At 60.4% G+C, this 57671-nt stretch carries 48 protein-coding genes and 2 rRNA genes (1 of these 50 running past the window's edge); 16 read left to right on the top strand and 34 right to left on the bottom strand.

Going from position 1 to position 57671, the window contains the following annotated elements:
* From NMA52_RS14485 to NMA52_RS14400, 18 genes are all read right to left on the bottom strand, one after another.
* Positions 1-192, bottom strand: partial view of a hypothetical protein gene (locus NMA52_RS14485; RefSeq protein ID WP_254828412.1) — the 5' portion only. 2610 nt of this gene lie to the left of the window's left edge; the window shows 192 of its 2802 coding nt (coding positions 1-192); the start codon lies at positions 190-192; the stop codon falls past the left edge of the window.
* Positions 192-2747, bottom strand: coding sequence for a tape measure protein (locus NMA52_RS14480; protein ID WP_254828411.1), 2556 nt, complete (start codon positions 2745-2747; stop codon positions 192-194). The genes NMA52_RS14485 and NMA52_RS14480 overlap by 1 nt, the downstream gene beginning before the upstream one ends.
* The gene (locus tag NMA52_RS14475; RefSeq protein WP_254828410.1) at positions 2737-2928 is read right to left on the bottom strand and encodes a hypothetical protein; all 192 of its coding nucleotides are present in this window, start codon (positions 2926-2928) and stop codon (positions 2737-2739) included. Before NMA52_RS14475 ends, NMA52_RS14480 begins: the two co-directional genes overlap by 11 nt.
* A gap of 122 nt (positions 2929-3050) precedes the next feature.
* On the bottom strand, positions 3051-3416 hold the full coding sequence (locus NMA52_RS14470) for a hypothetical protein (RefSeq protein WP_254828409.1): 366 nt from the start codon (positions 3414-3416) through the stop codon (positions 3051-3053).
* A gap of 40 nt (positions 3417-3456) precedes the next feature.
* Positions 3457-3891 (bottom strand): phage tail tube protein, encoded by a 435-nt coding sequence (locus NMA52_RS14465; protein ID WP_254828408.1) that lies wholly within the window; start codon positions 3889-3891, stop codon positions 3457-3459.
* Between the two features lie 23 nt (positions 3892-3914).
* A complete protein-coding gene (locus tag NMA52_RS14460; RefSeq protein ID WP_254828407.1) occupies positions 3915-4301 on the bottom strand; it encodes a DUF3168 domain-containing protein in 387 nt (128 codons plus the stop codon).
* A 2-nt stretch (positions 4302-4303) separates the two neighbouring features.
* Positions 4304-4819, bottom strand: coding sequence for a hypothetical protein (locus NMA52_RS14455; RefSeq protein WP_254828406.1), 516 nt, complete (start codon positions 4817-4819; stop codon positions 4304-4306).
* On the bottom strand, positions 4819-5169 hold the full coding sequence (locus tag NMA52_RS14450) for a head-tail adaptor protein (RefSeq protein ID WP_254828405.1): 351 nt from the start codon (positions 5167-5169) through the stop codon (positions 4819-4821). The genes NMA52_RS14455 and NMA52_RS14450 overlap by 1 nt, the downstream gene beginning before the upstream one ends.
* The gene (locus NMA52_RS14445; protein WP_254828404.1) at positions 5160-5672 is read right to left on the bottom strand and encodes a head-tail connector protein; all 513 of its coding nucleotides are present in this window, start codon (positions 5670-5672) and stop codon (positions 5160-5162) included. The genes NMA52_RS14450 and NMA52_RS14445 overlap by 10 nt, the downstream gene beginning before the upstream one ends.
* 9 nt (positions 5673-5681) lie before the next feature.
* Positions 5682-6128: a hypothetical protein gene (locus tag NMA52_RS14440; protein WP_254828403.1), complete on the bottom strand. Its 447-nt coding sequence runs from the start codon at positions 6126-6128 to the stop codon at positions 5682-5684.
* Positions 6129-6186: 58 nt separating this feature from the next.
* Positions 6187-7533 carry a phage major capsid protein gene (locus NMA52_RS14435; RefSeq protein ID WP_254828402.1) on the bottom strand — a complete coding sequence of 449 codons (1347 nt, stop codon included), beginning with the start codon at positions 7531-7533 and terminating at the stop codon, positions 6187-6189.
* A 20-nt stretch (positions 7534-7553) separates the two neighbouring features.
* Entirely contained in the window at positions 7554-8171 is a 618-nt protein-coding gene (locus tag NMA52_RS14430; protein ID WP_254828401.1) for an HK97 family phage prohead protease, read from the bottom strand.
* Positions 8155-9468 carry a phage portal protein gene (locus tag NMA52_RS14425; protein ID WP_254828400.1) on the bottom strand — a complete coding sequence of 438 codons (1314 nt, stop codon included), beginning with the start codon at positions 9466-9468 and terminating at the stop codon, positions 8155-8157. The genes NMA52_RS14430 and NMA52_RS14425 overlap by 17 nt, the downstream gene beginning before the upstream one ends.
* 70 nt (positions 9469-9538) lie before the next feature.
* The gene (locus NMA52_RS14420) at positions 9539-9787 is read right to left on the bottom strand and encodes a hypothetical protein (RefSeq protein ID WP_254828399.1); all 249 of its coding nucleotides are present in this window, start codon (positions 9785-9787) and stop codon (positions 9539-9541) included.
* Positions 9778-11463: a terminase large subunit gene (locus NMA52_RS14415; protein ID WP_254828398.1), complete on the bottom strand. Its 1686-nt coding sequence runs from the start codon at positions 11461-11463 to the stop codon at positions 9778-9780. The genes NMA52_RS14420 and NMA52_RS14415 overlap by 10 nt, the downstream gene beginning before the upstream one ends.
* Positions 11463-11867: a P27 family phage terminase small subunit gene (locus NMA52_RS14410; RefSeq protein ID WP_254828397.1), complete on the bottom strand. Its 405-nt coding sequence runs from the start codon at positions 11865-11867 to the stop codon at positions 11463-11465. The genes NMA52_RS14415 and NMA52_RS14410 overlap by 1 nt, the downstream gene beginning before the upstream one ends.
* A gap of 186 nt (positions 11868-12053) precedes the next feature.
* On the bottom strand, positions 12054-12422 hold the full coding sequence (locus tag NMA52_RS14405) for an HNH endonuclease signature motif containing protein (protein WP_254828396.1): 369 nt from the start codon (positions 12420-12422) through the stop codon (positions 12054-12056).
* The gene (locus NMA52_RS14400) at positions 12379-13710 is read right to left on the bottom strand and encodes a phage integrase SAM-like domain-containing protein (RefSeq protein WP_254828395.1); all 1332 of its coding nucleotides are present in this window, start codon (positions 13708-13710) and stop codon (positions 12379-12381) included. Before NMA52_RS14400 ends, NMA52_RS14405 begins: the two co-directional genes overlap by 44 nt.
* Before the next feature lie 489 nt (positions 13711-14199).
* Between NMA52_RS14400 and NMA52_RS14395 the strand changes: the two genes are divergently transcribed.
* From NMA52_RS14395 to NMA52_RS14375, 5 genes are all read left to right on the top strand, one after another.
* Complete coding sequence (locus NMA52_RS14395; RefSeq protein ID WP_254828394.1) at positions 14200-14940, top strand: hypothetical protein; 741 nt, start codon at positions 14200-14202, stop codon at positions 14938-14940.
* A 57-nt stretch (positions 14941-14997) separates the two neighbouring features.
* The gene (locus NMA52_RS14390; RefSeq protein WP_254828393.1) at positions 14998-16188 is read left to right on the top strand and encodes a hypothetical protein; all 1191 of its coding nucleotides are present in this window, start codon (positions 14998-15000) and stop codon (positions 16186-16188) included.
* A 44-nt stretch (positions 16189-16232) separates the two neighbouring features.
* Positions 16233-17852 (top strand): GMC oxidoreductase, encoded by a 1620-nt coding sequence (locus NMA52_RS14385; RefSeq protein ID WP_254828392.1) that lies wholly within the window; start codon positions 16233-16235, stop codon positions 17850-17852.
* Between the two features lie 72 nt (positions 17853-17924).
* Positions 17925-21062: a tetratricopeptide repeat protein gene (locus tag NMA52_RS14380; RefSeq protein ID WP_254828391.1), complete on the top strand. Its 3138-nt coding sequence runs from the start codon at positions 17925-17927 to the stop codon at positions 21060-21062.
* Positions 21062-22702 (top strand): hypothetical protein, encoded by a 1641-nt coding sequence (locus NMA52_RS14375; RefSeq protein ID WP_254828390.1) that lies wholly within the window; start codon positions 21062-21064, stop codon positions 22700-22702. The genes NMA52_RS14380 and NMA52_RS14375 overlap by 1 nt, the downstream gene beginning before the upstream one ends.
* Before the next feature lie 4 nt (positions 22703-22706).
* Here NMA52_RS14375 and NMA52_RS14370 read toward each other — a convergent pair whose 3' ends face one another.
* The 5 genes from NMA52_RS14370 to NMA52_RS14350 all read right to left on the bottom strand — a co-directional run bounded on the left by NMA52_RS14370 (position 22707) and on the right by NMA52_RS14350 (position 30389).
* Positions 22707-23285: a GNAT family N-acetyltransferase gene (locus tag NMA52_RS14370; RefSeq protein WP_254828389.1), complete on the bottom strand. Its 579-nt coding sequence runs from the start codon at positions 23283-23285 to the stop codon at positions 22707-22709.
* Between the two features lie 47 nt (positions 23286-23332).
* Complete coding sequence (locus tag NMA52_RS14365) at positions 23333-23884, bottom strand: nitroreductase (protein WP_254828388.1); 552 nt, start codon at positions 23882-23884, stop codon at positions 23333-23335.
* Positions 23885-23999: 115 nt separating this feature from the next.
* A complete protein-coding gene (locus tag NMA52_RS14360; RefSeq protein WP_254828387.1) occupies positions 24000-25475 on the bottom strand; it encodes a RagB/SusD family nutrient uptake outer membrane protein in 1476 nt (491 codons plus the stop codon).
* Between the two features lie 13 nt (positions 25476-25488).
* Positions 25489-28629, bottom strand: coding sequence for a SusC/RagA family TonB-linked outer membrane protein (locus tag NMA52_RS14355; RefSeq protein WP_254828386.1), 3141 nt, complete (start codon positions 28627-28629; stop codon positions 25489-25491).
* 371 nt (positions 28630-29000) lie between these two features.
* Positions 29001-30389 carry a NupC/NupG family nucleoside CNT transporter gene (locus tag NMA52_RS14350; protein ID WP_254828385.1) on the bottom strand — a complete coding sequence of 463 codons (1389 nt, stop codon included), beginning with the start codon at positions 30387-30389 and terminating at the stop codon, positions 29001-29003.
* Between the two features lie 96 nt (positions 30390-30485).
* Between NMA52_RS14350 and NMA52_RS14345 the strand changes: the two genes are divergently transcribed.
* The gene (locus NMA52_RS14345) at positions 30486-31109 is read left to right on the top strand and encodes a uridine kinase (protein ID WP_254828384.1); all 624 of its coding nucleotides are present in this window, start codon (positions 30486-30488) and stop codon (positions 31107-31109) included.
* 28 nt (positions 31110-31137) lie between these two features.
* On the opposite strand, the gene NMA52_RS14340 is transcribed toward NMA52_RS14345, so the two are convergent.
* Both NMA52_RS14340 and NMA52_RS14335 read right to left on the bottom strand, forming a co-directional pair.
* Positions 31138-31836 carry a dienelactone hydrolase family protein gene (locus NMA52_RS14340; RefSeq protein ID WP_254828383.1) on the bottom strand — a complete coding sequence of 233 codons (699 nt, stop codon included), beginning with the start codon at positions 31834-31836 and terminating at the stop codon, positions 31138-31140.
* A gap of 22 nt (positions 31837-31858) precedes the next feature.
* A complete protein-coding gene (locus NMA52_RS14335) occupies positions 31859-32263 on the bottom strand; it encodes a VOC family protein (protein ID WP_254828382.1) in 405 nt (134 codons plus the stop codon).
* Between the two features lie 109 nt (positions 32264-32372).
* Here NMA52_RS14335 and rpmI point away from each other — a divergent pair, with 109 nt between their 5' ends.
* From rpmI to NMA52_RS14315, 4 genes are all read left to right on the top strand, one after another.
* Positions 32373-32567 (top strand): 50S ribosomal protein L35, encoded by a 195-nt coding sequence (gene rpmI / locus NMA52_RS14330; RefSeq protein WP_254828381.1) that lies wholly within the window; start codon positions 32373-32375, stop codon positions 32565-32567.
* Between the two features lie 67 nt (positions 32568-32634).
* Positions 32635-32982, top strand: coding sequence for a 50S ribosomal protein L20 (gene rplT / locus NMA52_RS14325; protein ID WP_254828380.1), 348 nt, complete (start codon positions 32635-32637; stop codon positions 32980-32982).
* Positions 32983-33123: 141 nt separating this feature from the next.
* Positions 33124-34329, top strand: a complete 1206-nt coding sequence (locus tag NMA52_RS14320) for a serine hydrolase (RefSeq protein WP_254828379.1) — start codon at positions 33124-33126, stop codon at positions 34327-34329.
* Between the two features lie 133 nt (positions 34330-34462).
* On the top strand, positions 34463-38149 hold the full coding sequence (locus NMA52_RS14315) for a T9SS type A sorting domain-containing protein (protein WP_254828378.1): 3687 nt from the start codon (positions 34463-34465) through the stop codon (positions 38147-38149).
* Positions 38150-38166: 17 nt separating this feature from the next.
* Here the strand turns inward: NMA52_RS14315 and NMA52_RS14310 are convergent, their stop codons facing one another.
* Both NMA52_RS14310 and NMA52_RS14305 read right to left on the bottom strand, forming a co-directional pair.
* Complete coding sequence (locus NMA52_RS14310; protein ID WP_254828377.1) at positions 38167-41259, bottom strand: glycosyl hydrolase; 3093 nt, start codon at positions 41257-41259, stop codon at positions 38167-38169.
* 37 nt (positions 41260-41296) lie between these two features.
* Positions 41297-42253 carry a plasmid pRiA4b ORF-3 family protein gene (locus tag NMA52_RS14305; RefSeq protein WP_254828376.1) on the bottom strand — a complete coding sequence of 319 codons (957 nt, stop codon included), beginning with the start codon at positions 42251-42253 and terminating at the stop codon, positions 41297-41299.
* A 36-nt stretch (positions 42254-42289) separates the two neighbouring features.
* On the opposite strand from NMA52_RS14305, the gene fdhD reads away from it, so the two are divergent.
* Both fdhD and NMA52_RS14295 read left to right on the top strand, forming a co-directional pair.
* The gene (gene fdhD, locus NMA52_RS14300; RefSeq protein WP_254828375.1) at positions 42290-43111 is read left to right on the top strand and encodes a formate dehydrogenase accessory sulfurtransferase FdhD; all 822 of its coding nucleotides are present in this window, start codon (positions 42290-42292) and stop codon (positions 43109-43111) included.
* A gap of 18 nt (positions 43112-43129) precedes the next feature.
* Positions 43130-45403: an FdhF/YdeP family oxidoreductase gene (locus NMA52_RS14295; RefSeq protein ID WP_254828374.1), complete on the top strand. Its 2274-nt coding sequence runs from the start codon at positions 43130-43132 to the stop codon at positions 45401-45403.
* 2 nt (positions 45404-45405) lie between these two features.
* On the opposite strand, the gene NMA52_RS14290 is transcribed toward NMA52_RS14295, so the two are convergent.
* Positions 45406-46743 carry a DEAD/DEAH box helicase gene (locus NMA52_RS14290; protein ID WP_254828373.1) on the bottom strand — a complete coding sequence of 446 codons (1338 nt, stop codon included), beginning with the start codon at positions 46741-46743 and terminating at the stop codon, positions 45406-45408.
* Positions 46744-46793: 50 nt separating this feature from the next.
* A complete protein-coding gene (locus NMA52_RS14285; protein ID WP_254828372.1) occupies positions 46794-47690 on the bottom strand; it encodes an AraC family transcriptional regulator in 897 nt (298 codons plus the stop codon).
* 318 nt (positions 47691-48008) lie between these two features.
* Between NMA52_RS14285 and NMA52_RS14280 the strand changes: the two genes are divergently transcribed.
* The 3 genes from NMA52_RS14280 to NMA52_RS14270 are packed head-to-tail and all read left to right on the top strand — an operon-like array spanning position 48009 to position 52235.
* Entirely contained in the window at positions 48009-48605 is a 597-nt protein-coding gene (locus tag NMA52_RS14280; protein ID WP_254828371.1) for a hypothetical protein, read from the top strand.
* Between the two features lie 9 nt (positions 48606-48614).
* Entirely contained in the window at positions 48615-49787 is a 1173-nt protein-coding gene (locus tag NMA52_RS14275) for a DUF4249 domain-containing protein (RefSeq protein ID WP_254828370.1), read from the top strand.
* A 27-nt stretch (positions 49788-49814) separates the two neighbouring features.
* Entirely contained in the window at positions 49815-52235 is a 2421-nt protein-coding gene (locus NMA52_RS14270; protein ID WP_254828369.1) for a TonB-dependent receptor domain-containing protein, read from the top strand.
* Here the strand turns inward: NMA52_RS14270 and NMA52_RS14265 are convergent.
* Positions 52222-53364: an aminotransferase class V-fold PLP-dependent enzyme gene (locus NMA52_RS14265; protein ID WP_254828368.1), complete on the bottom strand. Its 1143-nt coding sequence runs from the start codon at positions 53362-53364 to the stop codon at positions 52222-52224. The two genes, NMA52_RS14270 and NMA52_RS14265, sit on opposite strands and share 14 nt — an antisense overlap.
* Positions 53365-53478: 114 nt before the next feature.
* Here NMA52_RS14265 and NMA52_RS14260 point away from each other — a divergent pair, with 114 nt between their 5' ends.
* Entirely contained in the window at positions 53479-54744 is a 1266-nt protein-coding gene (locus NMA52_RS14260) for a sodium:proton antiporter (protein ID WP_254828367.1), read from the top strand.
* A 5-nt stretch (positions 54745-54749) separates the two neighbouring features.
* Here the strand turns inward: NMA52_RS14260 and NMA52_RS14255 are convergent, their stop codons facing one another.
* From NMA52_RS14255 to NMA52_RS14240, 4 genes are all read right to left on the bottom strand, one after another.
* Positions 54750-55526, bottom strand: coding sequence for an SDR family oxidoreductase (locus NMA52_RS14255; RefSeq protein WP_254828366.1), 777 nt, complete (start codon positions 55524-55526; stop codon positions 54750-54752).
* An 18-nt stretch (positions 55527-55544) separates the two neighbouring features.
* Entirely contained in the window at positions 55545-57041 is a 1497-nt protein-coding gene (locus tag NMA52_RS14250) for a S8 family serine peptidase (RefSeq protein ID WP_254828365.1), read from the bottom strand.
* A 165-nt stretch (positions 57042-57206) separates the two neighbouring features.
* Positions 57207-57319 (bottom strand): 5S ribosomal RNA (gene rrf, locus NMA52_RS14245).
* A gap of 244 nt (positions 57320-57563) precedes the next feature.
* A 23S ribosomal RNA gene (locus NMA52_RS14240) occupies positions 57564-57671 on the bottom strand; the annotation flags it as partial.

Genomic DNA, 57671 nt, shown 5'->3' with positions numbered 1-57671 from the left:
CACGTAGAAGGTGACGCTGAGTTTGGAGGCCAGCAGTGTAGAGTTGGCGTTGTCTCCCGCCGATCGGTACGTCCGGCGCAGGCTCCGGCACTTGATGTCCAGAGGGATGCCCCCGGGCTCCCCCCGGTCGAGGTAGACGTCGAACTTGTCGCCCGCCAGGGTGTAGCCGGTACTATGGAGCAGGCTAGCCACTAGAACGAACGATTGTAGGCGGGTCGGGCCCGGTCAAGGACCCCCACCAGGTTATCGCCACGGATGATGAATTCCACGCTTCCCCCGAGGCCGGCTCCCGCGTCCCCGCCCCGGTTGCCGAGGATGTCGTTCAGCTTGTCCAGGGGGATTACCGCCTCCTGGCCCGCCTCGCCGATCAGGGCCAGGGTGGGTCCGGTGGTGATACCGCCGGCGGCCAGGGCCGGGATTTTGAGCGCATTAATGGCCGTGGTGAACAGAGCCCCCGCGGCGGCGCCCGCACCGGCGGCCAGGCCGACGTTAAAGGGAAAGGGTACGCTCTTGAGGGCGCTGGCCACCTGGGTGGCCACGGCCAGCTTAATTTCGGCGGCAATGGCGTCACGAATGGAGGCTACGACCGTAGCGCCGAACGCCTTCACGGCGCTGGCCCCGTCGTTCATCGCTTTGGCTACCTGGTCGAAGGCCGAGCTCGACACCTGCTCGAGGGCCTCAAGCGCCGATGACATTTCCCCAAACTTTTCGGTGGTTTCGTCTTGCTCTTCTTGCAGCTGCTGTAGTCTTTCAATGAGGGCAGCTACTACATCGTCGGTTGGCTGGAGCCCCTCTTCTAGAGCCTCAATTATGGCGTCCTTCGTGAGGTTGATCTTCTCTGACAATGCATCGAAAGAGCTGCCAAACAGTTGGGCCTTTATATCCACTTCGGCAAAGGCCGTGCCCAGGTTCTCCTGGATCTCCGTGCCTAGGGAGGCAAGCAATGACTTCATGGAATTGATGGGCTGCGCGTCTAAATCAGGATTGACCTGCAGTCCGTCCAGCTGTTCTTGCAAAAAAGTAGCTTCACGCCGGGTGGCCACCAAGTCGGTAAACATCTTGCTCAGCGCCTCCCGGTCTCCCTTGCTCAGGGATGGCGTATTGTCGCCGAGCAGGCGGACCCGGCGGGCGTTGTTCACCTGCTTTTTGTCGCCGTTACCGGATGGTATGACAGGATCCTCGACGACGACTACTTCCTCACCCTTGGCTCCCCCCACCTTGACCGGCTCGGCCGTAATTTGATCGAACGTTGTCCGGAAAGCCTGGGCGGCACGACCACCAATTCTAGAAAAGGACGTGGCGTCCAAAAAGGCATCGCCCGCGGTAAAGTCCAGCTTGGCGTAGCTACCCAAAGCCTTACCGAGGAGTCCGAGGTTTTTAGTGAAACCATCCACCGCCTCAATTATGAAGGATATCGATGCACCGACCGCACCGAATACTGAGAGAAACGCATCGCCTACAGACTTCGCTTTTATCCCCAGGCTTCCCAAGACCTTTCCGGCCAGGTCCTTAATGAGGTCGATAACTGGCTCCAACTGCTTCCCCAGCCGGGCAATCTGCCCACGGAAGAACTCGCTGCGTTTGTAGGCCAGCACGAAGCCGGCCACGAGGGAGCCGACGACGGCCACCGTTATGCCGATCGGGGATAGCAAAGCTCCCAGACCGATCTTTAGTAGGCCGAGCACCTTGGTGAGTCCTCCCAGTAGTGTCGTGGCGCGCACGATGGCGCTTCCCTTTACGAAGATGGTGAAGGCCGAGCCGATGCTCTTACCGAAGGTGAGCGCCAGTTTGGACATTGAGCCCAGGGGGCCGGCCAGCAGTTTAAATCCCGAAGTCAGCAGCGGTACGGTCCGTGCCGCCGCTCCGAGACCAAAGGTCAGGGGCCCGATGGCCGCCGCGGCGCTGGCTCCGACGATCACGGTCTTTTGCATGGCGGGGCTGAGGCTCTTAAAGGCCGCCACGCTGCGGCTGATGAATCCGGCCAGCCTACCCAGGTTCTCCTCCAGGTTGAAGGTCTTGGTGATTACCTCGCCGAGCTCCTTACCGGCCACCTGCAGTTCCACGCCGAAGGAGTCCAGGGCCTTGGTGATACCCCCCTGCACGTTCTGAAAGTCCTCGTTGGCGTCGATGGCCGCGATAAGCCGGCTCACGAAGGTCTGCATGGCGATGCCCGTGCCGCGGATCTCCTCGGCCGTACTGGCCCCAAATTCGTCCTTAATAACCTTGGCCAGGGCCGGCATCCGGTCCAGGATACTGTTGAGGTCCTCCTGTTCGATCTTCCCCTTGCCGATGATCTGGGAGAACTGGCGCACCACGCCCCCCACGTCGTCGATGCTGGATCCGGAGACCGTCGCCGCGATACCAAGCTGTTTGACGGTCTCCTGGGCCTGGGCGGCACTCTGACCCACGGCCTGCAGTTTCAGGCTGGCGTCACTGGCCACCTTCAGGTCGAGGGTAGTGCGCGTGTCCTTGACAACGTTGAGCAGTTGGGCGAGCTGCTTGGCGCCCTGCTCGGTCGAGCCGGCGAAGACGGCCAGGCCCTTTTCGGCCTTGTCGAAACCGGCGAAGGTGGACACCGCGGCCGCCCCGATGCCCAGGATCGGTAGCGAGACGCGCGTGGTCAGATCGCGGCCCAGGCGCTCGGCCTTATACCCGAAGCGCTTAAGCTGGTTTTCCGCTCCCTTGAGGGAGTTCGCCAGGGCGGACAGATCCGCCCCTAACCGTACTTTGAGATCACTACTGGCCATTTTTCATCTCGGCGTCCCACTTGGCGAAGAGGGCGGCGCGCTTTTTTAAGTCTTCGGCGGTCAGGGCGGGAGCTGGCGTCGCGTCCTGACCGGGGTAATTGGTGTCCCACGGGAGCCGGAGCACGTCCGTGGGTTTGAATTTGGCCCCGCTTTTCTGGTAGGGGGCCAGTACCGCGTACATCAGCATTCTGAGCCGCTCCCACTCCTGTCGCTCGTTGCGCTGCCGGGCCCGAAGGGCGGCGGCCAGCTCGGCGGGCGTCAGGCGTTCGTAATCGTCGAGGGAAAGGCCGAGAACTCCCAGGGCTACGGCTTGGGGGTCCTCGGCTTCTTCTTTCCCCCGGTGTCGGCTGGCTGGCTTCCGGACGAGTCGCCGGCTACGGCCTGAAAGGCGCGTCCGGTCAGGGTGAGGTCATCGTTGAGGGCCTCCTCGATCTGCTCCACCGTGGGAGCCTCGCGGTCGTCCTTGGCCCGGCTCAATCCGGAGCGGATCAAATTCCGGATGAAGGTGGGGACCGCCTCGAAGGGCAGTTCATCCCCGATCCGATCGGCCTCACTCATGCGACTCAGGCCCGCCAGGGGTAGCGTGCGCTTGATGGCGGTGAAATCCCACCGGACGGGCCAGTCCTGGCCGGCGATCTGGAGGGTATTGGGTTTAGCTTTATTAGCCATACTACTGCTGTGTTTGTCGTTGGTGGTGAGGATTTACGGTCTATACGGGTACCGCGCCGATGGTCGGAGCGCCAACGCCGGTGATGGTGCCGGAGATCGTGCCGTTTTCCTCGACGGGGGCCGTCAGGGAGAAATCGGACATCAGGCCGCTGCCGCTCAACAGCACGTCGCCGACCACATCGGTGGTGGCGCGCCAGGCGAACTTGGCGTCAGAGTTAAAGACAGCCAGCAGTCCGGCTACGCTGTTCACCGCTACGGTGTTGAGGGTGGTGTCCTCGGAGAGGAAGCCCTCGAAGGAGATGGAGTAGGACCGCTTACCGGCTTCGGCGCTGGCGTAACCACCCACGCTGTCCTTATCCACCGTTTCCCGGGTTTCCATGGAAAAGGAGATCGTGCAGGAGGTGGCGTGGCCGAGGGGCTTGCCGTCGACGTAGAGCCGGAAGTTGGTACCGTTGATGACGCCAGTGGAGGCCATGATGCAAGGGTTTTAGGGAATGATTAGAGTTTTCGCGCGCGGTATTCCTGCACGATTTGGTAATATTTTTGTTCCGGCTCGAAGGCCGCGTCGCTCTCGTCGTCGAACACGGTGCGCACGGTTTGGCCCGTGTCGAGCTCCCGGGTCTGCCAATTGAGGGCCTGCTTTACCTCGCGGGCGATCTGGCGCACCGTGGGGTAATCCAGGGCCATGATGTCGATCTGGAATTCCCAGCCGCTGGCGACCGGTCCGTCCTTGCCGATCACCTGCCGCTCGGAGAGCTGATTGATCAGCACGGCCGGCACCGCAACGTTTTGCGGGAGCATGACCGGGTAGATCCGATCGGCCACCAGGGCGGTGAGCTCGGTGCGCTCGCTCAGCAGGTCGTGTATGGCGTATTCAGCGTTCATACTCAGGCGCCGGTACTGATGCCTTGTCGGCGGGCGTTTTTCTTGATGGCCGTCAGGGAAGCCTTTTTGACCTCCCCCACGATCTGCTGCCGGGTGCTCACTACGGCCGGGGTCAGTACCCGCCGCTTAAAGGCCGCGGCACTGCCGTAGATCATGGCGGCGTAGTAGGGGTCCACGGGCTGGCCGGGGCCGCCGTACTCCCGCACCTTCTTGCGTCGGTTCTGAACGCCGACGTAAGCATCCTTGCTGCGCCGCAGGTCAAGCCGCTTGATGGCCCGCCGGACGTTTCCGGGGTTGTATTTGATGGGTTCCTTGTCCCCCTTGTTCCGCCGGTAGTGAGCCCGGGCTGATTTGGGAGCCAGCTTACGGGCCGCCCGCACGAGGGGCTGCGCTCCTTTGTAGAGGATGCGCTTACGGTCGCGGCGATCAAAGTCCTTGACGGAGTCCTCGACCTTACCGATCCAGGCGTCGATCTCGCGGTTGATCAGGCGTGCGTTGCTGAGTTGTCCGCGTCCCATCAGCTGCCTACTTTTTGCTCGCCCACCTGGTGACATTCGATGAGCAGGTATTCGAGTCGTTCCCCGGTGCGCAGCACACTATCGACCTGCAGTACGTCACCGTCGAAGTGCAGCCGGTCCGAGGTCCGCACCGGTCCGCTCTCGCGGCGCACGATCACCTCGATGCGGGTACGCGCAACCACCTGTTTACCCGCCTGCCGCTCATCGCTGCCGGCGGTCTTGTAGTTTACGGCTGCCCACACGGTACGACCGCCCGTGGCGTAGGTGTCCACCTGGGCCCCTAGTTCTCCGCGGGAGACGGTGAGGGGCTGGATAGTTACCCGGTGCCGCATTTGTCCGATCAAACCCATCTGCGCACCGGATTTAGGAGGTTTTCGGCGGCGGTGGGCATTTTGCGGATGCGGTCGGTGCGCTTTTCGTAATTCTCGGTGATGATGAGCTGCATGGCCACCTTCACCACGTCGGGTACGTCGTCGGCTACGGTAGCCTCCCCTACCTTCACCCGAACGGTCAGCACATCCGTGGCGCGGGCGTGCAGCAGTACTGTATCGTAGGGGTAGGTCTGGCTGAGGTAGTAATCCGCAGGAGCAAGAGTAGTATCGCCGACGGTGACACTGACAACCTCCTCGATGGGCCCGATGCCCGGTCCGGCACCATACACCATCCGGTAGCCGGTCACCTCAAGCGTTCGCTGCGCGAAAGCCGTATTCGTGTAATGCTCCACCCACTCCCGGGCCGCGCGGATGAGCGAGCCGATCAGCGCGTCATCTTCGCTGTGGTCCACGCGCAGCCAGCGCTTGGCTTCCTGCACGGTTACCGGCTCGAAAGCGGGTGGAGTGATTACGGTGGCCATGGCGGGGGCTTACTTCTTGGACGACTTCTTACCGCCCGACTTCTTAGTGGCGGTCTTGGGGTCGGGAGTAATGGCCTGCTCGTCATCATTGACGTTGAGCTCGGCCTTTTCGATTTCGGCTTCCTTCTTGGCCTCCTGAATCTTGCGCTCCTGCAAGCCGGCATCCTTTGCGGCGGCTTGCACGTCGGCGCGGTGGGCTTCGGCCAGAGTTTCCTTGCCCACTTCGGCGTCGGCGATGGCCTGAGCGCGTTCCTCAGCGGCGGCCTCGGCTTCGGGACCGATCTCGGCGGGAACGGTGGAGGCTACGGCGGCCGACTCGTCCTCGAAGTCGACGGCGAATTTGGCCCGGATCAGGTCGTCGGCCACGTCGTTTTTCAGGGTAGCGGTGTCGCCCTCGTCGTAGGCCAGTTTCCAGGGCTCGCACGTGGGGCTTTTGGTGAAAATTACTTTTTTCATGTCTGATGATTACTGCGTTTTAGCCCGCCGGTGGACTCACCAGCGGGCTAAACTGGGGTTACGAGAGGGTGGTGATGGCGTCCTTCATCGCGGCAAAGGCGGCGGGCTGGCGCACGGCGGCATCCCAGAAGGAGTTGATGGTAAGCGCCACCGTAGCGTTGCGCGCCTTGGTGTAGGGGTCGACCACCAGGTCGAGACCACCCCACTGGCCAACCATCAGCTGGCGGAAGTCGCCGAAGATGACCGCCGACAGGTCGGTGCCGGTGCCCTTGGTCAGGTCGGAAGGCACCTGGTTGGAGAAACCGGCGCGGTAACCGAGCAGGGTACCCTGACCGTCCTCCATCAGGAAGCGGCCGCTGCCGGCGTCCAGCTTGGTGGCCATCAGTTTGGCCTTGGCCTTGGTGTTGGTCAGGAAAGCCATGGTGTCGGTGCCGGCATCCAGGTCGACCACCGCGGCCACGAGGGCCAGTAGGTGGATCCGATCGAGGGCCGCCCCGTTGGCGCCTCCGGCGACGGAGCCAATGCCGGGGGTATTGAGGATACCCTGGGGTACGGCGCCCGTACCGCTACCGTCGATGAGGGCCTTATCGAGGGCCAGCTCATTGGCGATGCGCAGGTCGCGGCGCAGGAAGTTCTCGTAGCCGAGCGGGAGGCTCGACTGCAGCAGCAGCAGGCGGCTGGCTTCGGTGTAGGCGGTAAGCCGCTTCGGGCTCAGCGTGAAGCTGCCGAAGGCGGGCGTGGTTTCGGGGGCCGGATCGATCTCCCCGGCCCAGCTGGCTACCGTAGCGCCGGTCTGGCGCAGTACCTCGAGGTTCCCGGTCAGGCCGGTAATGACGTTGGCGCCCATGCGTTCCACCATGGGCTCGGGGCGCAACTGCTCCACCAGCCCCGTAAGGCGGCGGTCAACCGTAACCCCGGCGCTGGGGGCACTGACGGTGGTCGCCGTGGCGCGTGCTTCCAGAAAGAAGCTGGGAACGGCCGCACCCTGTACCGAGTGGCCGAACTTGGCGGCCTCGGAGCGGGCCTCTTCCTGCATCTCCTTCTCTACGCCCGAGAGGGGTTCGTTACGTAGTAAGGAGCGCAGGGCGGACGTGAAGCGGTACTCGCGCACCTTCTGATCCTGCTCGCGGGCTTCCCCCCGGTCGGAAGGGTTACCGCCGGCCTGCGTGGCTACGTTGCGGGCGGCGGCGGCGGCGGCAGCGGCGGCGTCCGCATCACGCTTTTCGACGAACTCGAGGTCCGTGGCACGCTTTTCGAGGTCCTCGATTTCGGAGCGCAGCGTATCGGCCTGCTTCTGCTCGTCCTCGGTGTAGGAGCGGCCTTCGTCGGCTACCTTTTGGAGGAGGGCCCCGAAGGCCTTGTTCTTCTGAGCGGCCTTCTGCCGCAATTCCTGACTCTTGGTCATAGTAGAAATGGGTTGTCGGCTTAGAGCCGGGTGGTAAAGAATTTGATGTCCTCGGCAAAGCGCTCGCTGAAGACGGTTTTGGGTGTTTCGGGGCGGGGCGGGTCCGCGGGTGCGGCGTCGCCGGTCGGTGCGGAGCGGGCGTCCACGGTGGTGATGTCGTAGGCCGGATAGGTGACCGGGCTGACGTCGCGCACCACCTCGATCTTGAGGATCTTGCGCAGGTCGACGTTCTGGCCGTTGTAGTTGTCGACCCAGCTGGTTTCCTTCACGCGAAAGGCAAAGGAGGATTGGGAGATGTCACCGCGGCGAATCATCTCCAGCACATCGTTACCGATCGTGGTTTCGGGCGCGGTGAAGGTGTACTTCAGTCCGCGGCTGTCCACTTCAAGGGTCAGCGTACGGGACTTGGAGCGCGCCAGGACGTGGTTCGCGTCGTGGTTGAACAGGGCACGGACGTCCGACATATCGCAGCCGTCGAAGGCACCCGGTTCGATGCGTTCGTGAAACCAGCCGGAGATCTCGGCCACTTCGGAAAACACCGCGGCGTAGCCCGAGATCGTACGTCCGTCGGCGGCGGGCTCGGCGCGCGTGTCCACTTCGAAGTGGCGGTGCTCGATGGGGTTATTGATCTTGACCAATGGGTTTTTCGTTTTCGGGTTTCACATTGGAGGCCAGAGGCATGTCGTAGCGATCGCCGCCTTCGTAGGGGGCCATGTTCTCCAGGGCCCGGATTTCGTTGGGGCTCATTGCGCCGACGTTGCGCATGACGGCGTAGAAGGTGCCGCGGCTCTTCGTATCACCACGGAGCAGACCGTCCACGTTGAAGCGGACGTAGTGGGTGCGGCGCTCCTCGGTGGAAAAGCACTTCGAATTCATCTCATCCTCGATGAGCTTGATGATAGGCCGCAGAGTGAACTGCACGAACTTGCGGTTGCTCTCCTCGACGTTGTTGAAGGTGCTGCCCTCGAGGCTGCCGAGCAGCAGGGCGTCCACCCCGGTGATGTTGGCAATGTCCTGAATGGTGGCCTTGCGGGCTTCGGCCATCTGGTTATCGCTCATCGTCGAGCCGATCTTCAGGTACTTGAAGCCGTGGGGAAGCATGCCGATCTTTCCGGTCTTTTCCTTGCCCACGTTCTGGCCGTTCCAGACGGCCATGGCCTGTTCGGCCTGCTTTGGGTTCATGGGCTGGTCGGGCACCAGCAGGCCGCTCACCTGGCCGGCGTTGGTGAAGTAGACGCGGCCGAGCTCGATCTCGGCCAGGATGCGCTCAAAGGTGGCCCGAAACAGGGCAACACTCCCCTGCCCCCGCACGCCGTCCGCGCTGTTGATCTTGAAGTGAAGCACGTTGGCGGAGTCGACCGCCTCTCCCTCAAATACGTAGTGGAATTTGCCGCCGCGCCCCTCAACAACCTCCGGCCGGATGGTCGGCATCTCCAGCCGCCGCAAGTCGCCGCCGGCGTAGCGCATGATGACAAAGCACTCGCCCTTCAGAAATAGTTGACGGACTACGGCCGCCCGAAAGTCGTATGAATTTACCAGGGGGTGCACCCGGAACTGCAGCATATCGTGCAGCGGGTGTTCCACGGCCGCGCGGTTACCGCCGTCCTCGGTGTCAACGAACACCCCGACCGGCAGGCTGGCGATCTGGCTGGCAACGACCTCAATGGCCCGATTAAAGGCCGGGATCGACTGGGCGGTGGATTCGGTGACCTGGCTGACGTCAAAGCCCCAACCCTTCAGCAGCATCGCCACGGTGGGGCCGTCCATATTGCCCTTTAGTTCCGTTGGTAGCCCTGTGGACCGACGCTCCGTCGCACGGGTAGGCGCGGCGGCGGTCGTAGCTACGGAGGTTCTCCCCTCGGCGGTCCAGGCGGACGGCAAAAAGGCGGATTCCAGGCGCTTCAGTACTCCAACCTTGTTTACCGTGGCGGTCATGGCCCAAAAATCCGCCGGGCGGGCCGTCGATCGCGTCAACTCCGTTGACCGAGTTTAGACGGTAGTCAGATTATTTGCGCGTAGACAGCCGGGTACAGTACTGCCAGCGCTTCTTGCGGAAGGATTGATAGTCCTGGTAGCGCCGGCGCCCGGTGAGGTCCACCAGTTCGGCTTCCAGCTCCTGGTAGGCTTCCTCCGCGGTGACGGGGCCGCTCAGTAGTTTATAGTAGCGGACGAAGTAGGCGTCCGTACCGTGTAGGTCGAGGGCATACTTGACGGCAGCGCGTTCTTTGGCGGTAAGGTGGGTGATCACATCCATGATATGGTGAATTCAGGAGTCTCCTCCAGTTTGAAATCGAGGTATTCGCCAAATGCCTCTGCTAAAGCCACTGCCCCGTCGATTTTCGAGCGGGAGCGATTCTTGTCAAACTTTACGTTGCCGTTGGGATCGCGGTACAGCACCACGTTACCAAAATTCCAGCCCAATACCGGATTGTATGCGTGATCGAGCTCACCGGTAAGAATAACATTCTCCATCTTGGTGATCGGCTCGTTGAAGGTGCCCGTATTCTGCCTGAATTCGTTCATCCGGACCTCCTCGGCAGTGAGCTTCGTCGCCAGATGCGTGGCATTCCAGGGATCGTAGGACATCCCCTTCAGGTCGAACAGAGCGTGATCCTGCAGAATGACCGAGAAGATGTAGTCCAGATCGATGACGTTTCCGGGGGTGAGGGTGATGTAGCCCTTTGACTGCCAGTCGAAGTAGGGTACCATGTCCTTACGAATCAGTTCCTCGGCACTTTCCTCCGGAAGAAAGTAGCGCATCAGCACCCGGTAACGATCAAAGTGAGCCTGGGGAGGGAACAGGTAGGCAATGGCCGTGAAGTCACGGGTCTTTCCCAGGTCAAGGCCTCCAAAGCAGCGCAAGCCCGCCAGCTCCGCCGGATCCCACCGGCTGCATCCGCTGATGAAGTCGGAATGCTTGATCCAACGCTCTTCGACTGTCGCCCACAGGTTGAGGTTTTTAGTCTTAAAGTTGATCTCGGCCGTGGAACCTTCGTTACGGGCCTTGGTGTACATCGTTTGCAGGCCGTCGAGGGTCGGGGTACGGCCCAGGCCGGGGTTTGCTTTTTCCCAAACGCCTTCGTCCTCCCAGTCATCTCCCTCGTCCAGGGTATAGATCATCGGCAGCAGGGTAAAGTCCTCCTGATCTCCCTCGAGGATCCGGATACAGCTTTGCTCGAACTGGTATAGAGGTCCCAGGGGGTTGAACCCGCGGGTGGTGGTATAGAGCAGGAGGGGTTGCTCGCGCGCAACGCTACCGGATTCCATGTTGTCGGGAATACTTGAATCTTTGGCCTCGTGGTATTCATCGATCAGCGCCAGGTGGGGATTTACTCCGTCCAGGGTTTTGGAGTCCGAACTAATGGGCCGGAAGAAACTATCGTTGGCCAGATTGATCAGGTTACGGTTGTTGGTCGAATTGTAGAGTGCCAGGTCCTGATTGATGCTTTCGCTCTCGTGGCGCAGCCGTTTGAGGATCTTCATGCCCGCCTCCCAGCTGTAGACCGCCTGGTCCAGCTTGTTGGCCGCCGAGTAGCATTCGGCCCCCTCCTCGTTCTCGAAGAAGGTCATCAGCACACCGATCGCTCCGGCGAATTCGGACTTACCATTCTTTTTGGGGACGCAGAGCAGCCCCTTGCGGAACGTCCGTAGGTCAGTACCCGTCTTTTTCATGCCGTAGAGCATGGCCAGGAAATACTCCTGCCACGGCATCAACTCAAAGAGCTTCCCGGCGTACTTACCCTTGGTGTGCCGGAAGTATCCGAAGATCTCGATGACCCGGGCCGCCTCGGCAAAGTCAAACGTGAACCGATCGTCCATCGCCATGCGCACGCAGCGCTCCACGGAGAGCCGTTCCAGTCGCCCGGCCAGACGACGTCCGGTCAGAACGTCCTCCATGTAGTGTATCCAGGCGGGGACGGCCGAGGGCATTAGGACACTTTACGCAGGCGACCGATTTTATCCACCGGCCGGCGGCCCTTGGCCAGCGATTCCCCCCTGCCCTTCTCACGAAAGTTGCGATCAATGCCGAGCAGCTTGGCGTAGCGGCTGATGGCCTCGTCGGCGTCCTTGCGCAGGAACACCTCCGGCCGCCGGCGGGGGTCCCCGTTTTTGTCCACGCGGGTATATCCCTTGCGCTGCAGGTACTCGGTGAAGTGCTCGAACTCCGCCACCGCCAGGGCGAAGCGCTCCAGCGTTGAGGCGTCGACTTTCTCCAGTCCGTTGCACTTTCGCAGGTAGGTCTTCACGGCCCGGACCTCCTTGGCGGCGCGTTTGCGGATGGCTTCGGCGATCTCCTCCGGGCTCGGGGGGAGGGTGGGTTTTTGGTCAGGCATGGGGTTTCAACTTTTTACAATTTTTTCGCCGCGTGTGTGGGGACGGTTAGGCGGGGGATAAAGCTCTGGAAAGCCTTTTGTTTCGACCCTCCCCCCCCCGTAAGCAAACAAAATTTTATTAACCTCTCGTCTTAAATACACAATATTATATTGTAGTCATCGGGCGTATACACATTCATTTTGCCTTTAAGTGAGCACTTTGATCACCTCGTCACGATCGACCGGCACGCGACCGCTCATGGTGCGCTTCGAATCCAGCTCCAGCCCTTGTCCCTCCAGTGCGCTCTTGCGGTTGTGGTGGTAGGCGCACATGGCCATGAGGTTTCGGGGATCGTAGTCTGCACCTCCATCCTCACGAGCGATGATGTGATCAGTTACATCTGCTACCGCAACCTGGTCGATCGCCGTACACACTTCACAAAGTGGCTGACGCTGACGTACCGAGCGGCTGGTCTTTCGCCAGGCGGTGCTGTTGTAGAAGCGTTGATCGCCGGTTGGTTCACGCTTACGCTCAGGCAGATAGCGACGGCGGCGGGCTTTTGGCAGGTGTGGCATCAGGTTGGTTGTAATATGGAAGGGCTTTTAGCCGCGAAGCTCGACGCTCGGCATCCTCTTTAATGTAGTGTAGGAGCGTTTTCCTGTCCGAATGTCCAGTCATAGCTTGTATATCATCGAGATGGATGCCAGCAGCATGGGCGTTAGTAGCAAAGCTGCGCCGAGCGGTATGGGTAGTGATCAGCTCGAACTTCCGAAATCGTTGCAGGACGGAACGCCCGCGGACATTTCGCGCTAACTCGATAGTTTCGGTCATGCCCGCTGCTTCACAGACCTCTTTAATGTAGCGGTTAATCATTGTAGGGCTATGCTTCGGCAGCTTCCAATTGTAGCGTTCACCGATTCGCTCCAGCATGGGGCGCAAGGGAATAACAACCTTCTTACGTATGCCCTTTTGTGTGAATAGGCTCAACATCCGCTGCCCATTCCGCTCGATAATGTTGGCGGCACCTATCTGAGGCCAACGGTTGACGCGCAGACCTGTGCAACAACCAGCGATGAATAGGTCGCGAGCTTGCATATGGTCGATGTGACCGGGCCAGTCGAAAGCGGCAAGGTGTTGCAGTTCCTCCTCGTACAAAGCGATCGTGTCCATGGCTTGAGCGGAAAGGCGCAGATGGGTCTTTAACTGGATGGCCCTCACGTCACAACCCATGTTGTGGCCATGAGCCGCTGCGTGGATACATACCTGCTTGAACTTTCGCAGCATCTTATGGATCGTTGAGTCAGTGCGCTCCCGCGGTAAATTCCAGAAGAAATCACGGTAGGATTCAAAGAGCGCCAGATTGACGTCCCGGAAATAGATTGGCCGCTTGCGGTCCTCGGCAAATCGCAGGAACCAGTCTAGGGCTACGGCGTCGCTGTTCATCGTCTCTCGGCTGAGTATACCAGAGGCACATCTCTGATCGTGGTGGTCGCGGTAGTAATCTACGATCAGGCCACTAGGGGCAGCTGGGGCAAACTGGGTTCCATAGATTCGCTCACGTAACAAAGCCTTCAAGGTGTCTGGAGTGAGGTCCTGTAATCGGTGACTCCTTCGGTGCTCGTGGTAGGTCCTCCGTATAAACTGATCTAGATCATCAAGCACCCGGTTGACCTCCAGGTACTCAATGTGCCGCTCACACCATTTATCCTGTACTCGTTGATCCTTCTTATTCCAGTGTTTTGGGTTGACGTGTTCGGCCGTGCTACAGATTATACGGTTGCCGAGGTAACTGAATCGAAGGCTTATTCTTGCCTGCGAATCGGCATCTGCGGGTTCTAGGTAAAATCTTGCTTTTCGTGCCATGGACTGTTCATTTTGGTGCTCGAATGAGCCATGAACATACACTTTCACTGACAGTAAAGCAAACATTCCAGCGCATACGCCCAACCATTTAACACAATTTGTTTGTATACAATTAAGCAAAACGGCCTTTAAACGCTTAGGGCTTATCATGTGCGCGATTCTTACTTAAACTTCCCTGTTCCATCCGAGACCACTCCCAACTTCCTCCGGGCAGGTATTTCTGACCGGGCGACGTTGCACCACGTATATACTTGGTACACCCCCGATTTTTTCCTGATTACCACCGATATTTGCTCAATGTTAAGCAAATGTGTATTTCCTTGTGATATAGCGAAAAAAACATTGCATAAAATTAACCCTTCTTGGTTGATTGTGTATATGTTTGTACACGCAGAGGGGTAACCACCTTGCCCCCTTTAGTTACGATTTAGCTTTCGACACTACCGGTTTACGCTTAGCCGGGTTTTTGAACATTACACACACTCCCTTATGTACATCCCATCCCTCGGGGAGTTGGCTTCGGTCAGCTCTAAGGGCATGCGTCGCTATGGTGCGATCATGCTCATTCCCGCCATCCTCATCGCTTGTTTTATCGCCATCGCGTTGACCGTCAACATGGTGTACTACGTACCCATCGGTGATCTGTTCCGCGACCCCCTGGCGCTTACGGAGGCCCCGGTATACTTCGGCCTGCTGTCGCAACTGGGATTCTTTTTCTGGTCGGTACCCGTCGGCGCACTCCTGTTGATACTGGTCATGGGTGACTGGCTCAGAGCCCACTCGCGTGGTTTTATCCTATACTCGTTTTTATTAACGATGGGATTAGCCCTCGATGACGTATTCATGCTGCACGAAACCGTACTACCGGATACCCTCGGCGTACCCCAGGGGATCGTTTTTGCGGTATATATCTTCAGTATGGCCGGCTATTTACTGTTTAATCAGACGGCAATACTCCGCGCCCCCTTCCCCATACTGTTCGTTGCCCTCGGACTGTTCGGTACGTCCATGTTAGTGGACCTTGCCCCGGGCCCCGAGCGTCTGATCGGCATCGATATGGTCTTCCTGCTGGAGGATGGTGCCAAATTGGGTGGAATCATTTTCTGGACCTGCTTCCAGTTGGTGGTATGCCGCAACATTCTCTTCAAATCCCTGCGTTCGCAGCCGTCGAAGAGTCAGCGCCCCGCCCCCAGGAAGAAGGCGACGTACGCTTACCGGGAAATGGCGTAAACGGGAGGATCGGGGAAAGCGACTACCTTTGATCAATCGTCTCCGTAGTCTCTGTGCATGCCCATTACCGGTATTTTTCCCCCGCTCCTGTTTAGTCTTGCTTTCGTGCTTCCGGCATGGTGGTTGTACCGGCGGGGCCGTCGGTTACTCTTCCTCGCTCCCGCCTTCACTGCTCTGCTCCTGACGGGAGCAACCCTGGCGGTATACGCGGAAGAGGTCAGCCAGCGCCAGGCACGGCACGACTTGAACACGCTTCTACGGGAAGTGGGTCGACGTGACCTCTTCTCCGGCGGCGGTCTGCGCGACTCCGAAGAGACACTGTTCCTGTTCGCTACCACGAGCCAGGCGCTGTACTACGGAAGGCAGTATGCCCCCGAACGGCGGGGCGCTATCGATTCTCTGCTGCGGCGTATGGCGGACTGGAGTATTCGTTACGCCAATCTCCCGCAGTGGGGCGCACGTGCCGACTGGGACCGTGAGGTCTTCTTTTTAGCCCACGCCGGCGCGGTCCTCGGACACTATCAGCTGGCTACCTCCGAAGAAACGTACGCCCCCTACTTCCAACGCATCGGTCGCCACCTGGGCGACCGGATGCGGCGCGCGCACTACAAACACCTGGGTAGCCACGGTGAGGAGAGCCTGCTGCGCCCGGCGGATAACGCGGCGGCTATCTATGCGCTCATGCTGTACGACCGCTACTACGGCGAAGATTACGCCGCGGAGACGCGACGAGAGTGGACCGCCTACATCAGTAAGGAACTACACTACGCGGAGAGCAGGCTTCCCTGCGCCGCCTTCACGACCACCAACCGGTGCAGTATTGAACCGAGTGCGGCGGCTACCGGGCTCTACATCTGTTACCGGGCGGCGGCCACCGCGTCGACGGAGGCTTCCATCGACGACATTCCCTACCGGGAGTGGCTGCACTACTTCAAGCGTTTCAGTGGTAGCCCGTTCAGTTTGTCCATCCGTCCGAACATGCGGAAGGGGCAGGTAGCCCGCCTGTGCGATGCGGGCCTCTCCCCGCTCGAGTGCGGTATGTACGAGGACGCGGTCGGGCTATGGGCCGCGGCGGAATACGGAGGTGGCTACACGTACTTTCGTCTGTTCTTCGGTACGGTCTTTGCCCGTTGGTTCGGTTCGCCAACCGACTACGCGGAGATGCGCAGCGCCCGGCGCGTGAAGGAACTTACGGTACTGGCGTTGCGGACGATCGGCGAGGGCGTGAACCAAAGAGCAGCGGAATGATTTGGTAGGTGACTCACCGCGGGTCCGTACGCCAAAATTCACTTATGCCTTACGATTACGACGTTATCATCATCGGCTCCGGCGCCGGGGGTGGCAGTATTGCCTACACCCTGGCCGATACCGGAAAGAAAATACTGATCCTCGAACAGGGCTCCTTCCTTCCCCGCGAAAAGCGCAACTGGGACCCGGCGTACGTGTTCGGTCCCGACGGTTACAAGGCGGACGTACACTGGGAGGGCCCGGAGGGGGAGGACATTCGCCCGATTCTCTACTACCGGGTGGGAGGAAACACGAAAATGTACGGTGCCCTTCTGCACCGTCAGCGGCCCGAAGACTTTACGGAGCAGCAACACAAGGGAGGCATTAGTCCGGCGTGGCCGGTCGGGTACGACGAGTTCGAACTCTACTACATGATGGCCGAACACGTCATGAAGGTGCACGGTAATCGCGGTGAGGATCCCTCGGCGGGCTGGTCGAGTGGCCCTTTCCCCTTTAAGGCTTTTCCCCACGAAGCGCGGATCCAGGAGGTGGCGGACAGCCTAACGGCCCTGGGCCTGCATCCTCACCATTCCAATTTAGCCCTCAACCGCGACATCGACGAGCCCTGGCGTCGGCCCTGCATCGCCTGCAATACCTGCGATCCCTTTCCCTGCATGCTGCACGCGAAGTCGGACGCCGAGACGGCCCTCATCCGTCCCGCTCTCCGTCACGACAACGTTAGCCTGTGGACGGGTAGCCGGGTCGATCGCCTGATCGAGGAGAACGGAAAGATCGTGCGGATAGACCTTACCCGTGATGGGGAGCCGATCAGTCTGAGTGCCGATCTGGTGGTCGTTTCCTGCGGTGCTATTCAAACCGCCGCCCTGCTCCTACGGTCCGGCGTGGCCAATTCCTCGGATCAGGTCGGCCGCAACTTCACCAAGCATAACCAGAGTGGCATTTCGGCCATGGACTACCGTAAGCCCAACGACACGGCCTTTCAGAAAACGCTCAGCGTTCACGACTTTTACCACGGCGGACCGGACATGCCCTACCCCCTCGGCACCATTCAGCTTACCGGAAAGGCGCACTGGACCCGGATTATGGGAGACTACGCATTTATGAATATTACCGAGGAACGGGCGCGCGAAGTCCAGCGGTTCGCCGTCGATTTCTGGTTTACGAGTGAAGACCTCCCCGACCCGCGCAACCGGATCGAGTGGACGGGTAAGGGCGTCAAGTTCAACTACCGCCCCAATAACCGGGAAAGTCATTTTGAATTTCTGGATCACTTCCAGGAGCACTATCTGCGGCCTCAGGGATTCACCGACTTTATCCGCTCCACCAAGGGTCTGGAGTTCACCTGGCACCAGGCCGGCACCGCCCAATTTGGCACCGACCCAAAAAAGAGCGTACTGGACGTGAACTGCAAGGCCTGGGATCACGATAATCTTTACGTCGTAGATGCCAGCTTTCAACCGAGCCAGGGAGCTACTAATCCGACCCTCACCATCATCGCCAATGGTATCCGCGTGGGGGAGCACTTGCGTAAGGATTGGTTTAACGAGGGCGGAGTCACGCTCGCCGATTACCCCCTGTCGGAGGGATACATGGCCGATAGCGCCGGCGCCCGTATTCAGGATACGCACTACACCGCGGGCGACGGTGTGAGTTGGGGGGCGTAATGCCGTCCCGGCGCAAAAGAAATCTGCCGCTGTAACGTTTACCCTATCTTGCCGCCCCTTATCGCAGTCACTATGATCTTCAAACGCTTTCTACTACCGAGCCTGCTCATCGTCCTGTTCGCCGCCGAACTCGAAGCCCAGGCGACCACGGTATACACCGAGGCCTGGAGAACCTTCAAACAAGCGGAGGACCACCGCCAAAAGAACCTGCTCGACAAGGCCCAGCGGGAGTACGAGGAAGTTGCGACCATGCTGCTGCCCGTACACCAGCCCGAGGCGGAACTCTTGCGCATCCAGTCGGAACTCAACGTCGCTAAACTTGCCGTCCGGTTGGGCAAGAGCGATGGAGAGAAGTTGATCCTCGACTTCGTACGCCGGTACCAGCCCGACCCCATCGCGAATACGGCCCTGCTGGAGATCGCTAAATATTACTTCGATCAGAATCAACTGGACAAAGCCGTGGAGTACTACCTGATGGTACCCCGGGATATGATGAGTGCCGACGAACGGTCCGAGGTCAATTTTCGGTTGGGCTACGCCTACTTCGTACAGAAGGAATTCGAGGAAGCTAAGAAGTACTTTCAGTTCAGTCGCAGCACGCCCGGTGAGTTCTACTATCCTACCAATTACTACCTCGGCATCATTCAGTTCTTCGAGGGCAACTACGACGTGGCCGCCGAACAGTTCCGCATTGCCGAAAAGGCTCCGGAGTACGCCCCCTATATCCCCTACTATCTCGCGCAGATCTACTTTGCGCAGCGGCGCTACGACGAGCTCGTGAGTTACGTCGCACCCCGCCTCGAGTCGGGCGGCAACCGGCTGAAAAACAGCCGCGAGATGGAACAGCTGCTCGGGCAAGCCTACTTCGAACGCGGAGACTACGCGCTGGCCCGTCCCCTACTCGAAAGTTACGCTAAGGGCAATCGCAAGTTGCGCGAGGAGGAACTCTTTCAACTCGCCTTTACCCAGTACCAGACCCAGGATTACGAACAGGCCGCAACGTCCTTTCGGGAAGTATCGGGGCAGAATACCGCCGTGGGGCAGAGCGCAAATTTCTATCTCGGCGATATCGCCCTGCGGCAGGGCGACGGCGTAGGTGCCCGTACGGCTTTCGCCGCGGCGGGCCGCCAGACCTTCGATCCCGAGCTAAGGGAAGAAGCGCTCTTCAACTACGCCAAGCTTAGCTACGAACTGGGATTTCCCGCGGATGCCGTGACGGCGATCGACCAAATTCCCGTCGACTCCAAGTTTCACGCGCAGGGACAACAACTCCTGGGTGATGTATTCACTACCACCCAGGACTACCAGCGTGCCCTGGAGATACTGGAAAGAATGCCCAACCGGTCACCCCAACTCGACGAAGCCTACCAGCGAGCCTCCTTCCTGCGCGGTCTCGAACTTCTCGGACAGGGGGAGCTCGTCCAGTCGAAAGCCCTGCTGGAAAAAAGCCTGCAACGACCCGTCAACGCCTCCTACCGGGCGCAGGCTACCTACTGGCTGGCGGACTTAGCGAACCGCCAGGGTGATTACGCAAGCTCGATCAATCTGACCAATCAGTTCCTGACTTTGGCCAAATCGACCGACGGCCTGCCCCCCCAGTCCTCGATCTATACGGGTAATTACCTGCAGGGATATAACTACCTCAAACAGGATAACTACGCGGCCGCCCTCAACTACTTCACCGCAACGGTAGAGGGGATCGAGCGCAACCTGCCCTACATCACCGACACCGACGTCCGGGAACGGGTGCTGGGTGATGCCATGCTGCGGGCCGGCGATGCCTACTTTACGCGCAACCAGTACGACCTGGCCGCGCGCTTCTATGACAACGCCATTCAGCGGCGGACCATCGGTTTCGTTTATGCACTATACCAGAAGGCGCTCATCGAAGGCCTGCGGGGACGAAATGCCGATAAGGTGCTCGCCCTGGAGCAGCTGGTACAGAACTACCCCAACAGCCAGTTCGCCGATGATGCCCTTTACCAGCTGGCCCTGACCTACCAGGAGCTGAACCGCCCCCAGCAGGCACTGGAGCCGTTGCGCAAGATCATCAGCCAGTACAAGGTCAACTCCCCGTTGGTCAATCAGAGTCTGCTCCAACTCGGGCTCATCAGCTACAACCTCGGGAACAGCGAGGCCGCCATCAATTATTACAAACAGGTGTTCGCCTCCAATCCCTCTCCCGGGGAAACGGTCCGTGCGCGGGAGGCGCTGCGCGAGATCTACGTCGACGACATGGGGCGCGCCGATCTCTTCTTTCAGTTCTTCGAGACGCTGCCCGGACAGGAGATCGCCACCGACGCGCGCGACAGCATCAGCTTCCGCGCGGCCGTGAGCCAGTACGAAAACGGCAATTACGAGCGGGCGGTAAATGCCCTGACCGAGTATCTGCGGCAGTACCCCCAGAGTCCCAATACCCTGCCGGGCGTGTTCTACCGGGGAGACAGTTACGTTGCCCTGCGGCGGTACAACGAGGCACTGCCGGATTACGAGGCCGTGATCAATGCCGGTCCGAGCCGGTTCTACCTGCCGGCGCTGAAGAAGGCCAGCCTGATCGCCTACAACAGCATTAAGGACTTCCAGCGTTCCTACCGGCTCTACACCCTGCTGGAAGCAGCCGCGGACAATGAAACCGTACGCTTCGATGCCCAGGTAGGAGCCCTGCAGTCCGCCTACCGTCTCAACGACACCCGGGCTACGGAAGACTACGCCGCCAAGGTGGCCAACAACTCCAACGCCACCGCCGCCCAACGGACCATTGCGAATTTCTACCTCGGCAAGATCGCCTACGACCGCAAGGATTACGTACGGGCGGTCCCCTACTTCGACCAGGTGATCGCGAACAGCGATGACGAGCGCACGGCCGAGGCGCGCTACCTGCGGGCCAGTTCGGTATACCAACAGGGAAGCCTCGACCGGGCACAACAGCTTTCGCTGGAGGCCAATCGGGAAAGCTCCGGCTATCCTTACTGGGTGGCCAAAACGGTAATTTTGCTTTCCGACGTTCTGCGGGACAAGAAAGACCTGTATAATTCCCGGGCGGCCCTGGAAGCACTGCTGGAAAATTATTCCGAAGATCAGGCCATCGTCGCCGAAGCACGACAGAAACTTGCGCGCGTGGAAGCGGAAATTGCCGCCGGTAGCCGCCTGAACACTCAGCCTAACAATCCCAACCGTCTCGAACTCGACAACGGAGGTAACAACAACTAATGCACATGCTTCGCCCCTTCATCCTTGGCTGCACTCTGCTGGCCACCCTCACCGCATACGGCCAGGGTAACCTGGAAGACAACAGCGTTACCGTCGTTACCAATTTCGAGGCCCGACTCACCGATGCCGAGCGCGTCAATGTCAATCCGGTGCCCCCACCCCCCGACACCAGCACCCGCCGGCAGACGTACACCATCCTGCCCCGCCCACTGGAAATCGAGTATCCGGCCCCGACGATCCGCCCCCGGGCCATTACGCGGGAGGAACAACCGCCCATTAAACGCGGATACGCTCAACTCGGGGTCGGTGTTCCGAATGCTTTCTACGGTGACGTCAGCTACGACCTTACGGGACAGGAAAACCTCGATTTGGGTTTTTACGGAAAGCACTACAGCTTCAACAACGACAAAAAGATAGAAAACCAGAAAGCCAGCGACACTAAATTGGGAGTCGAGGGCAATTACCTCTTCGAGCAAGGATTCGCCGTGCGGGGTGGGCTGAGCTACGATACCCGCAGTCGGTACTACTACGGTTACAACTTCCCCGAACTGGAACGTGACTCCAACCTCACCTTCACCGACGACGAGGTCCGTCAACGCTTTAACACCTTCTCGCTGCACACGGAAATCTACAACGGCACCCGTACGGAGGGAGATTTTGACTACCGGGCGGGGCTAAGCCTGTACCTCATGGACGCCAGTCCTTCGGTGCGGGAAACCGGATTCGATATCGATGTCGCGGCGACGAAGTGGATCAACGGTACCAATCCGCTCGACGTCGAACTGAGCGCTGACTTTACCGCCTTTAAGGATACAAGCTCCCAAAACCTGAACGTCGTCAGCCTCAGTCCCAGCTACACGGTCGTGATCAACGATGCCATCAAGCTGAAGGCCGGGGTGCGCCTGACGAGTCAGGAGGATGATTTCGACATTTTTCCCAATTTCCGGGCGTCGGCGGTTCTCGTGGACGGGCTCATCAACGCCTTCGCCGGGATAGAAGGGAACGTACAGAAAAATACCCTGCGCTCCCTCGCGGAGTATAATCCCTGGATCAACACCCGGTTGCGGGTGCGCAACTCCGAAGCGACCCGCTACTTCGGAGGCGTAGAGGGAACCTTCCGGGGAATCGCTTACCGGGCGGAAGCCGGATACAAGTACCTCGACAATCTGGCCCTGTTTACTACCCGCCGGGACGCCACCGGCATCCCTAAATTCGACGTGATCTACGACGACGGCAGCCAGATTTACCTACAGGGCACCGCTACCCTCCCCCTGGTGGAAAATCTCGACCTCAACGCTACGGTCACGCAACGCTTTTACAGCATGGAAGACGAGGAGAAGCCCTGGCACCTTCCCAGCCTAAGCCTCAATGCCGCCGGCATTTACACGCTGACCAACCTTCCGTTACAATTGCGCGCCGATTTCTTCGTGGAGAACGGACTACCCTACCAGACGGCGGAGGGGGGTACCGACCACCTCAATGCGCTGCTCGACCTCAGCCTCAATGCGGAATACACGATCAACGATACTTTCGGCGCCTGGGTGCGGGTGAACAACCTACTGAACAACAAACGCGAGCGTTTCTTCCAGTATCCCACCATCGGCACCAACTTCATGATCGGGGCCTCGGCTTCGTTCTAGCGACCTATTCTCCGTAGGCCTCGCGAACCAGACCGAACCGCATTAAATCCACGAGAACGCCACTCGGCATCCGGTATTCCGAGCGCAGGTCACCTTCCCGGCTGAACCCGACCCGCCGGGCTAGCCGCTGGCTGGCGTAGTTGTCGATTAAGGTCTTGATGATCAGTTTGTCGAGCTCGAGTTGTAAGAAGGAAAACCGAACCACGCGGGCGAGCACCTCCGTCATGATGCCCTGTCGGATCAGGCTACGGTCGATGAAGTACCCCATTTCCCCGGAAGGTATGCTCCAGTCCAGGTTGAACACCTGGATGAAACCGACGAGTTCCGTGGAGTCGTTGAGCCAGATGCCCATCGCGTACCGTCGTTGCAGCAACCATTCGGCGATACACTCCCGCACGAACACCTCGGCTTCTATTTTGGATTGCCCGGCCTCGGCGATCAGGTGGGGAAAGTGATCGAGCAGGTAGTCGCGGTTGCCGTCCAGCAGGCGATAGAACGCGCTGCCGTCGTTCTCCCGAAATCGCCGCACGACGCAACGCTGAGTAAGTAAGGCGGTGTCGATGTCAAACAGCTGATGGCGCATGGCGTGAGGGTTAAGGGTGGAGAGGGCGGGATGTTCGTTGCCGGAAGCTAATCGATCCAGGTAACCTTCTCCCGCCAGTCTCCCCGCGGCCGGGGCAGGTCGGGAGCGTCCGGGCGACCGAGGTAGAACATGCCCAGGCAACGCTCGTTCGCGGCGCTTCCGGGCCATTCCCCGTAGTCGCCGCACACGAAACCCGGACTACTCCAGTAACCTCCCAAACCGTACGAATCGAGACTGAGCCATAAATTTTCCACGGCCGCGGCCACGGCGGCAATCTCCTCCCATTCCGGTACGCTTTTCCGGGGATCGCGGTGAAGGAAGATCAGCAGTACGGCCGCCGACTGATCGATCTTCGTGCCGAATTTGTGGGTGATCGTCGGTGCGTCTTCCCGGTCCGGCCCGTAAACCTGGAGAAGTTCGTCTTTTAATCGCTCCTTTCCGTTACCCCGGTAGACCCGGAACCGCCACGGCTCCGTTTTGCGGTGACTGGGGGCCAGATTAGCCGCCTGAATGAGTTCCTCCAGGACATCCTGGGGAACCGAGGCCTGGGTGAAAAACTGGGGAAAAATGGATCGTCGGTTAGTAACGGCGGGAAGCATAGGATAAGGGTTGAGGAGCGGCCTTCGGTATTCGTCGGCGGAAGATGCACAAAAAAACCGGGCAGTCCATACGCGATGAACTGCCCGGCTTCCGCTAGGGTCCGGTATCGGCAACCTAGTTCTGCGAAATATTTGGGTTGGCGTCGAGCTCGTCCTGGGGAATGAGCCACACCCAACGGGGATCGTCGGCGGGTACCTGCATCAGCCCGTTCAGCAGGGTAGCATCGTGGTTGCCCCCCGTACGGTCCAGCGGTAGGTTCAGGCGCTTCAGATCGAAGAAGCGGAACCCTTCGCCCCACAATTCCCACCGGCGCTGCAGCAGGATTTCGTCGATGAGCGCCTGCCCGGTGTTCGTCGACAGGGTGTACGCCGGATCGCGGTTCACGGCCAGCGGCAGCAGGGCTTCCGCTCCTCCGGCCCCGAGCCGGGCCTTGGCTTCCGCCTCGATCAGGTACATCTCGGCCATCCGCATGTAGGGGACGTCGCCGCGGCTGTCACCGGTACCGAAGGCCAGGAATTTCTGGCTGGTGTAGGGGAAGCGCGAGTGGCGGGAGCTGATCTCGTAGCCGGCCGGTAGGTTCTCGTGCTCACCGGATACGCTGAAGATCGTCGAGCGAACATCCGTTTCCGGAATCTGGTCGTAGAGGACACTGAAGATCGACTTCGGATTCCCCCGGATATTGGAGGAGCTGAAGTTGCGCGACATCCAGGCTCCGAAGTTCGTAAATAGCGACCCCTGCTCCTCATTATAGTACCCTCCCCACATCCACTCATCATTGGTGTAGTCGTTGAAGCCGCTGCGGTACTCCTCGTTGTCCATCAGGCTAAACCCTTCGCGGGCCTGCACGGCGAAGTCCGCCGCCGTCTCCCAGTTACCCTGGACCAGGGCCACGCGGGCCTTCAGCCCCTGGGCTACTTGCTGATTGATGTGGGATGCATTCGGCCGGCTGTAGCCTTCCAGCAGACTGATAGCCTGATCAAGATCGGAGTTGATCTGTGCGTACACTTCCTCAACGCTGCTGCGGGGCAAGCCTTCGGTGGTGGGGGTGAGTACGACGGGGATGCCGGGCTGGGTATTTCCACCGCCCGCCCGGTAACGCTCGGCGTGCCGCTGTACCAGGAAGAAGTGGGCGAACGCGCGGTAAGCCAGCGCCTGTCCGAGGGCGGCGTCCCGCTGCGCTTCCGGCCCCACGGCTTCTTCGGCACCGGCGATCACGATGTTGGCGTTATTGACGACCTTATACATGACCCGCCATCCGTGGCGAAGATCGGAGTCGGTAGCGTTGGTGTGGTCGTTCCAGCTGGCCATGTTGATCCACCAACCGTTAGCACGGGCGTTCATCACGAGGTCTTCCCCGAGGGCGTCATTCTGAATCAGCATGGCGGAGTAGCCACCCCGTCCGTTCGACCCCTGACGCTCGTACAGCAGGCGGTGAATACCGTTGATGACGAGGAAAAGGTTGTCAGTAGAGGCCGTGGCCGAGCTGGCGGACACCCCCGTCGTGGGCGTCTCCTCCAGGAAATCTTTATCGCAGGCCGTCAACGCCAGCAACAGGACCAGCGGGAGGGCAAATAGCTTGATATAGTTCATGTTGTTGGTTGATTTAGAAGGAAGCGTTTACTCCGAAGGTGATGGTGCGCGAGGGGGTAAAACGGTTCTGGGTGGTGCCGTTGAAGTTCTGGTTCACGTCCATGCCCCGGCGGGCGGTGTCGAGGAACAGATTCTCTCCGTTGGCAAAGACCCGCAGGGAGGACATGCCGATGCGGTTGAGGAGGTCTCCGGGCAGATCGTAGGAAATATTGGCCTGCCGGAGGGCCAGGTAGTCGGAATCCACCAGGAAGCGGCTCGACCCGGCGTTGAAGTTGTTAGCCTGGGAGGCATCCATCCGGGGCACGTTGGTTACGTCACCGGGCTGCTGCCAGCGATTGAGGATATCGGTACTGAGGGCGGAGCCGAAGTTGTTGTTATCCAGCAGGTTCGCGTAATTAGTGTCGTACGTCTGTCCGCCGATCTGGTAAGTAAACAGGAAACCGAAGCGTAAATTTCCGATCCGGAACTTGTTCGTAAAACTTCCGAACAGGTCAGGAATGGCCGTGCCCACGAAGGCGAAAGCCGCGTTGTTCACATTGGTCGTTACCAGTTCTCCGTCGACCGTGCGCACGTCGTCGCCACTCTGCTCCGCGTCGGCGTCCAGGGCGTAGAGCGCCGCTCCGTCGGCGGGGTCCACGCCGCGGTAGTCACGCAGCCAATAGTCGTAGATCGATCCGCCGACCACGAGTTTCTTGCTGCCGTTGATGATCTCTTCCTGCGGCAGTTCGGTGAACTCGTTGTGGATCGTCGATCCGTTCACGTCCAGCGTCCAGTTGAACGTCGGTGTATTGATGATGCTGGCCGAGAGGCTTACCTCGACACCGCGGTTGTACATGGAGCCGATGTTGGCGTTCACGGCGTCGTTGCCGGTAGACAGGGGCAGCGGCACCTCGAAGAGTAGGTTGTCGGTCACCCGGTTGTAGTACTCGACCGTACCCGACAGGCGGTAATCAAACAGGCCGAATTCGATGGCTACGTCGCTCTGCGCGTTGGTTTCCCACTCCAGGGTCGGGGAGCCGAGCGATCCCACCAGGATGCCGGGTTCCGAGGCGTTGTTGAAGCCCAGGTTGAAGAGTGCCTGACTGGCGTAGAAACTCAGGGCGCCGTTGTCGAGATTCGAGTCGTTGCCGACTTCGCCGTACGATGCCCGCAGTTTAAGCAGATCGACCCAGGCGACGTTCTCCACGAACGATTCCTGATCGAGACGCCAGGCGGCACCGACGGAATAGAAATTACCCCACCGCACGCTTTCGTCGAAGCGCGAGGAGCCGTCCGCCCGGAAGGAGGTCGAGATGAAGTACTTGTTGTCGAAATCGTACTCGGCCCGGGCCAGGTAGCCTTCCGTGGTGTACCGGCGGGTAAACGATTCCAGATCCGATGTCGTGGTGAAGTTGATGAGTTCGGTATTGCCGGTAGCGATGAGGCCGGTCCGGAAACCGCTGAGGTAGTTGAACTCGTACTCAAAGCTCTCGTGACCGGCCAGCAGGCTGATGCTGTGGGCCCCGAAGACCTTGCTGTAGTTGAGCAGTTGGTTGTAGCTGATGGACGAGGTAACCGAGTTGATGCGAAAGGCGCGGCCGTCGGGAGCGGCGTCGCCCACGATGGGGTTACCGAAGATTTCGTTGTTGAAGCTCTGGCGGTCGAGACCGGCGTTGAGGGTGAACTTAAAATCCTGCAGGAAGTAAAAGTCCACGAAAGCCCGGGCACCCAGGGTGTTCCGGTTTTCCTCGTCGATGTTCAGGATGGTTTCCTGTACGACGTTCCGCCCGTTGGTGTTCCCCACGCGGTCGTCGCCCAGGTTGAAAATGCGTTCACCCGTATCGTCCAGTACGTATTCTCCGGTCACCGGATCGTGCTCGTAGAGCGGGTAGATAGGCGCGATATTCCGGGTAGAGAAGAAGGGGTTGACGAAGCTGGTGCTTCCCCCGTCGGCCGCCTGATTGGTGGTCGAGGTCGCCAGGTTTGCGTTAAGGCCCGTTTTGATCCATTTTCGCGGTTGGGTGGCAACGTTCATCCGCCCCGAAACGCGGCTGAAGTCGGCACCCAGGATCCAGCCGGTATCGTCGATGTACCCCAGCGAGGTGAAGTACGAGGTAGTTTCGGTCCCCCCCTGGTAGGAGATGTTCGCCTCCGTGCGGTTGCCGAGACGAGTAAGGGCATCCTGCCAGTCCAGATCGTCGCCGTACAGTAACTGGGCGTTGGGGTTGATCTGTCCGTTAGTACCGACGACCATGCTGTCGGCTACGTTGAAGGGATTTACCCCGAGTTCACCGACGATCTCCCGGGAAGCCCGCTGGTTGGCTTCTTCCCGCGACAGACCGCCCGTGGATTCCAGACTATTGCGCAGCCCCTCCCACTGAATCTCGTAGTACTGACTGGGATTGAGCCGGTCATACTCCGGAATTGCCCGGCCGCTGAATCCCTGGCTCACGTTCACGTTGAACCGCGACTGTCCGGACTTACCGCTCTTCGTAGTGATCAGGATGACCCCGTTGGCGGCCTTGGCGCCGTAGAGAGCCGTAGAGGAGGCGTCCTTAAGTACGGTCAAACTCTCGATGTCGTTGGGGTTGATGCTGTTGAGGCTTCCGGAAAAGATGATGCCGTCCACGACATACAAGGGATCCGAAGACGCGTTCACGGAACCGAAACCGCGCACCCGCACCGGCGAACTGGCGCCCGGCTGGCCGCTTCCCGGCGAATACTGAATACCCGGAGCGCCCTCGATGGCGGAGGTGATGTTGGTCACCGCCCGGCCTTCCAACGCTTCGGAGTTGATCTGCGTAGCCGATCCCGTAAAGGACCCCTGCTTGGAGGCACCGCCGTAAGCCGTCACGATCACCTGTTCCAGTGCGATGCTTGAAGCCCCCAGCTCCACGTCGACCGTAGTTTGGGTGCCTACGGGTATCCGCAGCGTTTCCATACCGGTGTAGGAAAATACGAGGACATCGTCCGCATTTGCCGTAACGGTATAATTTCCGTCCAGATCGGTTACGGTCCCGGCCGTGGTGCCCTCGACCTGTACCGTCACGCCGATGAGGGGTTCACCCCCGTCCGCATCGATCACCGTGCCGCTGATTGTCTGGGCGCTTACGCCCATCCCCAACAGGAGAACGGGCAGCAGCAGCGCCGCTCGGTAAATTGATTGAAGTTTCATAGTTGGTGCTATGGTTAGAAATAGTGAGTAAAAAACGGGAGAAGCAACCGCCGGCTATACAGAGCCCGGGGTCCGGAGCGTGGTAGGTCTCACTCCGCATAAAGTGTTGAATATACCACCCTCCATCCTTTATTGTGAAGATATTTACCGGATTGTTTGAACACGATTCCACCTAATAAATTGATTATTAGCTCCGTATATCAGACAATATTTTCCCCGACAACGAAGTGCCGTCACCCACATCGTCATCCCCCGCCCGCCGGTGGCTGCTCAACTCCTCCGGCTTAGTTTATTCGGACCAACACGCATTCGGTATTTCCTCGTTGGTGCACCCTTGCCCGTCGTGCTACGCCGGCACGATCGTCCCGTGATCAGTAGAACATTCCCGCCACCGTACCCGTCATCAGGCAGGCAACCGTTCCGCCGAGAAGAGAGATGAGTCCGAGTTCGGTAAGATTCTTGCGTTGGCCCGGCGCGATGGCGCTGATACCCCCCACCTGAATACCGATACTGGCAAAGTTGGCGAACCCACACAGCGCGTAGGCCGCGATCAGTACGCTTTTCGGACTGAGGGTTCCGCCCGCGGCCTGTACCGTGCGGAAGGTATCGTAGGCCACGAATTCATTGATGACGGTCTTCAGTCCGAGCAACTGACCGACCACGGTGATGTCCTGTAGCGGTACGCCGATGATCCAGGCCACCGGCGCGAAGATCAGTGCCAGCAGGTAGGTGAAACTGAAGCCCTCGAACCGTCCGTCGGTGGCGGCGGCAATGGCTGCGTTCCAGTCGGAGTCGGTAAGCCCCAGTCGTACAGCCAGGTCGTTAATCATCTCGGTGCCCCCCACGAAGAAGACGTTGAGCATATAGATCAGGGCGGTGAACACCAGCAGCATAGCCCCTACGTTGATGGCCAGACGCAATCCGTCACCGGTTCCCCGGCTGATGGCGTCCAGTAGATTATTACTGTCGTCAGCCGCCATCTCCAGTCGCTGGTCCCGTTCCGGTTGCTTCGCGGCGTGGGGATTCTCCACCGGCCCGCCGGTCGCCACGGCCAGTTCGACGCGATCCTCCGGAAGCAGCATTTTAGCGCATACAATGGCCGCCGGAGCCGATATGATGCTCGCCGTGAGCAGGTGCCGCGCAAAGAACTGCTGACTGGCTTCGTCCACCCCTCCCAGGAATCCGATGTAGGAAACGAATACGCTACCCGCGATCGTCGCCATACCTCCGACCATCACGCAGAGCAATTCTGAGCGGGTCATTCCCTCCAGGTAAGGCTTCACGACCAGGGGGGCCTCCGTCTGACCGATGAACACGTTAGCTGCCGCGGCCAAGCTCTCCGGCCCGCTCAGGCCCATCCCCTTACTCAGCAACCAGGCCAGGCCGAAAACGACCTTTTGCAGAATACCCAGGTAGTACAGAATAGCCGACAGGGCCGAAAAGAATACGATGGTCGGCAGTACCTGAAAGGCAAAAATATACCCAAAACTGTCTAAATCGTTCACGATGCTGCCAAACAGGAACTGGGACCCCGCCGCGGTGAATTCCAGCGTCTTGCGGAAGCCCGCCGCGATGTAATCAAACACGGTGCTCACGCCGTTGACCTTCAGGATCAGCACCGCCAGTACGAACTGCATGGATATCCCTATGCCTACGAGTTTCCAATCGATCGCACGACGGTCGGCACTGAATACATAACAAACCGCCAACATGGCGCTCATGCCCAGCGCGGTTCGAAAAAGATCGTATAGGAAATCCATGGCTTTGATTGGGTAGGCCGCAAGGTAGGTATATCCAATCATCCCCCCATCCACTCCTCCTCTCATCCACATATCCTCCCTACCTTCGCCCCCCGTATGGCAAAACCCTTCCTCATCGGCATCACGGGCGGCAGTGGCTCCGGTAAGACCACCTTCATTCGGCAGCTTCGGGCGGGCCTCCCCGCGGAGAAAGTGTGTCTGCTGAGCATGGACGACTACTACGTGCCCCGCGAGAAACAGGAAAAAGACGACAGCGGCGTGCATAACTTCGATCGCCCCGCCTCGATCTACCGTAAACAGTTCGTCCGCGACCTGAAGCGGCTGCTGGACGGACAAACGGTGCAACGGGAGGAGTACGTTTTTAATAATGAACTGGCCACCCCACGCATGCTCACCTTCGAACCGGCACCGGTGATTATCGTGGAGGGGCTCTTCGTATTCCACTACAAGGAACTCCGCAAGCTGCTCGACCTGAAGCTCTTTCTTCACGCCAAGGACAACCTTAAGGTGGTGCGCCGCATCAAACGCGACCGGGTGGAACGCAATTATCCGCTCGACGATGTCCTCTACCGCTACGAACACCACGTCCTGCCCGCCTACGAAAAGTACGTGCAGCCCCATATGGAGCGGGCCGACATCATCGTCAACAATAATACCGACTTCAACATGGGACTGGCCGTCGTGCGGGCCTTCGTGGAAAAGAAAATCGGCGCGGAATAAGGAGCGGCGGCGCGCGGGAGCAACGAAGTCACTGTCGCCGTTGGGCCAGCATCCACGCGTAAAGCTCGGGGTCGTCGTAGGCCGGATCCCAGGCATTATGCCCCACCCCCTCGTACAGCGTCAGCTTAGGTTTCGGAGTCATCTGCTTGCGCTGCAAATTCTCGATCATATCCACGGATTCACTCGGGTGAATCAATTCGTCCTCCGTACCGTGGTGCACCCAGATCGGCAGATCATCCGGAATCCACGTATCGTAGGAATGCGCCACCGCTCCGCAGACGGGAACCAGGGCGGCAAACCGCTGCGGTGTGTGCATGGCCAGCGTCCAGGCGGCGAAGCCGCCCCGGCTCAGTCCGGTGAGGTAGACCCGGTTGGTGTCCACCCGGTTCGCGGCCATGAAGTCGTCGAGTAGGTAGCCCAATCCGACGTTATCCCAGAATCCACGCTCGAATCGATTCTGGGGAGCCAGCAGGATGAAGGGAAATTCCGTTCCGGCGGCAATCCGTTTCGGCGGACCGTGACGTTTGACCTTCTCCAGATCGCGGCCGCCCTCCCCTCCCCCGTGCAGGAAAAGCACGAGTGGATAATCCTGGGTGGAGGTATCGTAGCCCGCCGGATAGTAAACCAGGTAGTGCATGGAATCCCTTCCCAGATCGATGCTGCCGCGATTAAACTGGGCGTGGAGGGAAAACGTGCAAACCGTAAGCAGGAGTAAGATCAGCTTCATACCCGCAAGATAGGTGATCGGGCTAGGCCGTGCCGACCGGCCGCTGGATCAGATCCCAGAGGTTACCGTAGAGATCAGCGAAGACGGCCACCGTCCCGTAGTCCTCCACCGACTTTTCCCGGACAATGGTCACGTCGTACTTCAGCAACCGCTGGTAGTCGCGCTCGAAGTCGTCCGTTTCCAGAAACAGAAACACCCGGCCGCCGGTCTGATTCCCGACCGCCGCTAGCTCCGCTTCGTTCTTCGCCCTGGCCAACAGGATGGCCGCCCCGGCCGCCGTACCCCGCGGCCGTACCCGCACCCACCGCTTTTCGGGGGTGAGTTCGGTGTCTTCCAGCAATTCGAATCCGAGGATATCGACGTAGAAGGCAATGGCGGTATCGTAGTCGTCCACCACCAGGGCGAACTGGGCAATGCGTTGCTTCATCGGGGCAAGGTAGGACATGCGGCACGGACAAGTGGAAATGCTCCCTTCCCGAATTGTAAATTGTAAATTAATGTCCTACCTTTGCGCTCCATTTGTAAAAAACGGTGCCATGCCTAAGATGAAAACGCACAGCAGTGCAAAGAAGCGCTTCAAGATTACCGGTACCGGTAAGGTGAAGCGTTTCCAGGCTTACACATCGCACATGATGCGCAACAAGTCCAAGAAAGCCAAACTCCGTCTGCGCGACGGCGCCCTGGTTTCCGAGGCCGACGAGAAGCGCATCAAGCGCCTTTTGTGTAAGTAATTTTTTAACGAGAGTACGGGCCCAAAGTACCACTACCGGTCTCCGTGCTGTACTAAAACCAAGTATTATGCCACGTTCAGTTAATGCGGTTGCCAGCCGCGCGCGCCGCAAACGCATCCTCAAAGCCGCCAAGGGTTACTTCGGCGCCCGCTCCAAAGTCTACACCGTAGCCAAAAACGCCGTCGATAAGGGCCTCAATTACGCCTACCGCGACCGCCGCAACAAAAAGCGCGTGTTCCGCCGGTTGTGGATCGCCCGTATCAACGCCGCCGCCCGCCAGAACGGCACCACCTACAGCCGTCTCATGCACGGCCTGAGCACCGCCGGCGTTGGTCTTAACCGTAAGGTCCTGGCCGATCTGGCCATGCACCACCCCGCTGCCTTCACCGCCGTCGTGAACAGCGTAAACAAGTAACCGGACGCGAGCCACGGCCCCCGGTTTCCGCAAGCCCCGCCGATCAATGATCGGCGGGGCTTCGTTTTTTGGGGACCTCTCCAGGGAGGTGTATGCTATATTTAGCAAAATTTACCCTTCCCCCCATAAATCGATGCTTCCATGCGCCCCTACCTGTCCGGCTTGCTCCTCCTGCTCTTCATTGCTCCCGCGTCCGCGCAACAAACGGCTACGGCAGGGCTCTCGGAAGCAGGCCTGGAACGGTACGGCGACTGGATACGGGAGGAAATCGAAGCCGGGCGGATCCCGATGGCCGAAGCTCTGATCTACCGTAACGGCGAAATCGGCTACCACCAAGTAATGGGTCAGGCGGACCTGAACACCGGCGCGCAGCTGGACAAGGATCGGATCTTTCACCTTATGTCCATGACCAAACCGATCGTAAGCGTAGCCTTCATGATGCTGTACGAGGAGGGCCATTTTCAACTCAACGATAAGGTGTCCCGGTACCTGCCGGAATTCAAAGAACTGCGCGTGGCCCGCAACGACAGTTCGGGCGTCGCGGTCGCCACCGACCCGGCGGAAAGCGAAATCACCATCGAGCAAGTGCTCTCTCACACCGCCGGCTTTTCCCACGGGCTCAGCGGCACGAAACTCGATAACGAGATCGCCGGGGCCCTCTACTTCCGGCCCCAGGCGGATATTGCGGCCCGCGTCACTACCCTGGCCGGACTGCCCCTCGTCGCCCAGCCGGGCACGAAGTGGTACTACAGCGCTTCCCCGGATATCCTGTCGCGCCTCATCGAAGTGTTTTCGGGCATGACGACCGCGGATTTCCTGCAGGAGCGTCTTTTCGATCCCCTGGGTATGGAGGATACGGGCTACAATATTCCCGCTCAGAATACCGCGCGCCTGGTCACCAATCACGAATTCAACGACGATAAGCTCAGCGTCGCGAGGATGCAGCTGCCCAGTAGCGGCAACGCGATCTACGGAGGCACCCACGGCCTGTACTCCACCGCCCGCGATTACCTCCAATTCTGCCGCATGCTTCTCAACGAGGGAGAGCTGGACGGACGTCGCTACCTGAGCCGGAAAACAGTAGAAATGATGACCGCCAATCACGTCGGCGACCTGATCGGCAACGGCTGGGGCTTCGGACTCGGTTTCGGCGTGGTCACCGACGTAGCGGCCACCAACGTGCTGGGCTCGGAGGGACAGTACTACTGGAGCGGGGCCTATTGCACGTACTTTTTCGTCGACCCTAAAGAGAACCTGATTTCTATCCTGCTGTCCCAGCGCTCCCCCTATTCGGGTCATCATTCGGATATGATGCGGCAGATGGTATACCAGGCGATCGGGGACTAGCGACGTGCGGCGCATAGCGCGTGGGTGAGATTTTCGTCCGGCGCATCGCAGCATTTGGTTGTGATGGATTATATTGAATGGCGTAATTGCTTTCGGACCTGACCTCCCACTAGAACAACCACGCTATCCCGCTATGGTACATCCCGCTCCGTGGAAAACGCATCCGGTTTTCCTCTCCCTCCTGTGCACCATCCTCTTCCTGGCCCCTTCCCCGCCCGGCTCCGCCCAGAGTAACGGAGCGTGGACACAGGTGGAGACCACCGGCGTCAATCCGGAGGCCCGCCACGAGTCAGCCTTCGTACGGGTAGGAAACCTTTTCTACCTCGTCGGTGGCCGGGGGCAGCGGACCATCCAGGTGTTCGATCCCGCAAGCGGTAGCTGGAGTAATACCGGCACCCGTCTGAATAACATCCACCACGTGCAGGCACGTGCGTACGACGGCAAAATCTACCTGGTCGGCGCGCTTACGGGCGGGTTCCCGAATGAGGATCCGCTGGCGAACGTTCTCATTTACGACCCGCAAACGGATCAATTACAAACCGGGTCCACCATACCACCCGCCCGCCGCAGGGGATCCAGCGGCGTCGTCGTGTACAACGATGTGTTCTACCTCGTCGCCGGCAACCGGAACGGGCACAGCGCCTATATGGACGACGGCGTGACGGTTGCCAACGTCGGTTGGACGGACAAGTACGATCCGGCCACCGACCAGTGGACTACCCTGCCGGACGCGCCCCACGCCCGCGACCATTTCTTCGCCGAAGTGATCGGAGATAAGATCTACGTAGCCGGGGGACGCCGCTCCAAATACGGCACCCCCGCCGGTACGTTCTCCGAAACGGAAACGGCCGTGGATGTATTCGACCTGACCACCGAGCAATGGCTCGCCGAAAATGAGCTGCCCGACGATCTGCCGACCGCACGCGCCGGAGCCCCCACCGCGGTGATCAACAACGAACTCCTGGTCCTGGGCGGTGAAATCGACGACAACCCACCCGCTAATCTCGCCCTTCCGCATACGGAAATCCTCAATCCGACGACCGGAAAGTGGCGACGCGACGCCGACCTGGTTCTCGGGCGCCACGGCACCCAGGCGCTCGTACACGACAATGCCGTCTACGTTGCCGGCGGCTCCAAAACCCGGGGGGGCACGGAGATCACCGCCGCGGAGACGTTCCTCGAAGTATTCCGCTACGGGGGCGACGGCCCGACGAGCTACGATCGCTGGACGACCATCGGCACCTCCGGCGTAGCCCGTTCGGAAACCGGGGTGGTCGAATACGCCGGGGAGTTCTACGTCTTTACCGGATTTGCCCCCCACATCAAGATGGCTAACGTGGTACAGAAGTATAATCCGGCCACTAACGTCTGGACGAACCTGCAGCCCATGCCTACCCACGACGGGAAGCCTACCGCGGTCACCCATCACGGGATCGCGTTGGTCGACGACCAGGTCTGGGTCGTGGGCGGCCGACTGGGGGACCATCCGGGACCGGTCACCGATGCCGTATGGATCTACGATATTTCGGAGGACCGTTGGTCCCCGGGCCCACCACTGCCGGCCCGGCGGGGCGGGGGCGGATTGGGCCGCATCGGGAACAAGCTGCACTACATCGGCGGATTCGACGAGAACGCCAGCTGTGACGTAGACCTACACCTCGTCTACGACCTGGATGACGCGGCCGCCGGCTGGCAGGACCGTACCGCCACCTCCCCCATGCCCCTGGCCCGTAACCACTATGGCGCAGTGGTGCTCGGCGGGAAATTTTACGCCGTAGGCGGACAGGACGGGCACGACGGTTGCGGGGGCGGCGTGGACCAGAAGTACCTCCACGTATACGATCCATTCACCGATAAGTGGACCCGCCTGGCGGATATGCCCGGCATACAGTCGCACACCGAACCGAGCACCTTTGCCTACGACGGCAAAATCCTGCTGGTCGGAGGATCCCACAGCGGCGGCAAGGGCGTATGGGAATATGATCCACTTGCCAACAAATGGACCGTGCTCGACGATATGCAACTTCCCGTCCCCCTGCTGGCCCCCGTCGCCCGGGTGTACGACGCAAAACTGTTCGTACTCAACGGCGGATCGCCGAATACGGGGAGCCCGGTAAGTGACACCCGGGTCAAGGACTTCAAGCCGGTCACGAAGCCCGCTCTTGCCTTCCACCCCACCACCCTTGACCTAGACCTCGCCTCCGGAACCTCGCGCACCGTTGAAGTCGTTCTGGCCGACCTGAGTGGATTGCAGGGGACGGCCTTTCGCATTCCGGTCGATGACCTGCCCGCCTGGATGAGCATCGACCGCACCGCGGGGTATGCCCGCGAATCCTTCACCGAGATCGCGCTTACGGTCGAAACCAGCGGATTGAGCGACGGAGCCTATTCCCACACGCTACGGGCGCTCGCGAGCGGATACACGACGGCAACCCTCACCGTGAACCTGCGTGTGGGAGACGGTGGTCCGCCCCCGCCGCCCCCACCGCCGCCGCCGCCGCCGCCCGGGACCGACAAGGATTTCTGGCTAGAGGCCGAGTGCGGAACGATCGGCGGCAACTGGGATACGGTGTCCGACAGCCGCGCGGAAGGTGGGTCGTACGTCACCGTAAAAGCAGGGCTTAATGCCTACGCAAGTTCTCCGGGAGATAATCCCCTTAACCGCGTATCCTACCGGGTGAACGTCGCGGAAGCCGGGCCGCACCACCTGTGGGCCCGCGTCAGTGCCCCCTCCGGGGCGGACGATTCCTTCTGGGTGCGGATAAACGGGGGTAGCTGGATCAAGTGGTGGAATGGTCTCCAAACCGGCGGAGGATTCGACTGGCGAGAAGTGCTCGGAAGTCCCTTCTTTCTTTCCGCGGGGGAAGTCACCATTGACTTTGCCTACCGCGAGGACGGAACCCTGCTCGATAAGCTGTTGCTTACCGGCCAGGACACCCGCCCCGCCGGGTCGGGCGGCATCGTCCAAAACTGTGGCACGCCGCCTCCTCCTCCACCTCCACCACCGGCAGAGGATACGAACGGCCACTGGGCGGAAGCCGAATGTACTCCTACCGGAAGCCGGTGGCAGATCCGCTCATCCCCCCAGACATCGCGCGGACTCTTCGTCTCCTTTCCCGGCAGCCAGAACCACCCCGCCCCTACCACGCCGCAGAGCGGGGATCTGCTTACGTTCCCGGTGACACTCCAAGACGGCGGCTCCTACGCGCTCTATTTCCGTCTCAATACCCCCTCCCCCGGCGCCGCGGGCAAGAATTCCTTCTGGGTGCGGGTAGACGGGGGACCGTGGATCAAGTTCTGGCGCGACGCTCAGGGTAAGGAGCTCCTGACCAGTGGATTCGAGTGGCGGCAGGTCGCTGACGACGGGCGGGCGGTCAGTCTGTCCCTGGCGGCAGGCAACCACACGATCGAGGTAGCACCCCGGGAAGCGGGAACCGAACTCGATAAAGTGTATCTGGGACCTACGACCGCCCCGCCGACCGGCCTGGGGGAACCCGCCACGAACTGTGGTGCATCCGCACCGGCCACGCAAATCCTTAGCGGCGGTCCACCGGTCCGTTCTATGGGTACCAGGCCTACCCTGTTTCCGAACCCGGTCGCCGACCGCCTAACGCTGCAGTGGCCGGGTGCCGAACGGATCGAGGAAGTGCAGGTGCTCGACGCTTACGGGCGCGTGCTCATACGGCGGTCCGTAACCCAAACCGGCTCCCTTCCGCTACGGGCATCGGTTGACGTCGGGGCGCTACCCTCCGGAACGTACTACATCCGTACCGTCACCACCGCCGGCGATACACCGGTTCGACCGTTCATTAAGCGGTAGGAAGGGGGTGGCCGGATCTACTTTCGCGACACCTTCTTCCCCTGCGGGGCGGCAATGACTTCCACCTGCCGCTCCAGGATCATGCGGTTATACGCGGGCACCCGTTCGTTGACGATGCGGTGATACTCGGCGATCTCGGCGTCGATCTTGGCGGTCAGCTCCTCCTTTACCTGGTAGGCGGCGGCGGTGGGCTTGTACGTGCCGATACCCGTAAGGCTATTGAGGTGAGCCAGCTTGTTGGTCAGCCGGATGGGGTAATTCAGGGGATCCTGGCCGCTCCGGTTTTTGGTCTGGTAAAGGGTTTCCTCGACCTCCGTCAGGGCATCAACAATCTCCTTGCCGTAGTCGATGAGTTCCTGATCCTCGATTCGTTCCTGGAAGTCGGTGATCTGCTGGCGAAGTTTACGGAGATCGATGATGACCTGGTGGGCCTCGCTGGTCTTGTCTTGTACCTCCTTCATGAAGGTGAACTGTGCCTGACGATCCGCTTCGGTAGCCTGCACCCGGGGATCGGCCTTGATCGTGAAGGGCTGCGACTGCACCCGTTCCCCGTAGGCGAAGGATACGGTGTAGTCACCCGGCAGGGCCATCGGTCCACCCGAACCGGCCCACCACAGGATCATACCGGGCACCTCGACCCCGTCGGGATAACGCAGGTCCCAGTTGATCACCTGCCCGCCGGATTTCAGTTCCAGCTTATTTTCCTTCTCCTTCGCCGCGGTACTCCAGCTGCGAATGGTGTCGCCGTCCTGCAGGACCGAAAGCACCATCGGGGTGGTATCCTTAGCGACTTCTTCACTCAGGTACAGGTGAAAGTTGACGCCCCCGGGGTGGTTTTGTCCGGAGGTGCGGTTGGTACGGCTGCTGCCGCCCATACGCCAGGCGTCGACGGGCCGGAAGAGGTGGAAGTCCGGATCGGCGGCCACGTCCTTCAGTTGCCGCAGGGGCGTGAGGTCGTCAACCAGCCAGAAACTCCGTCCCTGGGTAGCCACGATCAGGTTGTCGTCCTTGATGGCCAGATCGGTTACCGGTACGATGGGCATGTTTTGCTGGAACATGCGCCAGTTTTTGCCGTCGTCCAGGCTCATGTACAGACCGCTTTCCGTGCCGGCGAACAGTACGTCCGGGTTGCCGGGGTACTGGCGGAGTACCCGGGTAAAGTGATCCCGTTGAATTCCGCTGTCGATCCGGCGCCACGATTTTCCGTAATCCGCGGAGTGGTAGAGGTAGGGTGCGTAGTCTCCGGTCTTGTAGGCGGTTCCGGCGGCGTAGATGCCACCGTTTCCGCGCTGGTCGACGTCGAGGCTGTTCCACATGATGTACTTCGGTGCCCCCTTCGGCGTGACGTCCGTCCAGGTTTCGCCGTTGTCCCGGGTGACGTGGATGAGTCCGTCGTCGCTGCCGGTCCAGATCACGCCCGGTTCCTTGTTGCTTTCCGTGGCGGCGAAGATGGTGGCGTAGTATTCGACGCTGGTGTTGTCCTGGGTGATGGGGCCGCCGCTGCTCTTCAGTTTGTCCGCTTCGTTGCGGGTGAGATCGGGACTGATGATCTCCCAGGTTTCCCCCTCGTCGCGGCTGCGGTGCACGTGCTGGCTGGTCGTGTAGAGGGCCTGCGGATCGTTGGGGCTGAAGAAAATGGGGAAGTTCCACTGGAAGCGGTACTTCATGCCCTCCGCGCCGTAGCCCATGGGGTTGTCCGGCCAGACGTTGATGGCGCGAACTTGGTTGTTCTCGTGGTCGTAGCGGGTCAGGAAACCGCCGTAGCTGCCGCCGTACACGATGTCCGGGTTCCGGGGATCGGGGGCGATGTGGGCGGATTCTCCACCGGCGGTTTCTTCCCAGTCGGATTCGCCGATGGTACCACCGTCCGTGCGGTGCTGAATGCGGACGGTCGAGTTGTCCTGCTGTGCCCCGTAGATGCGGTAGGGGAAGCTGTTGTCGGTCACTACCCGGTAGAACTGGGCGGTGGGCTGGTTATGGTAGGTGCTCCAGTTCTCCCCCTGATCGAAGGACACCTGGGCGCCTCCGTCGTCGGCGATGACCATGCGCTCGTTGTTCTCCGGCGCGATCCAGAGATCGTGGTGATCGCCGTGGGGGGCGTTATTAGATTCGAAGGTGCGCCCGCCGTCGGTGCTGTGGTGGTAGGAGACGTTCATCACGTACACCCCGTCAATGTCCTGAGGATCGGCGTAAATGCGGGTATAGTACCAGGCCCGTTGCCGGAGGGCGCGGTCGTCGCTGCGGGCCGACCAGGTCTCTCCCCCGTCGTTGCTTACGTAAACGCCGCCGGCCTTTTCGTTTTCGATGATGGCGTACACCCGGTTACCGTCCACCGGGCTCACGGCCACGCCGTTAATGCCCCAGATGCCCTTGGGCAGTCCCTTGTTGCCGGTGATCTCCGTCCAGCTGTCACCGCCGTCGGTGCTTTTCCAGAGCCCGCTGCCCTCGCCGCCGCTCTCCAGGCTGTAGGGCGTACGGCGGATCTTCCAGGTAGAGGCGAAGAGTACGCGGGGGTTGGCGGGGTCCATACTGAGGTCCACGGCACCGGCGCCGGCATTGGCGAACAGGATGCGTTCCCAGTTCTTCCCGCCGTCCGTGCTGCGGTAGACGCCCCGCTCCTCCGTATCCTTGTACAGGTCGCCCATCACGGCGGCGTACACCAGGTCGGGATCGCGGGGGTGCACGCGGACGCGGGCGATGTGCCGGCTGTCCTTCAGTCCGATCTGCTCCCAGCTCTTGCCCCCGTCGATGGTCTTCCACATACCGTAGCCGTAGCTGACGTTGCCGCGTACGGTCTGCTCTCCGCCCCCGACGTAGATGACGTTGGGGTTGCTCTCGGCGACCGTGACGGCTCCGATGCTGCCGCCGAAGTAGCCGTCGGAAATGTTGGTCCAGGTCTGCCCGCCGTCCTTCGTCTGCCAGACGCCACCGCCGGCGGCACCGAAGTAGTACAGGTTAGGTTTATTGGCGACGCCCGTTACGGCTGCCGACCGACCTCCGCGAAAGGGGCCGATATTGCGGAATTCGAGGGAGGAGTAGAGGGAAGAATCGATCTCCTGGGCCGTAACGGTGAGTCCGCAGCACAGCAGGATAAGCGTGAGGAAGCGCATAGAAGTTGGTTGTGATTAGGGGCCTTAAGATAGCTAATTACACCACTGCGTGAAAACCGGCATCGCCGTACTTCCCGAGCCGTACGTTCGCCTGCTCGATATTGAAGGCGTCCGGGTGAAAATCCTGGGTCAGCCAGCCCGACATTTCCTCGTGGTCCGGATGATTGGGATCGTTAAGGGCTTCGAGCAAGCGCTTATACCCCGGAATGCCGCCGACGTCTTCGGGCGGACAAGCCCCCTGCCCCGCCGTGCATACGGGATAGTGGCGCCGGGCTTCGGGTTCTACTCTGGTCTCCAGCATAATGTCGTGGTACCAGGAATCCCCGCTGTCGAATTCGTAGCCGCACTGTTGTCCTTCGCTGACGAGCAGATCACAGAGCCGCGGTTCCTCGGTGCTCGGAAGTTCGCGGTCCATCTGGGGGTAAAACTGAAACTGTTCCGTTCCCCGCCAGCCCATGGCCGCCTGGATGATGTGGTGCAGGCGGGTTTCCCGCACGTCGGCCGGCACCAGTAGGCGGCGCCATATCTCGGGCTGGCTACCGTCCAGCGTCACGCGCAATTGGTAAATTTCCCGGCCGGGATCCGCCCGTTCCTCGACCAGGTCGGTCAGTTCCTCGGATTCCTCCATGACCGGGGCGGGGGCATCCGTCGGTTCCGCGGAGGAAGTGGGTATCGCGACCGGTTCGGCGGCGATCTGCTGCTCCGTTTCGGTGCCGAGCAGTCCGGCGAATGCCCGGGCGTAGTAATCCTCGAGCTCACCATCTACCTCGTCGGCCCCCTGCGTTTCCCGGTCCACGATCACGTCCCAGAGGGCTAGCAGCAGATCGTCCGTAGCGGGCTCCTCGGATACCGGCGGGTCCTCCTCCCGTCGCTCGAAATGCTCCCGGTAGCGCGCGTAGGCCGCGTTCACGTCGGCGGCCGTCAGGGCGGGGTGTTGCTTCCGCGCCCCGGCGGCGGCGTTTGCCAGGGCTTGTTGTAAATTGTCGGTCGGCATAATCGATTTATTCGCGCAAAGATACGTACTTGTCCTATGGCCATTTTCCTCACTGGGAGCCGGGAAAAGTCGGTACGAAAGTTCACCGACGGCACGGCCCGCAACTTTACCGACCGGGTCGCCGAGGAGGAACCGTTGGAGATTCGGATCGAGCACCGCGGTCGGTCACACGTCATCGCGGTCACGATGCGTACGCCGGGGGCGGACGTCGATCTGGCGACCGGATTTCTCTTCACCGAAGGACTGCTTCCTCCGGGACAAGCGGTGGGCGGCGGCGCGCGGGAGCAGGCTAATCGGGTAAGCCTGTCCTGGCCCCTGGCCGCTCCCCCCGATCTGCGCCGGATCGAACGAAACGGATACACGTCCAGCAGTTGCGGCGTATGCGGCAAGACGTCGCTCGACCTGGTCTTTCAGGCCATACCCTTTCCCCAGCATCCCGGCCGGACAAGCGTGGCCATCCCCGACCTCCTGACCCTGCCCGACCGGCTCCGGCAGGCACAGCAACTCTTCGCGGCCACCGGTGGGATCCACGCCGCCGGACTATTCACCCCGGCGGGGCAACTCCTGCACTTCGCCGAGGACGTCGGCCGCCACAACGCGCTCGATAAACTTATCGGACATTACTACCGCCGCGACGAACTCCCCCTCTACGATCGGGTATTACTTCTGAGCGGTCGGGCCAGCTTCGAGCTCCTGCAGAAGGCGGCCATGGCGGGCATCCCCTTCGTCGCCAGCGTGGGTGCCCCCTCCAGCCTCGCCGTCGAACTGGCCGAGGACCAGGGCATCACGCTGTGTGGTTTCCTGTGCCCCGACGGCTTTAACTGCTACACTCACCCCGAGCGGGTGCGTCCATCGTAATCGTAAAACTTGCCCTGCATGTCCGAACTGACCCCGCCCCGCCTCTCCGGCCTGGAGATCAAAGAACCCTCCACCAAGGCCGCCGGACTTACCGCGGTGCGGTACTCCCTCCGGCACGTCACCGAATACATGCACCTGGGAGAAGGACTGGAAACCCTCGCCAAACTGAACCAGAAGGGGGGCTTCGACTGCCCCGGATGCGCCTGGCCGGACCCCGACGGTAGCCGCACCCCCATGGCCGAATACTGCGAAAACGGGGTAAAGGCCATTGCGGAAGAAGCTACCAAGCGTCGCATTGGCGCTGACTTCTTCGCTAAACATACGGTGGAGGAACTGGGACGGTGGACCGACTACGAGCTCGGAAAAAGCGGACGGATCGCTCAACCATTGCACCTGCGCCCCGCCGCCAAAAACTACAGCCCGATCAGCTGGGCGGAAGCCTTCGCCCTGATGGCCGGCAAGCTCCGCGAGTTACACCCCGACGAGGCTATCTTCTACACTTCCGGGCGCACCAGCAACGAAGCGGCCTTCCTATACCAACTCTTCGTACGGCAGTACGGCACCAACAATCTGCCCGACTGCTCCAATATGTGCCACGAAAGCACCAGTAAGGCCTTGGCCGAAGTCATCGGGCTGGGCAAGGGTAGCGTCACCCTCGAAGACATTCACGCCGCGGATCTGATCATCTGCATGGGCCAGAACCCGGGAACGAACCACCCGCGCATGCTCTCGGCCCTGGAAACGATGAAAGAGAACGGCGGGCGCATGATCAGCGTCAACCCCCTGCCCGAGACCGGTCTGCTCAACTTCGTCAACCCCCAGCGCCCCCTCAAAGTCGTGACCGGAGGCACCGACCTGACCGACCTCTTCCTGCAGATCCGGATCAACGAAGACCAGTCGCTGCTGCGGGCCTGGCTGAAAATTCTGTACGACCGGGAAAAATCGGCTCCGGGAGAATACTTCGACCAGTCCTTTATCCGCGACTACACCTCGGGCTATCCGGAACTGGCCCGGCTATTGGAGGAAACCGACCTGGAGGCCTGCATCACCAATACCGGCCTGAGCCGTGAGGAGATCGAGGAATCCGCCGGCTTGATCCACGGCTCCTCGCGCATCATCGTCTGCTACGCGATGGGGCTGACCCAGCACGAAAACAGCGTCGACACCATCAAGGAGCTTGTCAATCTGCTGCTCGCGAAGGGTAGTATCGGCAAGCCCGGTGCGGGCATCTGTCCCGTACGCGGGCACAGCAACGTGCAGGGTGACCGTACCGTCGGGATCTGGGACAAACTGAAGCCCGAACTGGCCGAGGCCCTGCGGGAGTACTACCAATTCGAACCACCGACCGTGGATGGCTACGACGTCCTGCGCAGCATGGAAGCCATGGCCGGCGGGCGCGCCAAATTCTTCTTCGGCATGGGCGGCAACTTCGTCAGCGCCACGCCGGATACGGAACTGACGGCCCGTGGATTACGCAACTGCGACATGACGGTGCACGTGTCCACTAAACTGAACCGCAGCCACCTGGTCCACGGACGGGAGGCGCTGATCCTACCCTGCCTGGGCCGCACCGAACGGGACCTACAGGCCACGGGCGAACAGTTCGTCAGTTGCGAGAACAGCATGGGCGTAGTACAACTGAGCAAGGGCGTACTGGAGGTCGAGGATATGGACCTGATGAGCGAATGCGCGATCGTGTGCGAACTGGCCCGCCGTACCCTGCCGGAGTCGCGGGTGCCCTGGGTGGCCTACCGGAAGGATTACGATCTGATCCGCGACGCCATTGCCGCCTGCATTCCCGGCTTCGCGCGCTACAACGAAAAAGTGCGGGAGCCCGGAGGCTTCTACCTGCCCAACGGACCGCGTCGGCGCCGCTTCGACACCTCCGACGGCAAAGCCCAGTTCTCCGTAACCGACCTATCCCCCCACACTCTCGCGGACGGGGAGTACCTGATGACCACGGTGCGGAGCCACGACCAGTATAACACCACGGTATACGGATTACACGATCGATACCGGGGCGTCCACAACGAGCGTCGCATCGTCATGATGCATCCCCTGGACGTGAAGGCACTGGGCGCGGACGCGGGAGCCATTGTCCATCTGACGAGCCATTACGCCGGTAAGGAACGGGTGGCGGAACAGTTCCAGCTGGTCCCCTACTCCATTCCCCGGGGCTGCATCGCCACCTACTTTCCGGAAGCCAACGTGCTGGTCCCGAGCGAGGTGGCGGCACGCGGCAGCAACTGTCCGATCAGTAAGTCGGTGCGGGTGCGGGTGCACCTGACGTAGCCCTACTTCCCCTTCCGGTTCTTCTTGCGCTTTTTGCCTCCCTTGAGCCGGTTGCGGTGCTTCTGCAATTCCTGGCGGGTCATGGGTCGCTTTTTATTCGTCTCCTTCTTTTCGTGGAACGCTCCCTCCGGGGATACTTCGATCTTCACCTCGGGAATAGGCTGGTTGGAGACGGGCATCTCCTCGGCGATCAGCACGTTGGAGATCGCTACGGCATCCGGCAGGGGGAGCACCTCGACGACCTGGTTCATCAATTGCTCGATGGCCTCCAGAGCAGGCAGCTCGGCCTCGGTGGTGAAGGTGATGGCCGTGCCCGTGCGGTCGGCGCGGCCGGTACGACCGATGCGGTGCATGTAGTTTTCGGGAAGGTCCGGCGTATCGACGTTGATGACGTGGGAAACGTCGCTGAGGTCGAGTCCGCGGCTGACGAGATCGGTAGCCAGCAGCACGCGGTGCTCTCCGGACTGGAAGCGTTCGAGGCTCCGAAAGCGGTAATTCTGACTTTTATTTCCGTGGATTACGCCGATCTGGTCCGGATAGTCCGCCTCCAGTTCGTCGTAGAGCAGGTCCGCGTACTTTTTCCCGGGCGTGAAGACCAGTACCCGGTGGTAGGTTTCGGCGTCCGCCAGCAGGTGACGGAGCAGGTTGACCTTGGTGTTGAAGTTCGGCACGCGGTAATCGAACTGCCGGATATTTTCCAGGGGCGTTCCGGTGGGGGCGGCCTCGACGGTTTCGGGAAAATTGAAGGTGTCAGCGATGATGGCTTCCACTTCCGGGGTCATGGTGGCGGAGAACAGCAAGTTTTGCCGCCGTTCGGGCAGCAGATCGAAGAGCTTGGTGAGCTGGGGAAGGAATCCGAGTTCCAGTAGTTCGTCCACTTCGTCGATGACCAGGTGCTTCAGGGCTTTGAACTTGAGACTTCCGATCACGGTGAGATCGTACAGTCGGCCCGGCGTGCCCACCACGAAATCGCAGCCCTGTTCGACGGCCGCCGCGTTCACTTTGAGGTTCACGCCCCCGTACACGCCGACCGTGACCACGTTGAGGTAGGCCGTGAGCTTTTCGATCTCCTCGACGACCTGCACCACCAGTTCGCGGGTGGGAACGACGATGAGCGTCTGGGGGTACGGATGTTTCTGGAACTTCCACCGACGCAGCAGGGGCAGGAGAAAAGCGAGCGTCTTGCCGGTACCCGTCTGGGCGATGCCGACCACGTCGCGACCGGACATGATGACCGGGAAGGCACGCGACTGAATGGGGGTGGGATGTTCCAGGCCGAGGTCGGTCAGCGCGTTCAGCAGGGGATTGGACAAGTTCAGGTCGGAAAAGCGGTCGGACATATCCATATCAACACCTGAGCCGCCGTGGGTTGAGCCGTCGGGTAAGAAATTTACTCCGGGATACCGCCCCGTACGTGGAGCTTGAACGCGCTGCGGTATTCCGTGGCGGTCTTACCGGTATGCTTCTTGAAGGCGCGGTTGAACTGACTTACCGTATTGAAACCGCTATCGTAGGCGACGTTCTGGACCGTGCTGTGGTCGTCGGCAAGCAGTTTGCAGGCGTACACGATCCGGTAATCGTTGAGGTAGGTGACGAAGGTTTTGCCCGTCGTTTTCTTGAAGTAGCGGCAGAAGGCGGGCACGGTCATGGCGGCTACGCCGGCGATCTCGTCGAGGGGGATGTCCCGGGCGAAATTGGTGTGGATGAACTCCTGAATCTCGTTGAAGCGCTCGAAGCCGTGGGTCTCCACTTCCAGGTGGAAGCCCTCGGCATTGAGTTCCTCGTATTCCGTGCTGATCGCCAGTTCGTTGAGAATGTCCACGAGCAGCAGCAGCCGGCCGAGGGGCGGCAGGTCGATCAGTCGCTCCAGCCGGCTGCCGAGCACGGTCCGGGTGGTGCCGTAGAAGCTGATGCCGTTGCGGGCACGGTACATGAGTTCTTTCACCTTCCGCATTTCGGGGAGTTCGAGAAACTCACCGGTAGGGAAGTTCTCGGCGAACTGCACGACGGTTTCCTTCTCGTTGTTGGTCACCCGATTGGTGAAGCCCAGGTGGGGGAGGTTGGAACCGATGAGGATCAGTTCGCCGTCGCGGTAGTGACTGATGTGGCTGCCGACGTGACGCCGGCCGTGGCCCCCGCGGACGTACACCAGCTCCAGCTCGGGGTGGAAGTGCCACTTCGGAAGCTTATCCGCCCGCAGGCGGGGTTCGGGGTAGTGCTTTACGAGAAACGAAGTACCGGGAGCGGGCGTGACCTGTTCACGGACAGGTTGCGTTTGCGTTTCCATTCGGATGCTGTTTGGGGCATATCGGCGGCGTGGGGAAGCACCGCAATTAAAAGTCGTTGCAACGGGTAAACGCCCGGCCAGGCCGAATAGTTACCCGGCCGGGTACGCGGAGATTACCCCGGATTGCGCACCGTTTAACCCTCGGCGGTCACCGGGGTAAAATGCGCGCGACGGTTGCCAATTTATGCGTCGGTCGGAGCGGTCACACCTCTGACCTTTGCAGTGCAAGGAGTTGATCACGCACCGGTACGAACACTCTTCTACCGGAAACCAAGGTAAATCCTAACCGCATTTCTCAACCCCTATAACGCAACAACCATGAAAACCATTCTTCTCACCCTCCTTCTCGTGACCGCCGCCGCCGTACTGCCCGCATCGGTCAAGCCCGCAGACCTTATCGTCCAGGCCGATCCGGCGTCCCGCACCCTGACGCTACGGACCACCAGTGGTATGGACGTGCCGACCACCCTGAAAATCATCGACGAGAACGGACTCGTCCTGCATACCTCCCAGCTCGACTCGGGCGCTTACCTCAGCAAGCGCTTCCAACTGGACGCGCTGCCCGCCGGTAAATACTCCGTAGTACTGACCGACGTCGTCAGCACGACCAGCCAGCCGATCGTGATCGACCATCAGGGTGTCTTCGCCGACCCCGCCCTGGCTACCCGGACGTACTACCCCCACGTCGAGCTGAAGGACGACCTGCTGACGGTAAACTACCTCAACCACACCGGCCGGTCGGTATACATCCGTCTCTACGACCAGTACGGTCAGGAAGTGATCGCCGATCGCCGGCCCGGTACCGCGGTCGTACAGCGCGCCTACAACCTGGAGAACCTGCCCACCGGCGAGTACTTCGTGATGATCAGCTCCGGCGACATCAAGAGCCACACGACGAGTCTGCTGCTCGACTAAGAATTTTGCATGATCGACTTTAAGTTTCGCCCCTTCGCCCTTCCGGCGGAGGGGCCTTTTTTTGTGTACCTTTCTCCGAAGTACCCCCACATGGCCCAGTGCATCAGTCCCCTGCTTGTAATGTTGCTACTGACTGCCTGTGTCGACCCGGTGGCTCCGGAATACGATTACGCGACCGGTTTTCTGCTGGTGGAAGGGCGGATCGTCGATCGCCCCGGGTATAGTCAGGTACGCATCAGCCGCAGCACCTACGAGTTCGGCGTATACCGGCTCGCTCCCCTGACGGATCTGGCCGTCGTGAGTATCGAGGACGGCACCCGGGAAACCCCGTGGATCACCGGAGAGGAAGCCGGCACCTACGTCCCCCCCGCTTCCTTCCGGGCCGAGCCGGGACGAAGCTACGCGATCCGCGTAATCACGGAACGGGGGGAACGGATCGAATCGGAGGCCGAAGTCATGCCGCCGCCCGTTCCCCTGCGGGACATACGTATGCGCTTCGACCAGGAAGCTTACTACAGTGTCGATCGCGGGCGATTTATTCCGGCATTTACCTTACTCGCGGACTTTGACGATCCGGCGGGATCGGACAACTTCTACCAGCATAAGTATCGTACGTGGTCGCAAACCGCTATCTGCGCCACCTGCTACGGCGGCGTGTACCGGGGGGGCGAATGCGTCGACCAGCCCCGGGTGGACTACTACGACTACCTCTGCCTGGGAACCTGCTGGACCATTGACCGCAATCCTAACTTCCGGCTGCTGAGCAACGAACGGAACCCCGGCGGACGGTACCGCGACTTCCCCGTCGCGCGCTTCGACTTCGTCGGCTCCGGCGGGATCCTGGCCGAAGTGGAGCAGTACACGCTCAGCCGGCGGGCCCACGCTTACTTCGGCGTCATCAACGATCTGACGGAGGGCAGCGCCGGCCTGAATGCCCCGCTCCCCGCCCCCCTCTACGGCAACCTGCAGGACCGCAGCGGACTGCAAACCAGCGTGCTGGGTTACGTGGCCGCCGCGGCGCTGACTACCGATCGGCTGTACTGGAACCGCGACACGGTACCGGGCACTCCGGTAGTGGGCCGGCGAGTCGCCCGCCTCGAACCCCTCTCCCCCGCTCCACCCAGTGCCCCTTGCAGTGGTCCGAATTTCACGTCGGAGCAACCGGAGGGGTGGCTTAATTGATTCATATTGCTCCCGCGCACCCGCCCTATGCACGCTACTCCCCGTTACTGGATCATCTTTCTGCTGTCGCTTAGCGTTGCGGCGCTCACCGGTCAGGGAACTTCCGCAGTGCTGGTGCGGGTAACGGATGCCGAAACGGGAGTGCCCCTTCCCTACGTCAATGTCCAGATCGCCAATACGGTCATCGGCGGTTTGACGGATGACGACGGTGTCTATACCTTCAAATTCTCCGGCAGGGCTACGGTCATGGTATCCGCGGTGGGTTACGACCAGCGTAAGGAGACCGTCGATATCGTACGTAGCGATACGCTTTCCTTTCCCCTCACTCCGGTGGCGGAAACCTTAGCGACCGTGACCGTGAGCAGTAACGACGCGAGCCAGCGCCTGGAGCGGCCACTGATGGGCGTGGAAAGGCTCAGCATGCAGGAGATCGAACTGCTGCCGGTCGCCCTGGGGGAGGTGGACGTGTTCCGGGGACTGCAACTCGTCAGTGGGGTGAACTCGGCCGGGGAGGCCAGTAACGGACTGAGCGTACGCGGTGGGACCATCGACCAGAATCTGGTGCTGCTGGACGGGGCTCCCATCTTCACCCCCACTCACCTGTTCGGCTTGTTCTCCGTATTCACTCCGGACGCCGTGGGCAGCGTGGATCTGTACCGGGCCAACGTCCCGGCGCGGTTCGGCGGCCGGGTCACTTCGGTGGTCGACGTCAGGACGCGTAACCCGACCAGCAATCGTCTTCGCATGCAGGGGGGTATCGGGCTGGTTTCCAGCCGGCTGAGCGTGGAAGCGCCCGTCACGAAGGATCAGCGACTCAAGGTGCTCGCCGCTGGTCGCGTAGGCGTAAACGACTTCGTTTTCCGGGCCTTCGAGCGCCTGAAAAATACCCGCAGCAAGTTCGTAGACGGAAGCCTCAAACTGCGGTATACCCCAAACGAAACCGACGTGTGGACCGTATCTACTTTCTACAGCCGCGACGTGTACGAGATCGATCTCCTGAACAGTTTCGCCGGTGTGGTAGCGGCCAGCAACCAGTACGACTACGCTACCCACAACGTGAGTGCGGAATGGCTGCGGCTCATCAACGAGTCGCTTAGCTTACAGTCCCGCATCGTACGCAGTGATCACCGACCGCGGGTCAATTTTCCGGAAGTGGGGAGCGACAACATCGTGCGCTACGATTCGCGCATCCAGTACACCAGCCTGCGCAGCGGGCTGGACTTCCAGCCCCGGCCAGGCCACCGACTTTCGGGGGGTGTCCAGCTGCTGAGGTACGCCATCGATCCGGGCCGTCTCGATCCGGGCACGTCCACCAACGTGCAGGCCGCCACTACCGCGCGGGAACAGGCCGCCGAAGTGAGCGTCTACGCCGAGGAAGAATGGAAGCCCCACCCCACGCTGACGATCTCGGCGGGCCTGCGGTACACCCGTTTCCTGCAACTTGGCCCCGGCCAGCAACGCATCTACCCGGACGAGGACCGGCTGGACGGATCTTACAACTCCGTCGTCGACTACACCGGCGGGCAGACGATGGCTTCCTACGGCGGGTTCGAGCCCCGGCTCGGGCTGAGCTGGCAATTCGCCGACCGGAGCAGCATTAAAGCAGCTTATGCGCTTAACCGGCAGTACCTGCAGAATATTTTCAACTCGACTACCCCCCTGCCCAGTAGCCGGTGGAAGGTCGCGGACAACAATATCCGGCCCCAGATGAGCCAGTTGTTCAGTGCGGGGCTGTACCAGGTTGTTGGCGAAGGAGCCGTAGAGCTGAGCCTGGAAATCTACTTCCGGCGGATAGAAAACCTTCTGGAATACAAGCCCGGGGCTGACTTCTTCCTGAACCCCACGGTAGAGTCCGATCTCCTTCAGGGGGAAGGGCGGGCGTACGGCGCCGAAGTCGGACTGCGGAAGACCAGCGGTAAACTGACCGGGCAGATCAACTACACCTACGCCAGATCCCAGAACCGGGTCACGGGAAGCAATCTGCTCACCACGATTAACGGCGGACGGTGGTACAACGGTTACTTCGACCAGCCCCACACCGTCAATACGAATTTTACGGTCGACGACGGGCGCACCCACCGGGTCAGCCTCAACCTATTGGTTCAGAGCAACCGCCCCTACAGCATTCCGAATGGCTACTTGGCCATTGACGAGCTTTCCGTACCGATCTTCCTGGAGCGGAATAACGCCCGACTGCCCGTCTACCACCGACTCGATCTCAGCTGGACCATCCACAACGCCGGCATGACCAAGAAGCGTTGGGTAGGTGACTGGACCGTCACGCTATACAATCTGTACGGCCGCAAGAACGCCTACAACATCTACTACCAGCCCCGCACGAGCGGTCAGGACGCGAATGTTTTCGGCAACAGCCCCCTCGGGAGTTACCGCCTGACCATCTTCGGCGCACCGATTTTCAGTCTGGCCTACAGCTTCAAGTTCGAATAGCGGCCCGGAGCGCGGCCACCGTACGGTGCATTTCCTCGGGCAGATTATATACGCTGGGGGAGATCCGTATGAGCTCACCCCGGTAGCTGACGGACACCCGGCGCTCCGCCAATTCCCGCTGCGCCTTATCCATCTCCATATTCGGTGGCAGCCGCAGGCCGATCAGGTGGTGTGCGCGAACCACCGGCAGCGCGATACCGAGGTCTCCGAGGTCATCCTCGATTTCCCGCCAGAGGGCGGCGGTATACTCCTGTACGCGTTCGGGCCGCCATTCCAGCAACTGGTCGAGGGCCGCCTGTTGCATGGGAATGCTCAGAAAGTTGCTGTGCTGCCCTACGGAATACCGGCCGGCGAGCGGGCGATACGCGTGGCGGTAGTCGGCGAGCCGGCTAAAGTCGTGACTGCCGTCGCGATTGATCCAGTTTTCCTCCAGCGGTACGCCGTCGTCCATGCGGGGTCCGTACCAGGCATACCCACATCCGTAGGGTCCGAGCAGCCACTTATAGCCCCCGGCGATGAGGGCATCGGGGCGAATGTGCTCCACGTCAAAGGGCAGGGCGCCGATCGATTGGGTACCGTCGATGATGAGCCAACTGCCCACCTCTTCCGTCCGCGTGCGGATCGCCGCCAGATCGAAGGGCGTACCGTCGGACCAGTGTACGTGGGGCATGGCAACGGCCGCGGTATCCTCGTCGATGGCCTGCAGCACGGCATCGGTCCAGCGTTCTCCGTTTCCCGGCCGGGCGACCGTGACCAAGTGAGCTCCTGCGTCCGCGCACTTCCGGTGCCAGGCGTAAAAATTGCTCGGAAACTGATCCTGCAGCACGATGATCTTCTGTCCGCGTAGTAGTGGCAGGTTTTTGGCGACCGTAGCAATGCCGTAGCTGGCGGCCGGGATCAGTGCCACCCGATCGGCTTCCCGGGCGTTGATCAGGCGGGCAAAGGTTGCGCGGAGCCGGTCTACGGGTTCGAAAAACGCATCGATGGGCATACCGCTGTTTTCCTCCCGCCACCTCAGGGCTGCCCGGGCCGCCGCCGCGCCGGCGATCAGCTGCGGAGAACGGCTGGCCCCGTTGAGGTAGGCATCGTCGGCGGCGAGCGGGAACAGGTGGCGTTGATTGTCTAACATGGGGGAAGATTCGGCGGGTACGCGGGTGCAATGCGGGGCAAGATAGAGCGAGCCGATTTGGCAAACGAACTAAGACTTTCCCGTTGGGGTTGGTTCACAAACCCCCTCCCGAAGTTGACCACCCATATCCTTTTGTTGTTGCTGGCCGGCATCGCTTTGCTGGGCACCTTCATCATCCCCAGCCTGATCCGGAATAAGATGGTCAGTTTGCCCATTATCTACGTTGCCTTCGGCTTTTTCGTCTTTCGCCTGCCGCTCGATCTTCCCCTCATGAATCCCGAGGATGCCCGACTGGATCGGCAGCTTATGGAGTACATCACGGAGTTTATCGTGATCGTTAGCCTGGCCGCCACGGGACTTAAGCTCGATCGCGATCCGTCCCTCAAAAATTACAGTACGGGGCTTTACCTCCTCGGCATCGCCATGCCGCTGACGATCGCCGCCGTCGCCTTTCTGGGGTGGTGGTGGGTGGGGCTAGCACCCGCTACCGCGATCCTGCTGGGGGCCGTCCTGGCGCCGACCGATCCAGTACTGGCGGCCAACGTACAGGTGGGACCACCGAACGAGGACGTTCCCGAAGACGACGTGCGCTTTGGCCTCACCCTGGAGGCGGGCCTTAACGACGGACTGGCCTTCCCCTTCGTTTACCTGGCCATCGCGCTGGTGGGGGCTACGTCGATCACCGATACGCTCCTCGAGTGGGCCTGGTGGGACCTGGGGTACCGCGTGGGTATGGGAACCCTGATGGGCGTGCTCATGGGCAAGGGGCTCGGCTACCTCTTCTTCAAGTTCAAGGATAGGATGTCAGCGGTTCGGGAGACGGAAGTGGAATCCGGGTTCTTCATTCTGGCCGCCACCCTCCTGACGTACGCCCTGACGGAGATGACCGAGGGCTACGGTTTCCTGGCCGTCTTCGTGGCTTCCGTCGTGAGCCGGCGCGTACGTAACGACGATATGGCCAAGGAGGCCGAAATCGAAAGTTACGAGGCGGCCGACCAGGTGGAACAGGCGATCCTGGGTATTTTCCTGATCGCCTTCGGCGGAATTATCGGCACCGGCGGATTGAACGATCTGACGCTGAACGGAGCGCTGACCGGGGTGGTCCTGTTACTGGTCATTCGACCGCTGTCGGGCTTCATCAGTTTTCTGCCCTCCAAACTGCCGTGGGTGGAGAAGGTAGCCATCAGCTACTTCGGGATCCGGGGAGTCGGATCGCTGTACTACCTGGCCTACGCCCACAACAGCGAGGCATTTCCCGCCATCGACACTATTTGGTCGATCGTCAATTTCACTATTCTGGTGTCCATCTTCCTGCACGGCATAAGCGTGGGACCAGTGATCAAGTGGGTCGATCGGCGCATGGGCCGCCCGGAACGTTAGGGGGGTTAGCCGGTCAGGAAACGGGTAAGTCCCCCATCCACGGTAACGGTCTGCCCGGAGATGTAGCGGGCGGCGGGCGACACCAGGAATGCGGCCAAGCGGGCGAATTCTTCCGGATCGCCTAAGCGACCGATCGGTACTTCCGCCAGAAATTGCTTCTCCACCTCGTCGATGGATTTATTCTGTAAACTGGCCGCCTGCTCCAGCACCGTCGTAATGCGATCCGTTGCGTGGTAGCCGGGAGCGATGATGTTCGCGTTTACCCCGTAGGGGCCTTCTTCGCGACTCAGCGTCTTAACGAAACCGGCAACCGCCGCCCGGAATGCGTTGCTCAGGACCAGGTTGTCGATCGGTTGCTTTATGGATACGCTCTCCACGAAGAGCAAAGTGCCGGCCCGCCGTTTCCGAAATCCGGGCAGTAAGGCTTTCGTTAACTGGATCTTCCAGCGTAGCGTACTTGCGTAGGCCGCGTCCCAGTCGCTCATGCCGAGTTCGAGTACCGTGCCCGGCGGTGGTCCCCCCGAGTTAAATATGCATCCGTCTACTTGCCGAGTGACCAGTTCCTCGCCCAGCGCGCGTACGTCGGCACTTTCGTTGAGGTCCGCGGCAAAGGCCACGAATTGCGTTCCGTAGGACTCGGTGAGCTCCGCCAGCGTGGTTTGGTTCCGGCCAATGCCGATCACCGTAGCTCCCTCCCGGATGAGTCGTTCGGTGATCGCGCGCCCCAGTCCACTGGTCGCTCCACCAACCGCGAACGTCTGCTTACTGATCTGTAGATCCATAGAAAGCAAAGTACGGCATTAGCGCGCTATTCTGGCGAGGGTGGCGGCCGGTTGTACGATACGACCGGTGATGCGGGTTTCGGACGATTCTCTTCCGGTTTCATGAATGATGCGGTAAGCGTCCCGGTGGTTTAGGGCGGGGTCGATGGATTTCATCACCCCGATCAAACCGGCCACGAACGGACAGGCCATACTGGTGCCGCTATAGCTTTTGTAGCCGTTGCCGGGAACCGTGCTGTAAATGCCTACGCCCGGGGCCGCGATGGCCATTTCGATCTTGTCCGTCCGATTGCTGAAGGGAGCCCGCAGCAGTAACTGATCGATGGCGGCGACGGTGATCATACCGTCGGCGTTGGCGGGGGCGTAATCCTTGGCGTCCCGGTTCGAGTTTCCGGCGGCGGCGACCACCACCGCGCCGTTGCGGTGGGCGTACTGGATGGCGGCACTATAAGCGCGCTGACTGCTCTGGGTACTGCGCCCGCCGAGGCTGAGCGAGATCACGTCGGCTCCCTCGTCCGTAGCTTCGATGATACCGGCAATGATGGTTTTCTGGGTTCCCATTCCTCCGGCACTGAGCACCTTCACCGAGCTGATCTCGACGAAGGGACTGTCGCCCCCTCCGGCCAGACTACCGATGCCGATGCCGTTATTGGTCACGCCGGCCGCGATGCCGGCGCAGTGCGTACCGTGACCGTGGGGATCGTTGTCGTACTTACTCTCGATGGAAAAGTAATTGTCCGTCAAATCCTCGTGATCTCCGTCGACCCCGGTGTCCAGGATCACGACTTTGGCCTGTTTGCGGGGACGAAGCTGGTGAAGTAAGCGGTAGTAATCGTCCATTTGCAGTACCTCCATCGCCCACTGCTCACCGGTAAAGGGATCGTTGATGCTCAGCGACTGCTTTCCCGCCGGCAGATCGCGGTCACCTACGATAAAGGGTTCTACCTGAATGGTCTCGTTAGGTTCCGAGTAGAGGACGGTAGTCAGCGCGTTCAGGACTTCGGCATCCAGCGGGCGGTCGGCGTTGCCGGAGAGGGTGTAGTAGTTATCGAGATAGGTCTCGGAAGCTGCTTCGGGGAAGAACGCGCGTTCCACCCGGTAATGGTTCATCCTGGCAAAATCCTCGAGTTGTTGTGCGGTCGCGCCTTCGTGCAATTCAACCAGGTAGCTCCAGTCGTCATCCGTCGCCGATGTGAACGTCTCGACCTCCTCATCCGTGTTGATCAGTTCGTCGAGATAGTGTACGGCGGCGAACATACCGAAAATGAGCACCACGGCCATCCAGACCGATATTTGCTTCTTCACGGCCATGGACTGTACGAAGCCCACCATACCGAGCATGATGAAGTCCTTCAGGATCTTGGGAAACGCACTGGCCGCCGTGGATACGGAGGCGAAATCTTCCCAGGCCATGACCCCTACCCCGAGGTAGGTGAGCATCATCCAGACGGGAGCTTCTCTTGCGTTGCGGCGCCAGAACCAGACGGATAGAACGAGGGCGGTAAGGAGTAACATGGCGGCGGTTATTTTCCTAAATATAAGGATTACTGCCCTGCGGACGAATCCTTTATCGACGTACGTCATATCAACGTCCGCGGCCCGCTATTGGTTAAATCGCCTTTGGTATGGGTATAAATGACACGAGCCCCACCGACGCGTGTCGGCAGGGCTCGTGATAAAAATTGGCGGCGACCTACTCTCCCGGGATCAAGTCCAAGTACCATCGGCGCTGGGCAGCTTAACTTCTCTGTTCGGAATGGTAAGAGGTGATCCTGCCCGCTGTAGCCACCAAAGTCTTTGCATCCCGACTACAGTAACGTCGTGGAGACATTGCGGCCGGGATCGTTTCTTTGGTAACGATCAACAAGTTCGATAAGAGAGCTTCAGTCCTTTTTAGTGCTGGATTTACCATCCACATCAAGACCGATTACTTAAAATTAATACTTTTCCACAAGCGTGCTGCTTTATCGGATTCTTACTCATAAGTCTCAGAAACAGTTGATTCAACTAGTTACTTAAACCCACTTCAAAGAAAAAATAAAGGAAGCTGTCGGGCGATTAGTATTGCTCGGCTCCATACGTTACCGCACTTCCACCTACAACCTATCAACGCACTCATCTGGTGCGACCCTTTAGGGACCGAAG

Source organism: Lewinella sp. JB7 (assembly GCF_024297185.1).
GTDB lineage: Bacteria > Bacteroidota > Bacteroidia > Chitinophagales > Saprospiraceae > Neolewinella.
The sequence above is the reverse complement of the archived record's forward strand: the minus strand, read 5'-3'. Positions and strand labels throughout refer to the sequence as shown.

Excerpts from the sequence above, each read along its gene's own strand:
- NMA52_RS14480 (WP_254828411.1), bottom strand. The coding sequence starts at position 2,747 with ATGGCCAGTAGTGATCTCAAAGTACGGTTAGGGGCGGATCTGTCCGCC.
- NMA52_RS14475 (WP_254828410.1), bottom strand. The coding sequence starts at position 2,928 with ATGTACGCGGTACTGGCCCCCTACCAGAAAAGCGGGGCCAAATTCAAA.
- NMA52_RS14470 (WP_254828409.1), bottom strand. The coding sequence starts at position 3,416 with ATGGCTAATAAAGCTAAACCCAATACCCTCCAGATCGCCGGCCAGGAC.
- NMA52_RS14465 (WP_254828408.1), bottom strand. The coding sequence starts at position 3,891 with ATGGCCTCCACTGGCGTCATCAACGGTACCAACTTCCGGCTCTACGTC.
- NMA52_RS14460 (WP_254828407.1), bottom strand. The coding sequence starts at position 4,301 with ATGAACGCTGAATACGCCATACACGACCTGCTGAGCGAGCGCACCGAG.
- NMA52_RS14455 (WP_254828406.1), bottom strand. The coding sequence starts at position 4,819 with ATGGGACGCGGACAACTCAGCAACGCACGCCTGATCAACCGCGAGATC.
- NMA52_RS14450 (WP_254828405.1), bottom strand. The coding sequence starts at position 5,169 with ATGGGTTTGATCGGACAAATGCGGCACCGGGTAACTATCCAGCCCCTC.
- NMA52_RS14445 (WP_254828404.1), bottom strand. The coding sequence starts at position 5,672 with ATGGCCACCGTAATCACTCCACCCGCTTTCGAGCCGGTAACCGTGCAG.
- NMA52_RS14440 (WP_254828403.1), bottom strand. The coding sequence starts at position 6,128 with ATGAAAAAAGTAATTTTCACCAAAAGCCCCACGTGCGAGCCCTGGAAA.
- NMA52_RS14435 (WP_254828402.1), bottom strand. The coding sequence starts at position 7,533 with ATGACCAAGAGTCAGGAATTGCGGCAGAAGGCCGCTCAGAAGAACAAG.
- NMA52_RS14425 (WP_254828400.1), bottom strand. The coding sequence starts at position 9,468 with ATGACCGCCACGGTAAACAAGGTTGGAGTACTGAAGCGCCTGGAATCC.
- NMA52_RS14420 (WP_254828399.1), bottom strand. The coding sequence starts at position 9,787 with ATGGATGTGATCACCCACCTTACCGCCAAAGAACGCGCTGCCGTCAAG.
- NMA52_RS14415 (WP_254828398.1), bottom strand. The coding sequence starts at position 11,463 with ATGCCCTCGGCCGTCCCCGCCTGGATACACTACATGGAGGACGTTCTG.
- NMA52_RS14410 (WP_254828397.1), bottom strand. The coding sequence starts at position 11,867 with ATGCCTGACCAAAAACCCACCCTCCCCCCGAGCCCGGAGGAGATCGCC.
- NMA52_RS14405 (WP_254828396.1), bottom strand. The coding sequence starts at position 12,422 with ATGCCACACCTGCCAAAAGCCCGCCGCCGTCGCTATCTGCCTGAGCGT.
- NMA52_RS14400 (WP_254828395.1), bottom strand. The coding sequence starts at position 13,710 with ATGGCACGAAAAGCAAGATTTTACCTAGAACCCGCAGATGCCGATTCG.
- NMA52_RS14395 (WP_254828394.1), top strand. The coding sequence starts at position 14,200 with ATGTACATCCCATCCCTCGGGGAGTTGGCTTCGGTCAGCTCTAAGGGC.
- NMA52_RS14390 (WP_254828393.1), top strand. The coding sequence starts at position 14,998 with ATGCCCATTACCGGTATTTTTCCCCCGCTCCTGTTTAGTCTTGCTTTC.
- NMA52_RS14385 (WP_254828392.1), top strand. The coding sequence starts at position 16,233 with ATGCCTTACGATTACGACGTTATCATCATCGGCTCCGGCGCCGGGGGT.
- NMA52_RS14380 (WP_254828391.1), top strand. The coding sequence starts at position 17,925 with ATGATCTTCAAACGCTTTCTACTACCGAGCCTGCTCATCGTCCTGTTC.
- NMA52_RS14375 (WP_254828390.1), top strand. The coding sequence starts at position 21,062 with ATGCACATGCTTCGCCCCTTCATCCTTGGCTGCACTCTGCTGGCCACC.
- NMA52_RS14370 (WP_254828389.1), bottom strand. The coding sequence starts at position 23,285 with ATGCGCCATCAGCTGTTTGACATCGACACCGCCTTACTTACTCAGCGT.
- NMA52_RS14365 (WP_254828388.1), bottom strand. The coding sequence starts at position 23,884 with ATGCTTCCCGCCGTTACTAACCGACGATCCATTTTTCCCCAGTTTTTC.
- NMA52_RS14360 (WP_254828387.1), bottom strand. The coding sequence starts at position 25,475 with ATGAACTATATCAAGCTATTTGCCCTCCCGCTGGTCCTGTTGCTGGCG.
- NMA52_RS14355 (WP_254828386.1), bottom strand. The coding sequence starts at position 28,629 with ATGAAACTTCAATCAATTTACCGAGCGGCGCTGCTGCTGCCCGTTCTC.
- NMA52_RS14350 (WP_254828385.1), bottom strand. The coding sequence starts at position 30,389 with ATGGATTTCCTATACGATCTTTTTCGAACCGCGCTGGGCATGAGCGCC.
- NMA52_RS14345 (WP_254828384.1), top strand. The coding sequence starts at position 30,486 with ATGGCAAAACCCTTCCTCATCGGCATCACGGGCGGCAGTGGCTCCGGT.
- NMA52_RS14340 (WP_254828383.1), bottom strand. The coding sequence starts at position 31,836 with ATGAAGCTGATCTTACTCCTGCTTACGGTTTGCACGTTTTCCCTCCAC.
- NMA52_RS14335 (WP_254828382.1), bottom strand. The coding sequence starts at position 32,263 with ATGAAGCAACGCATTGCCCAGTTCGCCCTGGTGGTGGACGACTACGAT.
- rpmI (WP_254828381.1), top strand. The coding sequence starts at position 32,373 with ATGCCTAAGATGAAAACGCACAGCAGTGCAAAGAAGCGCTTCAAGATT.
- rplT (WP_254828380.1), top strand. The coding sequence starts at position 32,635 with ATGCCACGTTCAGTTAATGCGGTTGCCAGCCGCGCGCGCCGCAAACGC.
- NMA52_RS14320 (WP_254828379.1), top strand. The coding sequence starts at position 33,124 with ATGCGCCCCTACCTGTCCGGCTTGCTCCTCCTGCTCTTCATTGCTCCC.
- NMA52_RS14315 (WP_254828378.1), top strand. The coding sequence starts at position 34,463 with ATGGTACATCCCGCTCCGTGGAAAACGCATCCGGTTTTCCTCTCCCTC.
- NMA52_RS14310 (WP_254828377.1), bottom strand. The coding sequence starts at position 41,259 with ATGCGCTTCCTCACGCTTATCCTGCTGTGCTGCGGACTCACCGTTACG.
- NMA52_RS14305 (WP_254828376.1), bottom strand. The coding sequence starts at position 42,253 with ATGCCGACCGACAATTTACAACAAGCCCTGGCAAACGCCGCCGCCGGG.
- fdhD (WP_254828375.1), top strand. The coding sequence starts at position 42,290 with ATGGCCATTTTCCTCACTGGGAGCCGGGAAAAGTCGGTACGAAAGTTC.
- NMA52_RS14295 (WP_254828374.1), top strand. The coding sequence starts at position 43,130 with ATGTCCGAACTGACCCCGCCCCGCCTCTCCGGCCTGGAGATCAAAGAA.
- NMA52_RS14290 (WP_254828373.1), bottom strand. The coding sequence starts at position 46,743 with ATGTCCGACCGCTTTTCCGACCTGAACTTGTCCAATCCCCTGCTGAAC.
- NMA52_RS14285 (WP_254828372.1), bottom strand. The coding sequence starts at position 47,690 with ATGGAAACGCAAACGCAACCTGTCCGTGAACAGGTCACGCCCGCTCCC.
- NMA52_RS14280 (WP_254828371.1), top strand. The coding sequence starts at position 48,009 with ATGAAAACCATTCTTCTCACCCTCCTTCTCGTGACCGCCGCCGCCGTA.
- NMA52_RS14275 (WP_254828370.1), top strand. The coding sequence starts at position 48,615 with ATGATCGACTTTAAGTTTCGCCCCTTCGCCCTTCCGGCGGAGGGGCCT.
- NMA52_RS14270 (WP_254828369.1), top strand. The coding sequence starts at position 49,815 with ATGCACGCTACTCCCCGTTACTGGATCATCTTTCTGCTGTCGCTTAGC.
- NMA52_RS14265 (WP_254828368.1), bottom strand. The coding sequence starts at position 53,364 with ATGTTAGACAATCAACGCCACCTGTTCCCGCTCGCCGCCGACGATGCC.
- NMA52_RS14255 (WP_254828366.1), bottom strand. The coding sequence starts at position 55,526 with ATGGATCTACAGATCAGTAAGCAGACGTTCGCGGTTGGTGGAGCGACC.
- NMA52_RS14250 (WP_254828365.1), bottom strand. The coding sequence starts at position 57,041 with ATGTTACTCCTTACCGCCCTCGTTCTATCCGTCTGGTTCTGGCGCCGC.